This is a genomic window from Gimesia benthica (genome assembly GCF_009720525.1).
In the GTDB taxonomy this organism is placed as follows: domain Bacteria; phylum Planctomycetota; class Planctomycetia; order Planctomycetales; family Planctomycetaceae; genus Gimesia; species Gimesia benthica.
On record NZ_CP043930.1, the window covers coordinates 7,202,473 to 7,260,143 of the forward strand.

General features: G+C 54.6%; 44 protein-coding genes and 1 tRNA gene (2 of these 45 only partly in view). 27 read left to right on the top strand and 18 right to left on the bottom strand.

All coding sequences use genetic code 11. The features are described 5' to 3' along the window. The 6 genes from F1728_RS28220 to F1728_RS28245 form a co-directional block, all read left to right on the top strand. Positions 1–464: the 3' end of an HD domain-containing protein gene (locus F1728_RS28220; RefSeq protein WP_145186845.1), read on the top strand. 874 nt of this gene lie to the left of the window's left edge; 464 of the gene's 1,338 nt are visible here — the last part of the coding sequence; its start codon lies off the left edge, out of view; it ends in the stop codon at positions 462–464. A 97-nt stretch (positions 465–561) separates the two neighbouring features. Then, positions 562–1,797, top strand: a complete 1,236-nt coding sequence (locus F1728_RS28225; RefSeq protein ID WP_155366794.1) for a formylglycine-generating enzyme family protein — start codon at positions 562–564, stop codon at positions 1,795–1,797. A 237-nt stretch (positions 1,798–2,034) separates the two neighbouring features. Further along, on the top strand, positions 2,035–2,490 hold the full coding sequence (locus F1728_RS28230) for a MarR family winged helix-turn-helix transcriptional regulator (RefSeq protein WP_145041781.1): 456 nt from the start codon (positions 2,035–2,037) through the stop codon (positions 2,488–2,490). A 60-nt stretch (positions 2,491–2,550) separates the two neighbouring features. Then, positions 2,551–3,849: an efflux RND transporter periplasmic adaptor subunit gene (locus tag F1728_RS28235; RefSeq protein WP_228030383.1), complete on the top strand. Its 1,299-nt coding sequence runs from the start codon at positions 2,551–2,553 to the stop codon at positions 3,847–3,849. 12 nt (positions 3,850–3,861) lie between these two features. Beyond that, the gene (locus tag F1728_RS28240) at positions 3,862–7,419 is read left to right on the top strand and encodes an efflux RND transporter permease subunit (protein ID WP_155366795.1); all 3,558 of its coding nucleotides are present in this window, start codon (positions 3,862–3,864) and stop codon (positions 7,417–7,419) included. Positions 7,420–7,534: 115 nt separating this feature from the next. After that, the gene (locus F1728_RS28245) at positions 7,535–10,450 is read left to right on the top strand and encodes an FG-GAP-like repeat-containing protein (protein ID WP_155366796.1); all 2,916 of its coding nucleotides are present in this window, start codon (positions 7,535–7,537) and stop codon (positions 10,448–10,450) included. A gap of 6 nt (positions 10,451–10,456) precedes the next feature. Here F1728_RS28245 and F1728_RS28250 read toward each other — a convergent pair whose 3' ends face one another. Then, complete coding sequence (locus F1728_RS28250) at positions 10,457–11,143, bottom strand: hypothetical protein (protein WP_155366797.1); 687 nt, start codon at positions 11,141–11,143, stop codon at positions 10,457–10,459. 621 nt (positions 11,144–11,764) lie between these two features. Between F1728_RS28250 and F1728_RS28255 the strand changes: the two genes are divergently transcribed. Next, on the top strand, positions 11,765–12,898 hold the full coding sequence (locus F1728_RS28255) for a DUF481 domain-containing protein (protein ID WP_194242569.1): 1,134 nt from the start codon (positions 11,765–11,767) through the stop codon (positions 12,896–12,898). Positions 12,899–12,909: 11 nt separating this feature from the next. Here the strand turns inward: F1728_RS28255 and F1728_RS28260 are convergent, their stop codons facing one another. Next, a complete protein-coding gene (locus F1728_RS28260; protein ID WP_155366799.1) occupies positions 12,910–14,982 on the bottom strand; it encodes a M20/M25/M40 family metallo-hydrolase in 2,073 nt (690 codons plus the stop codon). A gap of 325 nt (positions 14,983–15,307) precedes the next feature. Here F1728_RS28260 and F1728_RS28265 point away from each other — a divergent pair, with 325 nt between their 5' ends. From F1728_RS28265 to F1728_RS28310, 10 genes are all read left to right on the top strand, one after another. After that, positions 15,308–17,347 (top strand): AMP-binding protein, encoded by a 2,040-nt coding sequence (locus F1728_RS28265; RefSeq protein WP_155366800.1) that lies wholly within the window; start codon positions 15,308–15,310, stop codon positions 17,345–17,347. Then, positions 17,344–18,543 (top strand): acetyl-CoA C-acetyltransferase, encoded by a 1,200-nt coding sequence (locus F1728_RS28270; RefSeq protein WP_155366801.1) that lies wholly within the window; start codon positions 17,344–17,346, stop codon positions 18,541–18,543. Before F1728_RS28265 ends, F1728_RS28270 begins: the two co-directional genes overlap by 4 nt. Positions 18,544–18,574: 31 nt before the next feature. Next, positions 18,575–19,507 carry a 3-hydroxyacyl-CoA dehydrogenase family protein gene (locus tag F1728_RS28275; protein ID WP_155366802.1) on the top strand — a complete coding sequence of 311 codons (933 nt, stop codon included), beginning with the start codon at positions 18,575–18,577 and terminating at the stop codon, positions 19,505–19,507. Between the two features lie 3 nt (positions 19,508–19,510). After that, on the top strand, positions 19,511–20,278 hold the full coding sequence (locus tag F1728_RS28280; RefSeq protein WP_155366803.1) for a 3-hydroxybutyrate dehydrogenase: 768 nt from the start codon (positions 19,511–19,513) through the stop codon (positions 20,276–20,278). A gap of 136 nt (positions 20,279–20,414) precedes the next feature. Continuing rightward, entirely contained in the window at positions 20,415–23,660 is a 3,246-nt protein-coding gene (locus F1728_RS28285; RefSeq protein WP_155366804.1) for a DUF1549 domain-containing protein, read from the top strand. A gap of 52 nt (positions 23,661–23,712) precedes the next feature. Further along, a complete protein-coding gene (locus F1728_RS28290) occupies positions 23,713–25,011 on the top strand; it encodes a DUF1501 domain-containing protein (RefSeq protein ID WP_155366805.1) in 1,299 nt (432 codons plus the stop codon). A 171-nt stretch (positions 25,012–25,182) separates the two neighbouring features. Beyond that, positions 25,183–26,517 (top strand): sulfatase-like hydrolase/transferase, encoded by a 1,335-nt coding sequence (locus F1728_RS28295; protein ID WP_228030384.1) that lies wholly within the window; start codon positions 25,183–25,185, stop codon positions 26,515–26,517. 24 nt (positions 26,518–26,541) lie between these two features. Next, positions 26,542–27,966 (top strand): neutral/alkaline non-lysosomal ceramidase N-terminal domain-containing protein, encoded by a 1,425-nt coding sequence (locus F1728_RS28300; protein ID WP_155366806.1) that lies wholly within the window; start codon positions 26,542–26,544, stop codon positions 27,964–27,966. An 18-nt stretch (positions 27,967–27,984) separates the two neighbouring features. After that, entirely contained in the window at positions 27,985–28,779 is a 795-nt protein-coding gene (locus F1728_RS28305; protein WP_155366807.1) for a 3-keto-disaccharide hydrolase, read from the top strand. A gap of 75 nt (positions 28,780–28,854) precedes the next feature. Continuing rightward, a complete protein-coding gene (locus F1728_RS28310) occupies positions 28,855–29,883 on the top strand; it encodes a nucleoside hydrolase (protein ID WP_228030385.1) in 1,029 nt (342 codons plus the stop codon). Positions 29,884–29,930: 47 nt separating this feature from the next. On the opposite strand, the gene F1728_RS28315 is transcribed toward F1728_RS28310, so the two are convergent. Next, on the bottom strand, positions 29,931–30,524 hold the full coding sequence (locus F1728_RS28315) for a response regulator (protein ID WP_155366809.1): 594 nt from the start codon (positions 30,522–30,524) through the stop codon (positions 29,931–29,933). A gap of 847 nt (positions 30,525–31,371) precedes the next feature. Between F1728_RS28315 and F1728_RS28320 the strand changes: the two genes are divergently transcribed. After that, on the top strand, positions 31,372–32,046 hold the full coding sequence (locus F1728_RS28320) for a response regulator transcription factor (protein WP_155366810.1): 675 nt from the start codon (positions 31,372–31,374) through the stop codon (positions 32,044–32,046). A gap of 295 nt (positions 32,047–32,341) precedes the next feature. Then, positions 32,342–34,033: a PAS domain-containing hybrid sensor histidine kinase/response regulator gene (locus F1728_RS28325; protein ID WP_155366811.1), complete on the top strand. Its 1,692-nt coding sequence runs from the start codon at positions 32,342–32,344 to the stop codon at positions 34,031–34,033. A gap of 13 nt (positions 34,034–34,046) precedes the next feature. On the opposite strand, the gene F1728_RS28330 is transcribed toward F1728_RS28325, so the two are convergent. The 11 genes from F1728_RS28330 to F1728_RS32370 form a co-directional block, all read right to left on the bottom strand. After that, the gene (locus tag F1728_RS28330; protein ID WP_194242570.1) at positions 34,047–35,672 is read right to left on the bottom strand and encodes a PAS domain-containing sensor histidine kinase; all 1,626 of its coding nucleotides are present in this window, start codon (positions 35,670–35,672) and stop codon (positions 34,047–34,049) included. Between the two features lie 308 nt (positions 35,673–35,980). Continuing rightward, positions 35,981–36,065 (bottom strand) — tRNA-Leu (locus F1728_RS28335). 141 nt (positions 36,066–36,206) lie between these two features. Next, the gene (locus F1728_RS28340) at positions 36,207–36,830 is read right to left on the bottom strand and encodes a DUF3592 domain-containing protein (protein WP_155366813.1); all 624 of its coding nucleotides are present in this window, start codon (positions 36,828–36,830) and stop codon (positions 36,207–36,209) included. Between the two features lie 232 nt (positions 36,831–37,062). Next, a complete protein-coding gene (locus F1728_RS28345) occupies positions 37,063–37,446 on the bottom strand; it encodes a GlsB/YeaQ/YmgE family stress response membrane protein (RefSeq protein WP_155366814.1) in 384 nt (127 codons plus the stop codon). Positions 37,447–37,662: 216 nt separating this feature from the next. After that, the gene (locus F1728_RS28350; RefSeq protein ID WP_155366815.1) at positions 37,663–38,724 is read right to left on the bottom strand and encodes a dihydrodipicolinate synthase family protein; all 1,062 of its coding nucleotides are present in this window, start codon (positions 38,722–38,724) and stop codon (positions 37,663–37,665) included. A 49-nt stretch (positions 38,725–38,773) separates the two neighbouring features. Beyond that, entirely contained in the window at positions 38,774–39,814 is a 1,041-nt protein-coding gene (locus tag F1728_RS28355; RefSeq protein WP_155366816.1) for an NAD-dependent epimerase/dehydratase family protein, read from the bottom strand. Between the two features lie 129 nt (positions 39,815–39,943). Beyond that, positions 39,944–40,480: a SelL-related redox protein gene (locus F1728_RS28360; protein WP_155366817.1), complete on the bottom strand. Its 537-nt coding sequence runs from the start codon at positions 40,478–40,480 to the stop codon at positions 39,944–39,946. Between the two features lie 54 nt (positions 40,481–40,534). After that, positions 40,535–40,735: a hypothetical protein gene (locus F1728_RS28365; protein ID WP_155366818.1), complete on the bottom strand. Its 201-nt coding sequence runs from the start codon at positions 40,733–40,735 to the stop codon at positions 40,535–40,537. A gap of 101 nt (positions 40,736–40,836) precedes the next feature. Continuing rightward, positions 40,837–42,216 carry a DUF1501 domain-containing protein gene (locus tag F1728_RS28370; protein WP_155366819.1) on the bottom strand — a complete coding sequence of 460 codons (1,380 nt, stop codon included), beginning with the start codon at positions 42,214–42,216 and terminating at the stop codon, positions 40,837–40,839. Positions 42,217–42,360: 144 nt separating this feature from the next. Continuing rightward, complete coding sequence (locus tag F1728_RS32365; RefSeq protein WP_155366820.1) at positions 42,361–42,900, bottom strand: YihY/virulence factor BrkB family protein; 540 nt, start codon at positions 42,898–42,900, stop codon at positions 42,361–42,363. Beyond that, positions 42,801–43,265 carry a YhjD/YihY/BrkB family envelope integrity protein gene (locus F1728_RS32370; RefSeq protein ID WP_155366821.1) on the bottom strand — a complete coding sequence of 155 codons (465 nt, stop codon included), beginning with the start codon at positions 43,263–43,265 and terminating at the stop codon, positions 42,801–42,803. The genes F1728_RS32365 and F1728_RS32370 overlap by 100 nt, the downstream gene beginning before the upstream one ends. A 216-nt stretch (positions 43,266–43,481) precedes the next feature. Between F1728_RS32370 and F1728_RS28385 the strand changes: the two genes are divergently transcribed. Then, positions 43,482–44,213 (top strand): hypothetical protein, encoded by a 732-nt coding sequence (locus tag F1728_RS28385; protein WP_155366822.1) that lies wholly within the window; start codon positions 43,482–43,484, stop codon positions 44,211–44,213. A gap of 96 nt (positions 44,214–44,309) precedes the next feature. Continuing rightward, positions 44,310–45,758, top strand: coding sequence for a right-handed parallel beta-helix repeat-containing protein (locus tag F1728_RS28390; protein ID WP_228030386.1), 1,449 nt, complete (start codon positions 44,310–44,312; stop codon positions 45,756–45,758). A gap of 17 nt (positions 45,759–45,775) precedes the next feature. On the opposite strand, the gene F1728_RS28395 is transcribed toward F1728_RS28390, so the two are convergent. Beyond that, complete coding sequence (locus F1728_RS28395) at positions 45,776–47,260, bottom strand: leucyl aminopeptidase (protein WP_155366823.1); 1,485 nt, start codon at positions 47,258–47,260, stop codon at positions 45,776–45,778. Positions 47,261–47,344: 84 nt separating this feature from the next. Here F1728_RS28395 and F1728_RS28400 point away from each other — a divergent pair, with 84 nt between their 5' ends. Continuing rightward, on the top strand, positions 47,345–48,301 hold the full coding sequence (locus tag F1728_RS28400) for a nitrilase family protein (RefSeq protein WP_155366824.1): 957 nt from the start codon (positions 47,345–47,347) through the stop codon (positions 48,299–48,301). 7 nt (positions 48,302–48,308) lie between these two features. Here F1728_RS28400 and queC read toward each other — a convergent pair whose 3' ends face one another. The 3 genes from queC to F1728_RS28415 all read right to left on the bottom strand — a co-directional run bounded on the left by queC (position 48,309) and on the right by F1728_RS28415 (position 51,314). Next, positions 48,309–49,004, bottom strand: a complete 696-nt coding sequence (gene queC / locus F1728_RS28405) for a 7-cyano-7-deazaguanine synthase QueC (protein WP_149345135.1) — start codon at positions 49,002–49,004, stop codon at positions 48,309–48,311. Between the two features lie 130 nt (positions 49,005–49,134). After that, a complete protein-coding gene (locus F1728_RS28410) occupies positions 49,135–50,520 on the bottom strand; it encodes a DUF1501 domain-containing protein (protein WP_155366825.1) in 1,386 nt (461 codons plus the stop codon). Positions 50,521–50,639: 119 nt separating this feature from the next. Beyond that, positions 50,640–51,314, bottom strand: coding sequence for a hypothetical protein (locus tag F1728_RS28415; protein WP_155366826.1), 675 nt, complete (start codon positions 51,312–51,314; stop codon positions 50,640–50,642). Between the two features lie 268 nt (positions 51,315–51,582). Here F1728_RS28415 and argH point away from each other — a divergent pair, with 268 nt between their 5' ends. The 5 genes from argH to bioA all read left to right on the top strand — a co-directional run. Then, positions 51,583–52,962: an argininosuccinate lyase gene (gene argH / locus F1728_RS28420; RefSeq protein WP_155366827.1), complete on the top strand. Its 1,380-nt coding sequence runs from the start codon at positions 51,583–51,585 to the stop codon at positions 52,960–52,962. Positions 52,963–52,995: 33 nt separating this feature from the next. Continuing rightward, positions 52,996–53,796, top strand: coding sequence for a tRNA pseudouridine(38-40) synthase TruA (gene truA, locus F1728_RS28425; protein WP_194242571.1), 801 nt, complete (start codon positions 52,996–52,998; stop codon positions 53,794–53,796). Positions 53,797–53,892: 96 nt separating this feature from the next. Then, entirely contained in the window at positions 53,893–55,068 is a 1,176-nt protein-coding gene (locus F1728_RS28430; RefSeq protein WP_155366829.1) for a hypothetical protein, read from the top strand. A gap of 244 nt (positions 55,069–55,312) precedes the next feature. After that, positions 55,313–56,305: a malate dehydrogenase gene (locus F1728_RS28435; protein WP_145041745.1), complete on the top strand. Its 993-nt coding sequence runs from the start codon at positions 55,313–55,315 to the stop codon at positions 56,303–56,305. A 105-nt stretch (positions 56,306–56,410) separates the two neighbouring features. Then, positions 56,411–57,671: the 5' portion of an adenosylmethionine--8-amino-7-oxononanoate transaminase gene (gene bioA / locus F1728_RS28440; RefSeq protein ID WP_155366830.1), read on the top strand. Its footprint extends 107 nt past the window's final position; the window shows 1,261 of its 1,368 coding nt (coding positions 1–1,261); the start codon lies at positions 56,411–56,413; the stop codon falls past the right edge of the window.

The window sequence follows — 57,671 nt, forward strand, 5'->3', positions numbered from 1 at the left end:
GCAAGGAAGCACAGGGGACTGACTGCGAACGACTCGTGGAAGGCATTTTCAGTAACAAGCGTGTGCTCTATAAACGGGTGGCAGAATTCAGTTTCTACGAGTCGTCTGAAGTTTTCGAACTGATTGCGCATCGGCCGGTCTCTTCACTGGTCCACTGGAGCGAACAACTGGCAGCGCGGCTCACACAGCGGTTAAATCAGCAGGTCGATGCGACCGACGTTCTGATCGACGCACCCCCCACGCATCGGGAAGTGGAATTCAACGTGGAGATCTATTCGCCGCGTGAAGCACAATATCAGCCGCTGCACGTCGTCTCTCCTGTGGTAGATACACTGGCACGCAAGCAGTTTGATGATTTCGTCAAACGGGTTCGCGTTTTTGCGCATCCCCGGATTGCGACAGAATGCAAAACGATGAGTGATTTCAAATCGCTGCTGATCGACGCAGTCAGGGAAAACGGCTGAACGGCCTGAAAAGGGCTGTTAATCTGTCTCGTGGTTGTTAGAATCAGGATAGTCTGTCTCTTTTCATTTGACTCACTCTGCTTCCCTGGTACTGATCATGCCTCTGTTATCGAAGACCACTGGATTTCGCTTTTCTGTGTCATGTTGTCTGCTCGCACTGCTGCTGACCAGTTGTGGCGACGGTGGAGGCAAGGTGGGGAGCTTTACAGAAGAGGACAAAGCCAGGTCACCTTCCTCGAATCGTTCCAATATGCGGGCACCGCAGTTAAAGCCTCGTAAAGTGGAACCGCAACCGTCCCGCTCAAGACAACCGGCGGAACTGGAGGGAGACCCGGAAGATCATTTTGAGTTAGTCGATTATCTGCACAATTACCAGATTCAGAAGCCCGATCCCAGTCGCGCCCGCGGAGAAGAGTTCGCAGTGGTACCCCCTCCCGAACCGGGATTGAATGCCTCCACTTTTACCGTCATTCAGCCGGAGGCAACGGGAGAGACAACCCAGCCCAGTTCTACATTTAAACTTCCCAAGGGATTCACTGCGTTGCCAGAATATGGCTATTCTGCAGAAGGCTTTCCCCGGCGGATTCGCTGTGACCGCGATTACTCCGAGATGGCGCTGGTCCCTGCCGGCGTTTCGATTCAGGGAGTCGAATCCGGCGACCCGAATGCACAGCCGCAGTTTTCGATTTTTCAGAACGCATTTTATATCGATCTGCATGAAGTCACACTCGAACAATATCGCCGCTGGCGTTCGGAAATGATCGCCGCGAAAGGCAAAATTCCCGAACCGGCGGGCAATGATCAGGCGGAAGGGAACATCCCGGCGATGGGCATCGCGTATACCGACGCCATCAATTACGCGCGAACCATGGGCAAGCAGTTGCCCCTGGAAACGCAGTGGGAGAAAGCCGCGCGGGGCGAACTGGGATTTCAGTATCCCTGGGGCGACGGGCGCCCGCTCTGGCACAAGAATCGCCAGCCTGGTCAAATTGATCCGGTGAAAAGTTTTCCGGGAGACAAGAGTCCCTACGGAGTTTACGACATGGCGGGCAACGCCCGGGAATGGTGCGATGACTGGTATTCTCCAGATGCCTACAAAGCGGCGCTGGCCCGCTCTGATGCCGGCGTCGTCCGTGACTGGACCGGTCCCAAGCTGCCGGTTGTATCGGGGGAACGAGTGGCCCGTGGCGCGAAAGATTCCTGGAAAGCCTGGAAACGGGCTGGGGAAAACATGCGGACACCTGGCCCGGACATCGGTTTTCGCTGTGTCTTGAACCTCACTCCCGCAGGCCAGCAGCCCGACAGAAACACCCGCCCCGCGAACGCGTTTTAATTCTTTTCAGCAGTGTCTCCCGCCTGAAACTGTTAAGGGCATTGATAGATGCCCTTAATGTCCACTTTGAGCTACCCGCTCTGCCTCGCATTTTCCGCTTGATTTCAGCAGCAATCGGTCTAAAGCCCTTGTATCCCGGCGATTCGCTATTGCGACAGGGTATGCCTGAATATTATAACAGGGCTAATAATTAGCCTGGCTAATCAATCAGGGGCGTTCACTCCGAAGGAGGTGCTGATGTTGCAATACGATTTTGAAGAGAGCATCGGTTACTGGATTACGATGACTTCGCATTCCTATCAGGATGCGTTGAATCAGGAATTGATTCCTTACGGGATCACCTTCCGACAGTTTCAGGTGATTGGCTGGCTGGTTTATGCAGGTCCCCTGTCCCAGGTGGAACTCGCTGAGCGAATGATGATCGAACCTCCGACTCTCGTGCGGATTCTGGATCGGATGGAACGCGATCAGTGGATCAAACGCGAAAGTGATCCGGAAGACCGGCGGCGAAAAGTTCTGCAAGTCCTGCCGGAAGCGAAACCGATCTGGTCCAAGATGGTTTCCTGTCTGAAGCGGCTCAGAAAGAAAGCAACAAAAGGCATGACCGCCGAACAGGTGGAGACACTGAAATCCCTGTTGATGCAGGTACAGGAAAATCTGGGAGTCAAGCTCCCGGAGTTTGAGGCGGTCTGAAACAAGATTCAGGATGAAGCTGATTACTTACGACTACTTGATATGACGTTGAGGAAGTTTATGAGATTTGCAACCGTTATAGTCGCAGCACTCGCTGTGTTGATCATCAATGCACAGACTGTGTGTGCCCAGCGGGGGCCGGCCCCTGTTGCGGTGGCAGAAGTCGTCCAGAAGGATGTTGCTTCGGGACAGACGTTTGTCGGAACGGTACTCCCCATTAAACGCAGTGTGATCGGCAGTGCCGTCGGCGGGCGTGTGGCTGAGTTCCCCGTCAATGAAGGGGATTTTGTCAAAGCGAAACAACCGCTGGCCCAGTTGTTGACGAATACCATCAAGTTGGAAGTGGCTGCGGAAAAAGCAGAGCTGCAACTGCGAAAGCACGAACTGGAAGAGATGGAGAACGGTTCGCGTCCGGATGAAATCAAACGGGCCCGCGCACTGATGCAGGCGGCCCGGGCAGAGAGTGAATACCAGACGAAACGCCGTAAACGCCTGGAATCTTTGTATGCCCGTAAAGCAGTCAACGATGATGACATTCAGCAGGTTGTTTCCGAATCGATTCGTGCTGACGAAATGTTCGAAGAAGCACAGTCCGCCTATCAACTGGCTGTCGAGGGGCCTCGCAAAGAGAAAATTAATCAGGCTCGGGCTCGCGTAGCCATGCAGCAGGCGCTCGTCGACGAACTCGAAAGTAAAGTGGTCAAACACACGATCATTACTCCCTTCGATGGATACGTGGTCGCTGAACATACTGAAGTCGGTCAGTGGGTGAACTCTGGTGAACTTGTGGCTGAAGTCATCGCCCTGGATCAGGTCGATATCAGTGTGCAGGTGCTGGAAAATCACGTCCCCCACGTGCGGCTGGGAATGGAAGTCCGGGTGGAAGTCCCCGCGATTCCTAACCAGGTCTTTACGGGAAAAGTTGCCTTAATCGTACCGCAGGCTGATGTCCGCGCCCGTACGTTTCCCGTTAAAGTCCGTCTGAAAAATACAATTACCAAGGATGGTGGTCCCCTGTTGAAATCAGGGATGCTGGCCCGTGCGGTTCTGCCTACGGGACCTCAGCAGTCAGCGCTGCTGGTTTCCAAGGACGCCCTGGTTCTAGGCGGCCCGACACCAATGGTCTATGTCGTCGATCCTGCTGCAGATAACAAGAAGCAGGGTAAAGCCCGGCCAGTGCCGGTACAGGTTGGGGTGGCACAAGGCCGCCTGATTCAGGTTAAGGGAGATCTGAAGCCAGGTCAGCAGGTTGTGATCCGTGGTAACGAGCGTCTGCGACCCGGACAGGACGTGGTGATTTCTGAAGTTCTGTCACCCGATGCAGAACCCAAGTCCAAAGCTATCGACATTAAGGGTTAATGAGGAACCATCATGAATCTGATTACAGCCATTGTCCATAATCCGGTTAAAGTGACCGTTGGTGTGCTGCTGACGGTCCTCTTCGGTCTGGTCGCTCTGACTCGTATGCCGATGCAACTGACCCCCGAAGTTCAGCGACCCACCATTACCGTCGAAACACGCTGGCCCGGTGCCAGTCCCCAGGAAGTTGAACGCGAAATTGTGCTGGAACAGGAAGAACAGCTCAAGAGTGTGGAAGGCATCACCAAACTGAGTTCGGAAAGTGCCGACTCCAAGGGAACCATCACGCTGGAATTCCTGGTTGGTACCAACATGGATGAAGCCCTGCTTAAGGTTAACTCGCGACTGCAGCAGGTTCCCGAATACCCGGAAGACGCCGATCAGCCCATCATCAGTACCGCGAACGCTGCGGACCGTCCGATTGCCTGGTTCATTCTCAGCAGCCGTCTTCCCTCTGAAGAGAAAATTGTTGCGTTTGGAGATAAGCATCCGGAACTCAAGGATCGCTTGGAAGTGATTCGAAACACACCCAATCCCGGGTTGGCGATGTTGCGCCTGCGAATGCTGGCCGATGAATATCCTGATGTCCGCGGAGAAATTCTGCCCAAGGAAGATATTGAAGTCACCAAGCTGCGGCGTTTTGCGGAAGATGAAATTGAAGCCCGTTTCGAACGTGTGGCCGGCGTTTCTCAGTCAAACGTGCTGGGGGGACTGGAAGATGAACTGCAGGTGGTTGTCGACTCCGAACAACTCGCCGCCCGCCAGTTGACAATCGCCGATGTGCGTCGCGTGTTGCGCGGCCAGAATGAAGACACTTCTGCCGGTGATTTCTGGGAAGGTAAACGTCGCTGGGTAGTGCGTACTCTGGGGCAGTTCCGCAATATTGAAGAGGTGGAAAATCAGCTGCTGGCGGTCCGCGATGGCGCGCCAGTCTATGTACGGGACGTTGCAGAAGTCCGCCTGGGTTACAAAAAACCGGATGGTCTGGTACGTCGATTCGGCGAATCGAGTATCGCGGTGAACTGTATCCGTGAAACCGGTGCCAACGTGTTGGACATCATGCATGGTCTCCGCGAAGCCGCTCAAGAAATTGACGAAACAATTCTCAAAGCCCGTGGCTTACAGCTGGTGCAGGTTTATGATGAAACCGACTACATCTATTCCTCAGTCGACCTGGTAAAGAACAACATCTTTATCGGCGGTGCTTTGACGATGATCGTTCTGATGTCGTTTCTGCATCTGGGAATTCGCACCCTGATTGTGGTGCCATTTATTATTCTGTCAGCCGTCGCAGCTGCCTATATCTCCCCCTGGTTTTTCGCAGTCTGTCTGGCACTCATTATTGGAGCCGGCTTCTGGTTTGCCCGTGGGGCCCTGGTGGTGGGTCTGGCAATTCCCACCAGTATTATCGGCACCTTCCTGATTCTGGGACTGATGGGACGTTCGTTGAACGTGATCAGTCTGGCTGGTCTGGCGTTTGCCGTCGGGATGCTCGTGGATAACGCAGTGGTGGTTCTGGAAAACATTTTCCGCAGATACTCTTTGGGTGAGTCTCCGTTCCGGGCGGCCATCAAAGGAACCCAGGAAGTCTGGGGTGCGGTGCTGGCTTCCACGCTGACTACGATTGCCGTCTTCCTGCCGGTGGTCTTCATTCAGGAAGAAGCAGGGCAGCTGTTTCAGGATATTGCCCTGGCGATCAGTGCCGCAGTAGGACTCTCGCTGCTGGTCTCGATGACATTGATTTCCACCGCCTCGGCCCGTCTGTTACACAAACGGGAGGGACAGGACATTGAGGATATGCGGGTCGTCGACAATCCCGAACCTGAGGAACCTCAGAGAAAAGGCCGCTTGCAGAAAATGATCATCACTCCGATTGAATCTGCAGGGGCTCTGTTTGTGAAGTCCGTTGTGGGAATGAACAGCTGGATTCAGAAAGGATTGTTGAGACGCCTGGTAGTGACCGGCGTTCTGGTGGGAGCGGCCTTCGGTATCAGCTGGCAGCTCTGGCCTAAAGTGGAATACCTACCGACAGGAAACCGTAATCTGATTTTTTGTATTCTGCTTCCCCCTCCCGGCTACAACATGAACCAGTTGATGGAACTGGGGGAATCGGTCGAATCGGACCTGCGGCCTTACTGGGATATTGTTGACCCGGAGAGTGACGAAGTCAAAAAACTCGACTATCCGGTGATCGGCGATTTCTTTTTCGTGGCTCGCGGACGTATGGTTTTTATGGGGATTCGCGCCCATGATTCCCAACGCGTGGGCGAACTGATTCCTCTGGTCCAGCAGGCGGGGGCCAAGCTGGAAGGAACTTTCGCGGTTGCCAAGCAATCGAGTCTGTTCGAACAGGGCTTAACCGGTGGACGTACTGTCGAAGTTGAAATCATCGGGCCCGATCTGCAGAAATTGGTCGGCATGGGGGGGCAGATTCTGGGGAAAGTTAAGGGAATGATTCCCGATGCCCAGGTGCGTCCCGTTCCCAGTCTGGACCTGTCCAGTCCTGAAGTGCACATTCAGCCCAAACTGGTGCAGGCTGCAGAAATGGGAGTAAGCAGTGCCGATCTGGGATATACAGCGAACGCGCTGGTCGATGGCGCTTTTGCCGGTGACTATTACCTGGGAGGCGATAAAATTGACCTTTCGATCGTCGGGGAGTCTCGACACATTCAGAATACGCAGGACGTCAAAGCCCTTTCGGTCGCGACACCAATGGGGGCATTGGTGCCTCTGGAAGCATTAGCGAATGTGGAAATCACCAGCGGTCCGGAACAGGTGAATCACCGCGAACGACAACGGGCAATTACCATCGAAGTCTCTCCGCCTGAAGCAATGGCGCTGGAAGATGCGATGCAGAGAATCCAGGATGAAATTGTCCAGCCTATGCGGGACAGTGGTCAACTGGATGGCGGTTACCGGATTATGCTCTCGGGGACCGCAGATAAGCTCCGCGATACCTGGGCGGCACTGCAGTTCAACGTATTGCTGGCCTTGATGATTACTTATCTGTTGATGGCAGCGTTATTCGAATCGTGGCTGTATCCGTTTGTGATTATTTTCAGTGTGCCCCTGGGGGCTGTCGGCGGAATTCTGGGGCTCAGTATCTTGAACCTGTTCATGCTGCAGACTCTGGACGTACTGACAATGCTCGGCTTCGTGATCCTGATTGGTACCGTGGTGAATAACCCGATTCTGATCATTCACCAGTCATTGAACCATATCAATGAAGATGGGATGACGCCTCGCGAAGCGATTCTGGAAAGTATCCGCACACGTATCCGACCGATTTTCATGACGACGACCACTACTGTACTCGGGCTGCTGCCCCTGGTGCTGTTTCCCGGTGCCGGGAGTGAACTCTATCGCGGTCTGGGAAGCGTGGTATTGGGCGGCCTGATTGTTTCGACCCTGTTTACGCTGGTCCTTGTGCCGACGCTGTTCAGTCTGACGATGGATGCCAAGCATACGGTCATCAATCTGTTTAAGCCCAGTGTCGCTAAGCAGTTCAAAACCCAGCCTGCGACCGCTTCTGATGTCGACGCGCAGGAAAAGGAGAATGTCACGGTTTAAACAACGTGCCCATGGTGTCAGGTCAGACTCCCCTTTACAATGGGGGGCTGACCCTCTTACTGACACTTGCAGCCCACAACCCTGACGGTTGGTGGCACTGAAAAGGCACATCGAGTTGTTGCGACTTACTGTAATTCTCCTGGTTTTGATCACGATCGGGATGGCACTCTGGTTCTCCGGAGTGTTCGAACCTGATCCGTCCGCACAATTGAAACGAGGCGCGCATGCCTTTCGTGAGCAGCAGTATGACGATGCGAAGCGAGAACTGCTCCCGGTGCTGGAGTCTCCCTCACATGCTGACGACGCAGCGCTGCTGCTGGCGGAGATCGCCATTACTGAGGGAGATTTCTCGGCTGCCATTCAGTATTACGACCGGGTCCCCGATAATCAAAGCCGCGATTGTTACCAGGCGCGCACCCGTTCTGGAGAGTACTATCTGTTTCAGTTGAAGCAGCTGTCACTCGCCCTCGATCAGTTTGAGCGGGCCTACCAGTTTTTTCCCGAGGACGCGCTGATTCTCGAACGGCTCTCGTTCATTTACGGCTTGTCCACGCAGACCTGGAAAGCAGTGCCGATTCGCATCAAACTGCTCCAGCAGAAAGAACTGAACCCCGTCGTACTGTATCTGCTGTCGATGAGTGACCGTTCATTAGAGAACCCGCAGCTCTTTGCTGACTACGAACAGGCCGCACCACACGATCCGCTGGTGCAACTCATGCTGGCCCGACTCGATGTGGATGAACAGGAATACGTGGCTGCTCAACAGCGTCTGCTGAAACTGATTCAAACCCAGCCCGCGTTAAGCCAGGCACAGGTGCTGCTCGGTCAGACTCTGCTAAAGTTACAGGCTCCCAATGCCTTTCAAAAGTGGCAGTCTGAATTACCAGCACCAGTCCGTGAACACCCGGAAATCTGGAATGTCGAGGGGCAGTGGTACCAGCAGCAGGGAGATCAGCAGGCAGCGATTCGCTGCTTTGTGCAGACACTCAAACGGGATGCAACGAATCCCACCGCCTGTTATCAGCTGGGACAGCTGTTGAAGCAGACTGGAGACCCTAAAGCGGCAGAACAGCTGCTTGAATATTCCCAAACATTACAGACCTACGAAGGGCTGGTTAAAGTCGTTTACGGTGACAAAGAATTACCCGCCGCTGAGAAAACAGTACAACTGGCCCGGGAACTGGGGCTGGTCTGGGAAGCCTATGGCTGGAGCCGGGCCGCATTACTGCTTGATCCCTATCTCAGCTGGGCGAAACAGACCAGAGATGAACTCCAGGGAGAACTCAAAGAACTGCCTCTGGTGAGAACGGACCCCAGACTGAATCCCATTCGTGATCTGTCCCTGCCGGAATCATCAAAAACAACTCCGGACATGGCAGCTCAAAATTCCGGGAAGAAAGCTGCTAAAACTGATTCACAGATCGCGTTTGCCGATGTCACCACGGACGCGGGGATTGACTTTCAATATTTTAACGGACATCCCTGGCCCGAGACGCAGCATAAGATGTACGAGTTCACCGGTGGTGGAGTGGGAGTGTTCGATTTGAATGGGGACGGCTGGCCCGATCTGTACCTGACGCAGGGTACGCGGTGGCCCGTTGATGAGCGGGCCACCGAATTCCTCGATCAGATCTACCTGAATCAGGGCGATGGCACTTTCCGCGATGTGACAAAACAAACGGGTATCCAGGAAAACGGGTTCAGCCAGGGAGTGACAATCGGCGATCTGAACCAGGATGGTTTTGATGATGTTTACATCGGTAACATTGGTCAGAACCGACTCTACCTGAATAACGGTGACGGCACGTTCTCCGAGGTTGAAGAGGCACGTGGTTCTGCGGATGCCTGGACCACGAGTTGTCTAATGGCGGATCTGAATGGCGATGCAGCTCCTGAAATCTATGCGGTCAATTATCTCTCGGGCGCCGATGTCTTTGATAGAGTCTGTCAGAATGCAGATGGGAGCAGTCGCTCCTGCATGCCCTTGAATTTTCCTGCTGCCCAGGATCAGCTCTATCTGAATTCAAAAGATGATAGCCTGAAAAATGTCACCGCCAACTCAGGGATTGAAGTACCTGCCGGGAAAGGTCTGGGAATTATTGCTGCCGACTTTACCGGTAACGGCTATCCCAGTCTGTTCATTGCCAATGATGCAGTAGCGAATTTCTTCTTCGTGAATCAAGGCACTGAAAAACTTCACTTTACTGAGCAGGCACTTTTGTCGGGCCTGGCTCTGAATGCCCAGGGACGTACTGAAGCCTGCATGGGCATTGCCGCCGGGGATGCGGACGCGGATGGACTGCTGGATCTGTTCATCACAAACTATTATCGGGAGACGAATACGCTCTATCGGCAGATCGGCCCGGATGAATTCGTAGATGCAACCCAGTCCGCGAATCTGGCGGAATCGAGTTTGTACCTGCTCGGGTTCGGCACACAGTTCCTGGATGCCGATCTCGATGGCTTGCAGGATCTGGTCGTCGTTAACGGGCATGTCGAAGATCTGCGCAAAATGGAGACACCCTGGCAGATGCGGCCCCAGTTTCTGAAAAATCAGGGGCAGGGGAGATTTGAAGAACTGAAGGCAGACGAACTGGGCGCGTTCTTTCAAAAACCACGACTGGGACGGGGCATGGCGCGGCTGGACTGGAACCGGGATGGTCGCGAGGAAGTCGCGGTGTCCAGTCTCGATCAACCGCTCGTATTACTGGAGAACCAGACAAAGGACACGGGGAATCGACTGGTAGTGCGATTAACGGGGACCGAATCGAATCGGGATGCCATCGGCACAACAGTCCGCCTGAAAGCAAGCGGGCAGACGCTGATGCGTCAGTTGACCGCGGGAGACGGATACCAGGCGAGTAATCAGCGATCGCTGGTATTTGGTCTGGGGCCTGACCAGCAGGTCTCAGAGCTGGAGGTCAGCTGGCCATCCGGACTCAAACAACGCTTTACCGGAATCGCTGCGAATCAGGAACTGCATCTGATTGAAGGACAGGCAGAACCATTTCGGATCCGCAGCTATGAATAAGATCGCTTATTCAAAATCAATGCCGAGACGGTACTTCAACTGATCAAGTTCTTCAATCGCTTCATCGCTGGAAGAGTGGACGTGTTCTGCTTCGGTGATAAATTTAAGTTCCGGATCGTGGGGAATCCCGTATTCATCCAGAATGCTCTCAAACTGATCAATTCCCTGACCGTACATGATGAGCAGCTTATGCTCGTCGAATTGCACTTCCAGAGGGATCAATGGATTGAGCACAGCAATGCCGGCACAGCCATCGTTGAGCAGCAGATCTTCGTAATCGTAGAGTGTACTTTTCAGGACGGGCAGATCCATGTGTTCCCGGTAGAGGTCCTGATGCTGGTTGTGGGCACCATCGTGACTGGTTTCCAGTACGACATCGACTTCATGACCCAGCGGATCGAGCAGATCGATAAACAGGTCGAACAGAACTTCACGGGAAGCGGAAGCCATCAGAACCGGAATTTTGATTCCGGATTCCTTGTCGGTGTAAACGTCATGTCGGTAACCGGCCTGCGGCACTACTTCCAGGTCGTAGGAAGGACGGATCGCATCGGTCAGCATGAAATCACCGTACTTGGCGATATTTAAATGCGTTTCCAGCTGGTCTTCTGAAAGACTTTCGAAACTGCTGCGCGATTTCCCCGCAGTATTGTCTCGATAGGTCGTCTTCAAAAATCGTTTCAAGAATCCCATGATTAAATCTTCTCCCCCTCACGAGAGGCGATTCTGTGATCGCCGTTGGCTTGAAGTGCCGTTTTATACTCTTTGATATGAATTGATGTTTGCTTTTAACTTGATCCGCTGCTCGCTCTTGCAGGCCCGAAACGAGCGGGAATCAAAAAAACTCTAGCATGCGAAATGAGGGGAGGTCCGAAGTAGTCCTGATCTGATCTGCTTTTTCAGCGAGTCGAAGCCAAAAGAGCGGGCAGCAGGAAATAAGGAAAGAGTTCCAGACAGGGAAAAGATCCGTTTATAGCGATCAGGTAATTTTCAGATCCGTTTTGTGGGATCGAGAATCGCTAAAATCGATCAGACGGGCTCGATCGTCAGGACAGGGGGCGGCTTGAAAAAATTCAGACAATGTAATCAGGTATTGTTTATATAAATGTCTGTTTTAAAAGGAGTTAGATGCAAAAAAACAACCTGTGATACATCGGGGATTCGCTCTGGTGATCAAATGAACGTACTCAGAGATACATATTGCACTGATTTGCCGTCCTAACTAAAATCCCGCTCCCTTCTTAACTCCTTTCGCGCGAATCTACACCAAACTCCAACTAATTATCACTGAGTAATCCAGCCATGGATGGTCTAATGGGTTGTTTCCACCTCATTACAGGAAGAAAATATCGCTGGTACAGCCTGCGAATAATGATGCTCTGGCTGATGGTCTGTAGCCTGGGTAATGTGCTGTCTGCTGCAGAGCCGGTACCGGCAGAAACGCTCTATCTTAAGAGTGGGGAGTTCCTGGCGGGAGAAAGCGTCGGTTTTGAGTCGGGTAAGATCCTGTTTCAGCTGCCTGATGGGAGTGTCCGTAAGATTTCGCTGGAAGACGTGGATCGGCTCGAATACGCCGAGCTGGCGACCGACCCCGATGCTCCTCCTCCGGGTGAAGAACTGCTGGTCAGTAACGAGAACGTGGAACTTCCCCCGCTACCGGCCATGATCAATCAGACACCGGTTCCGCAGCCGATCGGCGTTTCACCGGAGTTCGGTGATGTCGAAGATGAGAATACGTCTCCCTGGGATCGGGTGGAAAACTATTATGACACCTGCTGGGAATACGCTGAAATCTGGACCAAGCGGATGGAAATTGGCGGAACCTTCCTGGCAGGGAATACGCAGCGGGATTACGTTACCACCGCACTGCAACTGGAGAAGTCCGATGATGATAACCGGTTTCTGTTCGAGATTGGTGGACGCTGGGGACAGTCCAATGGTATTCGCGATGCCAACCGCTGGTACGGCAATACAACACTGGACGTGGCGCGTACCACGAAGTGGATCGTCTTCGTAACCAACAAGAACGTTTATGACGAGTTTGAAAATCTGGACTGGCGGGGTACGATTTCCAGCGGTCTGGGTTACCGCTTTATCAATGAAAAAGATCGTCGATTGATCGTGCGTGTTGGTCCTGGTGGTACGCACGAAATTTATAACGATCCCAGTATGCGACGAACCACGCTCGACGTCTTTGCCGAAATCGAATTCCACTGGCCCTTAGGGGACCATGCGAAACTCGAGCACAAACAGACCTGGACTCCCAGTGTGGACAATATCCAGATTCTCCGTCTGACAAGCGAAACGGGGATCCTGTTCAAGCTGGACAACAAAGACCGCTGGAACCTGCGGCTGGGACTGCTGCAGGTCTACAACTCTTATCCCAACGCGGGCCGTAAGAAGAACGATTTTACCGGAACGGTCTCCCTGGTTTACACGCGAAAATAAACAGATAACGCTTATTTGGGTTTACCCAGCTTCACGGTCAGTTTGACTCGCTTTCCGTCCCGCAGGACAGTGACCTCTACCTCCTCGCCGGCGGAAAACATCCGCAGGGCCAGGTCGAAGTCATCCAGACCATCGATTTTCGTCTTGCCCATCTTGATGATGGCGTCGCCGGCTTTGAGACCCGCTTTGTCAGCCGGACTGCCGGGAGAAGCTCCCGAAATGTGATAGCCGGGGCCTTCGCCACCGAAGTCCGGAATACTGCCGAAGTAAGGCCGGTTCCCGGAACGCATGGTCGCGGCAGGACGCTCGATCTTCACGTATTGAGGACGGTCGGGGTTTTTTGCAGTCGCGATAGCGATCTCTTCCAGAAACCCGATGATCCGTTCCATGCCCGGGATATTGATTTTGTCCCAGTCATCAGAGGGACGGTGGTAGTCGCTGTGAGTTCCCGTAAAGAGGTGCAGTACCGGAATCTGCTTGCCGTAAAAAGAGCTGTGATCACTGGGACCGAACCCTTCCGGCTTGAGTGAGAGTTTCAGGTCGTAGGCTTTCGCAGTATTTTCTACCAGTTTTTCCCAGCGGGGGGCGGTGCCGGTACCGAATACGGTCAATTTGTCGTCAGTTAAACGTCCGACCATATCCATGTTGAGCATCGCCACGGTGTTCTTCAGGTCAAACACGGGATTTTTGACGTAATGTGCTGAGCCGATCAGTCCCCGTTCTTCACCAGTAAAGGCGATAAAGACCAGGCGGCGAGGCAGGGGCTCCTTGCGAGCTGCCAGCTTGCGGGCCAGCTCGATCAGGGCCACGGTCCCCGAGGCATTGTCGTCAGCACCGTTGTGGACATCAGTCGAACCGGGGGCCAGCGAACCTTCACCGCCATAACCAACATGATCATAGTGTGCGCCGATGACGATGGTTTCATCAGCGTGAGGCCCTTTACCTTCCAGCACGCCAATCACATTTTTGACTTCTGTGCGAATCTGTTCGACCGAAATTTCGCCCTGGGCTTTCCACTGGGGTAACGCGAAGCTTTCCGGCTTGAAAGTTTCGTCGATTTTACCTTCCAGTTCCTGCAGCGTTGGTTTCCCGGCGTCCTTGAAGAGTTCGTTACACTTTTCGATGGTGATGTGAGCGATTGGAATTGAACGGCCATCTCCGCTGCCGGCATACCCAAATTCCATCAGCCGGTCGAAATGCGCCTCTTTCAGATTCTTACGTGCCTGCTGCACGTCGTGCAGAGCTTTTTTCAGGGTGACTGCACTGCTTTCCTCTTTATCCTTCGCTGCTTTTTCCCATTTTTCGGTAGCGAGAATCAGTTCTTCAATCGCGTCCTGTTCCAGTTCGCGGGCCTCTTTTTTGTGTTCCTGCGTAGAATAGTAATCGTTGACGAACAGGATCGCTTTGGCACCTTTGCCGAACGCGGTGCTCACTTTGTAGCGGAGTGCTGCATAACGTGAAATGCCGTGTGCCCCTGCGAACGGGCTCTCTTTATCGCCCTGCTGGGGAGTGCGACGCATGATGATGACGACCTTGTCTTTCACATCGACGTTGGCATAGTCATTGTATTTCGCGTCCTGGGCATCGATGCCGTATCCGCAGAAGACTACTTCCGCATCAAATTTTCCCGAGCCGCCGAACGAGCAGGAGCGGAAATCCTTGTTGTAGGCGAGGGGAATTGTTTTACCGTCCGGTCCGGTCAACTGCAGTTCGTTGGTCGGTCCCAGTTTGCTGCCCGTGTTGATGGTGAATTTCTGAAAGGCACTTTCTTCGACCGTTGTCACATCCAGGCCGGCTGCTTTGAATTCTTTGACGATATAATCCGCAGCGAGGTTGATGCCCTGAGTGTCGACCCCACGCCCTTCGAGTTCATCGGAGGCCAGGTATTTGATCGCGTCCAGCATCCGTTTACCGCTGGCGGAATTGACTTCCGTTTTGGCTTTTGCGCTGGCGGGTTTGGTCGGAGTTTCGGCCCGCAGGCTGGCAGGGCCGGTAATCAGTGAGAGGCTGACGCCACATACGAAAAGCAGACCGTATCCGGTTGCGAGTAATCTGGAAATCCGGTTCGAGTTCAGAACAGACATATAACCTCTTTCTCCACAGGTTTTTGAAAAGGGGGCCTGTTGTCTTTACGCGTTCGTCTGGAAGACTGTTGGAAGCGGGACGCACTACTATCAAGCGCGCCTCCGATATTATCATTTTCGCAATTCCCGTGCTGAATGGAAGCCTGTTAATAAAGATAAATCAAAAAACATATTTGTTCCCAACTCTTTTTTGCTGTTGCGTTTACGAAGCAGCGGCCTGAACTGGCGAATTGCCGGCGGAACGGGTAGAGTCTAAAAGAGAACCCCACCGTGAGCACATGGACTATGTCGCTTACGGGATGCACAATTGAACTGGGAATCACTCATGGACATCACAGCGGCAGCGCTCGAAAACTGTGGTCTCTCGCCTGAAACAGCGGTTCAGCTGCAACAGAGACTACAGGCACTACCTTCACAGCACGAAAATGAACTCTGGCAGACGCTGGTCACAGATTTCCTCACTCCCGAACTCCCGTTCGCCGTCCATCAGCTGTTGTATCAGAGCGTCTATCAGAGACAGCTCGAAAGTGGTACGCCCGCCCCGGCCTGGTTTCCAGGGGAGCGGGAATTGTCGGAATCCAATCTGGCCGGCTGGCTGAATGAGTTGAATCTGCACAGTATGGAAGATCTGCACTCCTGGTCGGTGCACGATCGAAGCCATTTTACGCAGAAGCTGATCGATTCCCTGCGGATCCGGTATCAGGAGCCGCCGCGTGAGATCATGAACGTTGAGGCAGGTATCGAACAGGTCCAGTGGCTGACCGGGGCGCGTTTGAATATCGTCGAGAGTTGTTTTCGCGATAAATCCGACGAGACAGCCGTCTGCTTCCAGAAAGGAAGTTCGGAACTGCAGCAACTCAGCTACACTGAATTGAAACAGCTGACCGCGCAGGTGGCCAATGGACTGCGGGAAGCGGGTTACGAACCCGGAAGCCGGATTGCCGTCATGATGCCGATGACGGTGGAATCGGTGGCAATTTTTCTGGGAATCATCGCCGCCGGTTGTGTGGTGGTGACCATTGCCGACAGCTTCTCCGCCGAGGAGATGCAGGTGCGGCTGAAGATTACCAAGCCGGAACTCATCTTCATCCAAGATGTTATCTCCCGCGGCAGCAGGCAGTTACCCCTCTATACCAAGCTGGGGGCGGAACAACGGCTCCCCGCGATCGTGCTACCCGAACAGGGGACATTACAGGTGCCGCTCCGCGCAGGTGACCGACCCTGGTCGGAGTTTCTTTCGGAGAACCGGGAGCTGACCTGTGAGCCCCGCAATCCGCACGATGAGACCACGATTCTCTTTTCTTCCGGAACGACGGGAAATCCGAAAGGGATTCCCTGGGATCAGACCACGCCGATCAAATCCGCCGGCGATGGCTTTCTGCATCACGACATTCAGGCCGGAGATGTCGTCTGCTGGCCGACCAACCTGGGCTGGATGATGGGCCCCTGGCTGGTCTATGCCACGTTGATCAACGACGCCACTCTCGCGTTGAGCGATGCGGTGCCCACCAGCCGTTCGTTTTGTGAGTTCGTACAGAACGCCCGCGTGACCATGCTGGGGCTGGTACCCAGTATTGTCTCTGCCTGGCGGAGCCAGGATAGTGTCGCCGGGCTGGACTGGACGCAGATCAAGGTTTTCAGTTCGACCGGGGAATGTTCGAATCCGGACGACATGCTCTGGCTGATGTCGCGGGCCGGTTATCGCCCCGTGATTGAATACTGTGGCGGAACCGAGACCGGCGGCGGTTACATTACGGGCACAGTCTTGAAGCCGGGTGTGCCCGGCCTGTTTGCCTGCCCGGCGGTCGGTTTCGACTGGCTGCTGCTGGATGAAACAGGGCACCTGACCGAAAACGGCGAAGTCTTCTTTGTGCCTCCCGTGATTGGCTTGTCGACCCGCCTGATCAACCGCGATCATCATGAGGTCTACTTTGCCGATATCCCCCCGGGACCGGAGGGCGAATTGTTGCGTCGGCACGGCGATCAGATTGAAGCATTGCCCGACGGTTATTTCCGGGCGCAGGGCCGGATTGACGATGCGATGAACCTGGGAGGGATCAAAGTCAGCTCCGTGCAGATTGAGGAACTGCTCACCCAGGCAGAGGGCGTACGGGAAGTGGCTGCGATTGCGGTCCCACCGGCGGGCGGCGGTCCGAGTCTACTGGTGATTTATGTCGTCATGCAGCCGGAAGCGAACTTCGAGGCAGAGGCACTGCAGTCCAGCATGCAGCAGATCATTCGCAGTCAGCTCAATCCACTGTTTAAAATACAGGCGGTGCGCGAGATCGAACAGTTGCCCCGCACGGCATCCAACAAAGTGATGCGGCGGAAATTACGGGATTTATTTCAAGGTTCAGAAACATGAGTCAGCAGGGAGAACAGCGGGTTGCCATTCTGGGAGCCGTCCGCACACCCATTGGTGCCTTCAACGGTGCCTTTCAGAATCTGTCGGCAGTCCAGTTGGGCACGACGGCCATCAAAGAGACACTCAAGCGAAGTCATTTGACTGCACTGCAGGTGGATGAAGTCATCCTGGGGCAGGTCTTCACCGCCGGCTGTGGTATGAACCCGGCGCGACAGGCGGCCGTGCACGCGGGCATTCCTTATCATGTCCCGGCGACGACCGTGAACATGGTTTGCGGGTCCGGACTGAAGTCGGTCGCTCTGGGAATGCAGTCCATTCTGTGTGGCAAGTCGCGTGTCGTTCTGGCGGGCGGGATGGAGAGCATGAGCAACACTCCCTATCTGTTAAAAGGGGCTCGCAGCGGATTCAAGATGGGGGATCAACAGCTCGTCGATTCCATGATCCACGATGCCTTGTGGGACGCCTTTTATGATTGCCATATGGGCATTACCGCCGAGAACCTGGCAGAGAAATACGAGGTGACGCGCGAAGACCAGGACCGTTTTGCGGTACAGAGCCAGCAGCGTTACCAGGCAGCCCTGGAAGCGGGGAAATTCGACGAGGAAATCGTGGGCGTCTCGGTGCCACAGCGTAAAGGGGAACCGCAGCTGGTTTCCGTCGACGAACACCCGCGGAAAGAAACGAGCCTGGAAACAATCTCGTGTCTGCGTCCGTCCTTCAAAAAAGAGGGAGGGACCGTGACCGCTGCGAATTCCTCGGGGATCAACGACGGTGCTGCAACCCTGGTGATTGCCTCGGAAGCATTCGTTGAAGAACAGAAGCTGCAACCGCTGGCCTGGATTCGCAGCTTTTCGAATGTGGGACTGGATCCACAGTTTATGGGGATGGGGCCGGCCAATGCGATTGAAGATCTGTTGCAGGACGCGGGGTTGAAACTCGCGGACATCGATCTGCTGGAAGTGAATGAAGCCTTTGCCGCACAGGCCCTGGCGGTCGGCAAGAAACTGGGCTGGGATGAAGCCCGTGTGAACGTCAACGGCGGGGCGATTGCCCTGGGACATCCCCTGGGGGCCAGCGGAGCCCGCGTGGCAGTAACACTGCTGCATGAGATGCGGAAACAGCAGGCGGCCCGCGGCATTGCCTCGCTCTGCATTGGGGGCGGCATGGGAATCGCGATGTTATTTGAGTCCGCTTGAAGTGACTATCTAAGAAAGAGGACGTTACAGCATGCAGGAAATTGGGATTCTGGGAGCAGGTTTGATCGGGGCGAGCTGGGCCTCTTTTTTCGCGGCGCAGGGGCTGAATGTCCGCATCTATGATGTGAACGAGGAAGTGAAACAGCAGGCCCTCGGCGTGGCGGAGAACAATCTGCAGCGGCTGGTCAAACTGGAACTGCTCAGCGAGGAAGCGAAAGCCGTCGGTCTCCAGAATCTGCAACTGGTTGACTCCATGCAGGAGTTGTTAACTGATGTAGAATACGTTCAGGAATCGGTGATTGAAGATTACGAGATCAAAGCCGACGTCTATCGGCAGTTCGAGCAATCTGCTCCCGAGACCGCCATTCTGGCCAGCAGTTCTTCGGGACTGTTGATGACGCGAATGCAGTCGGTGCTGCAGCACCCCGGGCGGGCATTGATTGCGCATCCCTTCAATCCGCCGCACCTGATCCCACTGGTGGAACTGGTGCCCGGCGAACAGACAGCGCCAGAGACCGTCGAACGGGTGCGCGACTTTTTCCAGCAACTGGGCAAGTATCCCGTGATCCTCAATAAGGAAGTGCCTGGTCACATCGCCAACCGACTGGCGGCGGCGATCTGGCGCGAGTCGCTGGCCTTACTGGATGAAGGGGTCGCCAGCGTCGAAGACATTGATGCGGCCCTCTGCCAGGGACCGGGTCTGCGCTGGGCGCTGATGGGACAGCACCTGATTTATGAACTGGGGGGCGGCGAGGGCGGCTACGAGAAGTTCTTCGATACCATCGGGGCTTCGTTCGAAGCGTACTGGGAAGACATGCAGACCTGGACCCGGATTCCCGAGTCAGCCAAAGAGAAAGCAGTGGCGGGCACGCAGAAGTACCTCGAACAACAGGGGCGAGCCGAGCGGGCTGCCTGGCGCGATGAGAAGCTGGCGCGGATTCAGCAGATTCTGAAAGAGGAATAAATCATGACACAAGCCAAAGTCGCTTTGATCACCGGCGCTGCCAGCGGCATCGGGGCGGAAATTGCCCGAACGCTGTATAAACAAGGCTGTGATGTGGTGATCGCCGATCTGCACGAGCCTGAATATCTCACGGAGCTGTCTGCGGAAGGACAGCGGACGCTGTTTGTCCCCACCGATCTGTCGCAGGTAGAGCAGTGTCAGTCGCTGGTGGAACGGGTGACCCGGGAGCGGGGTGGCGTGGATATCCTGGTCAACAATGCGGGCTTTCAGCATGTCTCGCCATTGGAAGATTTTCCGGAAGTGGTCTGGGAGAAAATGCTGCAGGTGATGCTGACAGCGCCCTTTCTGCTGACAAAGTATGTCCTGCCCGGAATGAAACAGCGGCAGTGGGGACGCATCATCAACATGGGCTCGATTCATTCCCAAGTGGCCTCGCTCAATAAAGCGGGTTACATTGCCGCCAAGCATGGACTGGTGGGATTGACGAAAACGACGGCCCTGGAAGGGGGAGCGTTTCAGATCACTGCCAATGTGATCTGTCCCGCTTATGTGCGGACGCCCCTGGTCGAACAGCAGATTGCCGCCCAGGCGGAGACCCTGGGGATCAGCATTGAAGAGGTGGAAAGCCAGGTCTTCCTGAAAGCTTCTGCGACGGGTCGCATGATTGAGCCTGCCGAGGTGGCGTCGATGGTGAGTTATCTCTGTTCGGAGCAGGCCAAATCCATCACGGGTGCCTGCTGGACCATTGATGGAGGCTGGACGGCCCAATAGTCCGGTTAATGGCCTGATCTTCGTTTTTCCGGGCGGGCAATTATTTAACATTGCTAACAGGGACGCGACGTATTAGAGTGTGCTTATGTAAGCGGCTCACAGAACACTTTACCCGACTTGTGTGATGAGGTGAAGTATGCGCGTTCCACGTCCGATCAGATCCTTGTGGCTGTTATTTTTGCTGCTACCGCTGCAGGTGGTTGCAGCGGAAACAGACGCTCCCGTTGTGGCGCAGACGCCTGAGGAGCTCGCCATCAGGGAACTGCGTGGGATTTATACGAATCTCCAGCAGAACAAAGATGGCACGGTCCGCCTCGTACGGTTCAGTAAGCCGCACGTCACCGCCGAAAAGCTGGCTCACCTCGAACAGTTTCATCAGCTCGATTATCTGGCCCTGGTCTGCCCCCACCTGGGGGATGAAGTACTGCCCCATCTCCAGGACCTGACCAACCTGGATACCTTGTTACTTTCGGAATCGAAGGTCACGGATGCAGGGTTGCAGCACCTCCAGAAGTTGAATCGTCTGGAGCGACTTTACCTCGACAATACGCAGCTCACCGATGCGGGACTGAAACAGCTCTCACAACTGACGCAGCTCAAAGTGCTCTCACTGCGCAATACAAAGATTACCGACCAGGGACTGGTTTCTCTGAAAAAACTGCAGAAACTGGAAGTTCTGCTGCTCTCGGGAACCCAGGTCAGCGATGCAGGTTTGTCTGCGCTCAACGCATTTCCGCAGTTGAAGACGCTCTACCTCGCGCGAACGAAGGTCAGGGGCACACAGCTGGCAGAATTGAAGCTGCCCGCGCTGGAATACCTCTGTCTCAATCGTTGCACACTGGCTCCTGATGCGGCAGACGCACTTTCAAAACTTTCACATCTGAAAGGCCTGGAAGTCTATCACACGGGGCTGACATCGAAGGCTCTGTCAGAACTGAAAACTCAACTTTCGAAGACAGCCCTGTTCACTGAAGATTTAACCGCCCCAGAGACACTGGCTGCATTGACTGAGCAGAAGCAACAGGTTCCAACCACAGAGCAACCACTGCTGAAACCGATTCAAGAACGGATTTCAGCGGGGGAGAAGCTGGTCCCCGATTTTCAAAAACATGTAATCCCGCTGCTGGGGCGACTGGGTTGCAACAGTCGCAACTGTCACGGCTCGTTTCAGGGGCGGGGCGGATTTCAATTGTCGATGTTCGGCTATGACTTCAAGCTGGACCATGACAACCTGCTGGAACGGATCGACAAACAGCATCCTAAGAAAAGCCTGGTATTGAACAAGCCGACTTCGGAAGACGAACATGAAGGGGGCCTGCGACTGCCTCCCGGCGGTTGGGAACAACAGCTGCTGCACGACTGGATTGCTGCGGGAGCCGCGCCGGTCTCTCCAAAGGGCCCCCGCTTTGTACGGCTGGATGTGACACCCCGTCAGATCGTCTTTAAGAAAAAGGGAGAATCGGCGACGTTGAAGGCGATTGCCGTCTGGTCGGATGGGACGCGAGAAGATGTGACCTGCCTGACCCGCTTTGAATCCAAAGACGACAGTGTGGCGGAAGTCACGACGGAAGGTGTGATTCAGGCGAAAGCTCCCGGCGATACTTATGTCATTTCGTATTACGATAACGGAATCTTTTCCACGCAGGTCCTGCAGCCGGTGCGGGAGTATCAGCCGGGTGAATATCCCGAAGTCCCCACGCCGACTGTTGTGGATCGGCATGTGCTTAACAAACTGCAGAAGCTGGGAATCCAGCCTTCCGGTGTTTGTACCGACGAAGAATTTCTCAGACGCGTCAGCCTGGATATGACGGGCACGCTGCCGACTCCAGACGAGATTCGGGATTTTCTCAAAGATCCATCTACCGAGAAACGGAGCCAGAAGATCGAGGAACTGCTCGCGCGACCCGGCTACGTGGCCTGGTGGAGTTTGAAGCTGTCTGACCTGACGGGCAGTAACGCAGGCTACCTCGGCGGGACCGAAATGGCACAGCCTGTGGCCGGTCAGTGGAATGCCTGGATCCGGCGTCGGGTGGAAGATAATATCGGCTGGGATAAGATTGTCTCGGGGATTATCCTGGGAACGAGTCGTTTGCCGGGACAGACTTTCGAAGAGTTCATGGCGCAGCAGAGTGAATTCACCAGCATTAAAGATCGGGCCGACTTCACTGCCCTGGATAATACGATGCCCCACTACTGGGCGCGTTCGAATATGACGGTGCCTTCCGATAAGGCGCTCGCCTTTGGTTATACGTTTCTGGGCATGCGGTTGGATTGTGCCCAGTGCCACAAGCATCCCTTCGATGAATGGTCGCAGCAGGATTTCAAGCTGTTTACCGAGTTTTTTACGCGCATCAAATTCGGTGTGCCCCCCGATGCCCGCGTTCTGCATGAAGAGACGCGGAACATGCTGGGCGTGCCGGTGAAGCTCAATACCGCAGCCCTGCGCAGACAGAGTTATCTGCGGATTGCGGCTGAGGGACGGTCGATTCCCTGGCGGGAAGTTTATATTGAACCCGCGCAGGGGGATCTGCAGCTTGCCAAACTGCTGGGGGGAGAAGAGATCAACATCAGTCAGATTCATGATCCGCGTGAAGTGCTGATGACGTGGATGCTGAATGAGCCCAATCATTATTTTGCGAAAGCATTCGTGAACCGGATCTGGGCGCATTACTTCAACGTGGGAATTATCAATCCACCGGATGATCTGAATCAGGCGAATCCTCCCAGTAACAAGGCGCTGCTGGACTACCTCGTCCAGGGTTTCATCGAGAGCGGTTACGATATGAAATGGCTACATCGGACCATTGCCAACAGTCGGACGTATCAGCTCAGCTGGCGACCCAATGAGAGCAATCGGAAAGATACCCGCAATTTCAGTCATGCTGTGCTGCGGAGACTCCCGGCGGAAGTGGCCATCGATGCAATTCAACAGGCAACTGCGGGAGACAAGAAGTTACTACAGCACGTCAGCAAAATGGACGGTCGTAAGATTACACAGCACCCGCTTTCGTTCCAGGCACGTTCGATTGATTTTTCTTTGCTGGTTTTCGGCAAACCTTTGCGGACAACCAACTGTGACTGTGAACGCCAGGATCAGCCGACGCTGTTACAGTCGCTCTATGTGCGGAACGATGCCGAGATGCTGAGTCAACTGACCCGCCCGGATGGCTGGTTATCAGAAATGAAACAACAGACATTGGATACTGCGGCTCGGAAAGAGCTTATTCAGGAAGCTTACCTGCGGACACTCTCCCGTCTGCCGGAAGAGTCAGAACTGCAAGACAGCCTGGAGTACCTTCAGACGACGAAAACGATTCAGGAAGGACTTCAGGACCTGATGTGGGCGCTGCTCAACACGCAGGAGTTCATTACGAATCATTAGTTCCTGCGGATTGGGATAATTTGCGATCGACAGAGCGCATGAGGACGGAATTATGAAACAACGGAAACAGATTAAGCGGCGAGATGTCCTGCAGGCGGGGTTCCTGGGAGGACTGGGACTGTCATTGCCCGGGTTCCTGAAACTGTCAGCCGCCCAGGCAGAGGCTCCCGCCCGGAAAAAATCGTCGGCAGATGCGGTCCTGTTTCTGAATCTGGCGGGTGGGGTTTCGCATCTTGATACGCTGGACATGAAGCCCGAAGCGCCGGTGGAAACGCAGGGGGAGTTCAAGTCCATTCAAACCTGCATGCCGGGGCATCAGGTATGTGAGTATCTGCCGAAATACGCGAAAGTGGCCGATCAGTTCACACTGCTGCGCGGGATTTCGCATTCCGCGGGAGCACATCCCCAGGGGCAGTCCTGGATTTCGACCGGAAATCGACCTGTGCCTGCGCTGATCTATCCTTCGCTGGGATCAGTGATTACCAAAGAGATTCCCAGCCGCCCCGATCTGCCCGGCTATGTTGCGATTCCCAAAACGGAGTGGAACGCCGGCTATATGGGAGATGCCTTTGCGCCTTTCAAAACGAACACGGTGCCTCAACCTGGAAAGCCCTTCCAGGTACGGGGGATTTCGCTGCCGGAAGGTCTGACGCTGGAAAAAGTGAATCAGCGGCAGCAGCTGCTCAACAAGCTGGACCGCCGGTTCAAAGGGCAACAGACCGAGAGTCAGTTACTGGACGCACTCGATCAGTTTGGTTCTCAGGCCTATCACATGATTACTTCCAAACGGGCCCGGGCTGCCTTTGATGTCGAGCAGGAATCACCCAGATTACGCCAGATGTTTGGTGCCGATGAATTCAGCCAGTCTGTCTTTCTGGGCTGTCGCCTGATCGAATATGGCGTGCCTTTTGTGACTGTGACCTACCAGGGGTGGGACACGCATACCGAAAACTTTGCCGGGCATCGCCGCCTGATACCGCCGTTGGATGCGGGGATGACCGCGGGACTGGAAATGCTCAAGCAGAAGGGGCTCTGGGAACGGACGCTGGTCGTGATCATGGGCGAATTCGGTCGGACGCCGAAGATCAATGAGAATGCGGGCCGCGATCACTATCCTCGTGTGAACTGGTGCCTGCTGACTGGCGGGGGAGTGCAACCGGGACAGATGATCGGCGGGACGACCAAAGCCGGGGATGCACCGGATGATCAGACTGAGATCTCACCGGATGACATTGCCGCCACGATCTATCACGCACTGGGCATCGATCCACTCAAAGAGTATTACACGAACACCGGCCGACCGACGATGCTGGTGCCCCACGGTCGGATTATGCATGAACTCTTTGCCTGAAGCGTGCGGCACCGCGATGTGAGATTGATTTCAGTCACTCACTCCAGTCTAATAAAGCGATGGTAAAGTCTGTGTAGTTGCTGTCGATCTTCCCTGGCGTTGAACGAATTCGGTAACAGAAAAACGACTTTGCTGATTCAAACTCGCTTTGACTGATTGAGAGGTACGCTCTTGCTGAAATCATTGCTGATTCTAATCACGTTACTCATTCCTGCGCTGGCAATCGCTGAGGAAACATCGCAGCGGCCCAATATTGTATTGATCATGGCCGATGATCTGGGGTATGGCGATCTGAGTTGTTACGGCAGTATGAACTGTCAGACACCCCATCTGGACCAGCTGGCAGCACGTGGGATGAAGTTTACCGATTTTCATTCCAGCGGTGCGGTCTGCAGTCCGACACGCGCAGGACTTTTGACGGGCCGCTATCAGCAGCGGGCCGGCATTGATGGCGTGGTGTATGCCGATCCCAAAAAGAATCGCCACCATGGTCTGCAGAAGAATGAGGTTACCCTGGGGCAGTGCCTGCTGGATGCCGGATACCGGACAGCCATGTTCGGCAAATGGCACCTGGGTTATCAGCGACAGTACAATCCGACCTTTCGCGGTTTTCAGCAGTTTGTGGGGTACGTCAGCGGCAATGTGGATTACGTCGCCCATCTCGATCAGACCGGTGTGTTTGACTGGTGGCATGGTGCCGAGCTCAACCGGGAAGAGCAGGGGTATTCGACGCATCTGATTACCGAGCATGCGGTCAAGTTTATCCGCGAGCAGCATCAGCAACCTTTCTTTGTCTATATTGCACATGAAGCGGTGCACTATCCCTATCAGGGACCGCACGACCCGGCGATGCGTAAGGAGGGGGGCGGCGAAATTAAATCGGCCAAGCGCGAGGATATCGCGAATGCCTACCGGGAAATGAATACCGAAATGGACAAGGGCATCGGCAAAGTGGTCGCCGTTCTCAAGGAACTGGATCTGACTGACAACACCCTGATCTTCTTCCTGTCGGACAATGGAGCGAATAATAAAGGATCCAACGGGACGCTGCGCGGTTTTAAGGGCAGCGTCTGGGAGGGCGGACACCGCGTGCCGGCGATTGCGTGCTGGCCGGGCAAGATTTCCCCGGGAACGGTTTGTGATCAGACCACGATCAGTATCGATGTCATGCCCACAATTCTGGAACTGACCCGGGCCCGTGTTCCCCAGGGACATCAACTGGACGGCGTGAGTCTGGCGGGATTGTTAACCGCACAAAAGCAACTACCGTCACGAAAAATATACTGGGACTACCGTGGTAATTCGGCGGTACGGCAGGGACCCTGGAAACTGGTTCTGAATCAGAATCGGAAATCGCCAGTGGAACTGTTTAACCTCAGTGAAGACCTATCCGAATCAATGAATCTGGCTGAGCAGCAGCCAGAACGTGTAAACAGCCTGCGGGCAGCTTTCGAGGTCTGGAAAAAGGATGTCACCCAGACCGCAACACCACAACCGGCTAAATAAACGATCCTCTTACTGGAGTCTCTGATGTATCGACTGATTTTGTGTTTCACTCTGCTGCTTACCTGCTCGCTGACTGTATCTGCAGAGGCAGATGATCTGCTCCAGGCAGGAGCGGCGAAAGTGAATATCAACCCGCCGAAGTATCCGGTTTCGATGGTAGGCAGTTTTCAGGATCGACAGGCGACAGGGGCCCATGACACATTGCATGCACGGGCACTGGTCTTAAAAAATGGTGACACGCGGGTGGCGTTTGTGGTCTGTGATATCTGTCTGATTTCGCGGGAGATCTTTGATGCTGCGAAAGCAATCGCCTCTCAGAAAACCGGGATCCCCACCAGCCACATGCTGACCTCCGCGACACACACGCACACCGCTCCCGCAGTGACGCCACTGGCACAATGCAAGCCGAGTCCCGAATACGTGCAGTTCCTGACGGAAAGTATTGCCCAGTCGATTATTGAAGCCAATTCACGCCTCACGTCCGCGCAGATAGCCTGGGCCGTGGTGCCGGAACCGGCTGAGGTGAATAATCGACGCTGGTATGTCAAAGAGGGGGGAATCAGGCCGAATCCGTTCGGTAATACGACCGATAAGGTGCGGATGAATCCGCCCCGGGGCAGTGACTTGTTGATCAAACCGGCGGGGCCGACCGACCCGGATATCTCGATCTTGTCGGTACAACACGCCGACGGGCGTCCGCTGGCTCTGCTGGCGAATTACTCGCTGCATTATGTAGGAGGACTGCCGCCGAATCAGGTGTCGGCTGACTATTTCGGTGAATTCGCCCGTCAGATCAAGGAACGACTGGGGGGCGATGAGACCTTTGTCGGCATTATGTCCAACGGTTCCAGTGGCGATATCAATAACATCAATTTCAGAGAACCGCGTCCACGGGCCGGCGTGTTTGAACGCATCACCGCCGTTGCGAAAGTGATCGCGGATCGAACGTATCGGGCGGTCAAGGATCTCAAGTACCGCCGGGATGTACCGCTGGCGATGGAAGAACGCACACTGGATCTGGGAATTCGGAAGCCGAATGCGGAAGAAGTGAAATATGCGAAATCGCTGCTGGCGGCTGCGAAAGACCCAGAGAAGTTGACGACCAATGAAGTCTATGCTCAGGAGACAGTGAATATTGATCAGTGGCCCGGGAGTGTGAATCTGAAACTACAGGCCTTGCAGATTGGCGATTTGGGGATCGTCGCGATTCCCTGCGAAGTATTTGCAGAGATCGGGCTGGAAATCAAACAGAAAAGTCCGCTCAAGCCAACCTTTGTGATTGCCCTGGCCAACGGCTATAACGGTTATCTGCCGACGCCGGAACAACACATCCTGCAAGGCTATGAAACCTGGCGGTCGAGCTGGAGCTATCTCGAAGTGGATGCTTCGGTCAAAATCACCGAACAGGTACTGTCGATGTTGAAACAAGTGGATCAGAAACAAGAATAATCAGTTTGAGGAATCGAGATGAATTTATTGCAATCCAGTGCGATCTTAACCTGTTTGTGCCTCTTTCAGTTTTGTACCTGGGGGTGTGCAGCAGAGCCCGGTTCACCCAATCAACTGACAAAGCAGGAACAGGAGCAGGGCTTTGAGTTACTGTTCAATGGCAAAGATCTGAAGAACTGGGACCAGAGTGGCAACTGGGAAGTTCAGGAAGGGGTGATTGCCCGAACCGGCAAAGGGGGAAGCCTGACTTTGAAGCAGCAACCTCTGCCGGACGACTTCGAACTTAAGTTTGAGTGGAAAGTCGGCGAAGGAAGTAACAGCGGCGTGTACTATCGCCCTGGACAGTATGAGTATCAGATTCTGGATAATCAGAAACACGCAGATGGGAAAAATCCCCGCACGAGTGCCGCCTCACTTTACTTCTGTATGCCCCCCTCACAGGATGCGACGCGTCCGGTTGGCGAGTGGAACCAGGGGCGGATTGTCTGTAAAGGAACCGTTATTCAGCACTGGTTGAACGGGAAGAAAGTGATCGACTTCGATTACACCGATCCCCGTTATGCCTGGCATGTGGAACTGCTTGCTAACCGGGGTGCCCAACTGACAGACAGGGGAGGTGTACTTTATCTGCAGGATCATGGTGATCCGGTCTGGTATCGCGGTATCAAACTCCGTACGATTCCCGGAGATGAATCGCTGGATCGTAGTCCGGTCAAGCCGGCCACCGTTTCTGATGAGGCCCTGGCGGCTGAGCAGCGGAAACTGCAGCGGATCATGGAGAACCGGGCCCGGCAACAGCAGAAGCAGAAGTAAGCAGATCTTGCTGCAACCTTCTGGTTGCTCCCGGTGGAAACGTATTCTTAATTGCTGAAGTGAATGGTTAACGAAATGAGTTTGAGATCAATTTGTGGAATCGTGCTGGCGCTGCTGCTCCTGTCTGAAGTGAGCGTTGCCCGAGAGCCGGTGCGGGTCATTTTTGATACCGATATTTCTGGAGACGTGGATGATGTGCTGGCCCTGGCCATGCTGCATACACTGGCCGATCGAGGGGAATGCGAACTGCTGGCTGTCACAATCTCCAAGATCAACCCGTTGACCGGTCCCTTCACAGATGCTGTGAATACGTTTTACGGGCGGGGAGAGATTCCGATTGGAGTGACCCGGGATGCACAACGTCGCGAGAGCCGTTACCTCAAGCTGGTAAATGAAAAGGACGGAGAGGAGTGGCGCTATCCACATGATGTTCGCTCCAATGAAGATTTACCTGATGCGGTGACAGTGCTGCGTAAGACACTGATGGCACAGCCGGATCATTCGGTGGTCTTGATTCAGGTCGGGTTGGCAGCGAATCTCGCAGATCTGGTGGAATCGAAGGCCGATGAGATCAGCCCTCTGAGCGGAAAGGAACTGATCCGCCAGAAAGTGAGTCTCGTGTCCGTGATGGCCGGTGCGTTTGAACCGATTGACGGCAATCAGCACTTCCTGGAAGCCAATATTCGCAACGGAATCAAGTCGATGCAGCGGTTCGTCAACCAGTGGCCCCGGGAAGTCCCCGTGATCTGGAGCGGTTTTGAAATTGGCATCGCGGTTCGATATCCACGGGAGAGCATTGCGCGGGATTTCAGCTACCGTTCACATCATATCGTGCGCGAAGCCTATCTGTTGCACAGTGGTCCCGAGCATGATCGTCCCAGCTGGGATCTGACCAGTGTGCTCTACGCGGTTCGGCCGGATGACGGATATTTCACGTTGTCACAGCCGGGACGGGTGACCGTGGAGGACGACGGTTTTCTGAAATTCCAGCCGGAAGAACTGGGGCGCGACCGTTATCTGGAAATGAATTCCGAACAGGCGATTCGCGTACGCGAAGTACTGCGGGATCTGGTCAGCCAGCCTCCTGCCCGTTGTGCGCCTTGATGTCTGAACCAGAGTGCCGGAAGCAGAGATTCCAGACACTCCTCACGTCATTTGCTGACTTTGCGGTTCACTTCTTCCAGTAGAATATCGATGGACTCACACATCTCCTTTTTCAGCGCATGCAGACTGTTCTGCATGACGGCCAGGCCGTCAATGCGCTGCGTGCTCTGTTGAATCTCTTCTGTTGTGCTGGCGGCAACAACTGGTTCCGGCTCTTCTATTTCCGGCGGTGGTTCGGACGAGCGCATGGAACCACGCAATTTGTTGACGAGTAGTTCCGTGTCAATGGGTTTAATTAATAGATCTTTAAACCCGATCGCCAGTGCGTCCCTGGTCATTTCTTTCATGCGGGGAGAGGAGGTTCCATGCTCCCGGGTTACCATCAGAAAGAAGTTAAGCGGGGGGATGATCCCTTCATCATTGAAACGTTCAATTTTGGAGGCGGCTTTGTAGAGATCGATGGCATTCATGGAGGGCAGGAAGAGGCTGGTGAGCACGGCGTCGACGGAAAAATCTGTTTTGAGAATGGTGAGCGCTTCTTCCCCACTCTCTGCAGATACCGTGTCAAAATTGTGGCGGGAGAGTTTCTGGTTCAAACTCTGACGTATGAACCCGATTTCATCGACAATCAGTATTTTCATTTTCGATTCCTGCTGTGAATTAAAATCATTCGCTGTCAGCTACTTGATTTGGGGGTCTTTCACTTAATCATCTATCGCCTTCTCGAAATAAAATAAAAATGGGGGATATTACCCAATTCCAGGTAGAGTATTCACCTCCTTATTGTATTTGAAGGCCGGGATAGGTAGAACAGGTGAAATGGGATGTGTCCAGGTGCTATATTTATACGTAATTGGGCCTGTTTCACTCCTGAATCTTACTCCAAGAAAAATCAATTCTGAAGACAGCTAAATTGAGCCGGTCATACCTGTTTTAGCCAGCATTCCTGTTATCAGGGCTACTCTCAAGCTCATTATCAGCGTGCTCGCGAACGATAGACGCTGTATTTCAGCCGCATTTTGAAAAGAACTGAAGTTCGAGACGACGGATCGTTTCTTCGGTACTCCTCCCCTCTACATTCAGTTGGCTCTCTTTGTGTTCTTCAATACCCAGATACAGAACCACACTGGAAATCGGTACTACTTGATCTAAAAAAAAAAACTGACAAGTATTTAAAACTAAATAACTTGAAGAAAACACAGTCGACCTGCTGCCAGCTATCACGTATTTAATATAGACAAAGAGATAGATAAGTAAGGAAGGCGGACTCATGTGTTTACAGCGGGGGAGTCTATTAATTCGCTCCGTCTGTGAAAGCACTTTTGCTTTCTTAATGGATTAAACAGAGTAACTGAGATCTGTGGCTTGCGTATGAGAGTCTTTGACGGGAACGCGTTCCACGTTCAGGTTGAAATTGAACGACGTAATTCTATGACTCTTTATTAGATGCTTGGACAACTTTGAACAGACACACTTTTAGAGGCCCGAATGAGCGATTTTGTCGTGTATGTGATCGATGATGATCTCGACGTGCTGGATTCTATTGCAACACTACTTTCCACATCAGGTTATGAAGTAAAAACGTATCACAACGTCTACGAATTTCTGGAATCGAAAGAGAATTCCACTCCGGGTTGTGTGCTGATCGATCTGGTCATGCCTGAAATCTGTGGCATTGAATCAATGGAACTGATTCGCAAACAGCGGTTATTTTATCCGGTCGTGATGATGAGTGCCTACGGAGATATTGAAAAAGCAGTTTCAGCAGTCAAACTCGGGGCCTGCGATTACCTGGAAAAGCCGTTTGAGAAAGAGAAGTGCATCAAAGCGATCGAATACGCGAGATCACAACTCAATGAGGAAGGCGGTCCTGCCGATGCGGACAGTCAGGAATATCTGGAACTCTACGACAACTTAACCCGTCGCGAAAAACAGGTCTTTCACCTGATTGCAGATGGTCAGGCGGGAAAACAAATTGCGAATGCGATGTCCATCAGCTATCGCACCATGGAAAAACATAAAGCCAACGTGTTGAACAAGCTGGGCATTTCGAGTGCAACGGATATCGTGCATATCCTGTATAAAAATCAAAGACCTGCCCGGTTTTCAGAAAGACGGGAACGACGCCTGAGTTCCATTCTGTCATACTCAAACAGCCACTGAGCGGCAGGATAATCTGCCTGACCGTTCAGGCTTAACTGAGCTTTTCAATCGCTTAACCACGCTGGTTTTAAACTGTTGCCCTCGATTAGTGAGGCACGATCTGCCTGTCCCGAAGCTGGATTGGGGGGATTCCCCCATCGATTTTGACTGATCGAAAGTCGATAAACCGAACATCAGCATATTTTAACTCTCTCAGTGAGTGACAAGAAATCGGGGTCTTTCACAAGCTGAATTATCTGAAGGGGAAAAGTCTAATCAAAGCGTATTATTATTCTGCCAGACAGAAGGGCCTGTCATGACATCCAGACAAAGTCGATCCGTTGAGGATCAATTTGCCAGTCAGCTGTTACAACTGAGTATTGATGTCTCCATCGCAGTCGATGAGCGGGGCGTCATTTTAGCGGCGACGAATTCAATCAGCGATCTCTTCGGCTGGAGTCGCGAAGACGCGAGCGGGCGGAATATTCGAGAACTGATTTCTGAATCCAGTCTTGAACAGTTCGATCATTATGTTGTCGAATCACTGGGAACGGCATCCGGTGCTGCCCGGAATATGATGGCCAGGCGGAAGGATGGCTCCTGTTTCGCCACCGAGCTGACTCTGAAGCCCGTTGATGACCCTGCAGACCAGATTCAATTCATCGGTGTTTTCCGAGACTGCAGCGAGCAACGCAAGTCGCAGAATAAACTGGATGAGTACGTCGAGCGGCTCAAACAGTCTCGCAGAGAGATGAAACGCAAGGATTTTCAGCTCAAATCCGCCATGAGCATCGTTGATCGGGCCAATCAGGCTAAGAGTGAATTTCTGGCGAACATGAGTCACGAAATACGCACTCCGATGACGGCCATTCTGGGGTACTCTGATCTCCTGAAAGAGCATTCCAACGGTCAGGAGCAGCAGGAACTGATTGAGATTATTCAAAATAATGGTGCGCATCTGCTGCAGGTCATCAACGATATCCTGGACCTCTCCAAGATCGAAATGGGGGACTTCGCCATCCGGAAAGTCCACTGTTCTCCGCTGCGGGTCCTGAGGGAAGTGATTGATGAATATCAGCCCCAGGCATCTCAGAAGGGGCTCAGTCTCCAGACGCGGTACCAGAAATCAATACCCGAGTCGATTCAGACTGATCCGGCGCGATTAAAACAGGTCCTGTCGAACCTGATCAGTAACGCCATCAAGTTTACCAATACAGGGCATATTGAACTGGATGTGCGGATGTCTGCTCAGTCTCCCCTGGATCGGATTCTGCAGTTCAGTTTGAGTGATACAGGGATCGGGATCCCTGCTGAGAAACTGAAAACCATCTTCGATCCGTTTACCCAGGCTGACAGTTCTACATCGCGAAATTATGGTGGCACTGGACTGGGGCTGACGCTGAGTCGCAAGCTGGTACAGATTCTGGGCGGCAATCTGACCGTGCAGTCTACACTCGATCGGGGCAGTGTCTTCACGGTCACCTTGCATCTGGAACCGGATGAAGATCAGCTCTTGTCCCACGGACTGGGATTCCAGTTCGAAACTGCTGACTCAAACAGGAAGGACATCACTAGCCCTGAAATGGACCAGCGGTCCTGTGGCAATGCGGAGAAGATTCTGCTGGTCGATGATACGCCGGAGATCCGTCGTCTGTTTACATATTTGTTAAACAAGATGGGGTTGAATGTCAAAACGGCATCAAATGGAAAAGAGGCCGTGGATCAGATTCAAACCGCTGTGGCACAGAATGCTGCATTCGATCTGATTCTGATGGATATGCAGATGCCTGTGATGAGCGGTTATGAGGCGGTACGGCTTTTACGGGAACAGGAAATACCGGTGCCCGTCATTGCGATCACAGCGCATGCCCTGGTTGCCGACCGGGAAAAATGCCTTGCTGCCGGCTGCACAGACTATCTCAGCAAACCGGTCAAATTCGATGTCCTGTATGAGATGGTGCAACGCTACCTTCCCGCCCGGGCGATGCTGCAACTGAATCATAACTGAGCGGGAAGTCGCTTCAGTCGTGAGCAGCGTCGGCTCTGATGTGCCGATTGAGCTCACTACGAGGACGTTCGAGGGGCTTCTGACAGGCAGGCAACTGGATACAGAAGGTTGCCCCTCTGCGAGGGTTGGGAAGAAACCACATTTTTCCCTCAGCGGACTGGATCAGTGAGCGGCTGAGTGACAGGCCGATTCCCAGCCCGGACTGTTTACTTGTCGCGAAAGGAGTAAACAGCTTACTGCGGAAGCTTTCGGGAACACCGCAGCCGGTATCTGAGACGGAGATCTGAATCATTCTGTCGGGCGTGGAAGCCGTCGAAATGGTCAACGTGCGGGGAGCCGGGGAATGTTCCATGGCTTCTACCGCGTTTTTAAAGAGGTTGACCAGCACCTGTTCAATCTGCACGCGGTCAGCATAGACGGTCGTAAACTTATGCTTGTAGCAGGTTTTGACTTCGATCTGTTTCAGGCGGATCTGGTAGTTGATGATCTGCAGAGCGCTGCGGATGCTGTCGTGAATATTAAACAGGAACCTTTGTTGCGGCTGTTTTTGAGTAAATGCTTTCAGTCTACGGATAATCTCACCGGAACGCAGTGCCTGTCTTTCAATTTTTTCGCGGAGTTGGCTGACATCTTCTCCCTGCTCCATCAGAGTTTTCATCGCACCGCAGTAGTTGGCGATCGCTGTAAGAGGTTGATTCAGTTCATGTGACAGCCCCGCGATGAGTTCACCTTTCACGACCAGACGGGAGACATGGGCCAGCTCATCACGATATTCCTGGGCAATTCTGCTGGCCTCAACTTTTTCGGTGATGTCCTGAATGGTGCCGTACATGAGTTGGCTTTCTCCTGTGGCATCCGGCTTGAATCCTGCCTGCAGATGGACGTGTCGAATCTCTCCCTGGGGCCGCACGATACGATGTTCAAAACTAAACGGCAGCCTGTTATCAAGAGTGTTGGTGATCACCCGGGAGACCAGCTTCCGGTCCTCAGCATGTACCATTTCCATGAAGGTCTGGGTTGTGGGATGGAAATCGAGGTCTCCCAGACCTAGGATGCGATAGATCTCTTCCGACCACCAGAGTGTGTTTTCCCGGGTATCCCATTCCCAGCTGCCGATGTGGGCCTGCCGCTGCGCTTCTGACAGACGGGCATGCACGTGTTGTAATTTAATTTCTGCGGTTTTTCTTTGTGTGATGTCCTGGATAATCACCAGCGTCTCTTCTGGCTGGTAAGGGAGCAGCCGGGCCTGGAACCAGCGCATTTCCTGAGTGATTTCCAGCGCGTATTCAAAAGTGACTGGTGCCTGTGACTGGACCAGTTCCTGCTGTGCCATTTCAAACTGGCTGGCAACAGACGGTGGGAAGATTTCGTGCAGATGTCTCTGGTGTACCGTTTCGACCGGCAGAAAGTGATGTTGATTCTTTTCATTCACGAAGCGGGTAATGACACCTCGTGAATTCAGATGAAAATAGAGATCCGGATTCACATCCAGAATCATTTTTAACTGGGCAGACCGCTCTGTCTCCCGTTGTTCCAGCATCTCCTGTCGCAGTTTTTCATTGATCTGTAAGCGAGTGGAAGGCTGAAGCAGTTCGGGGAGAAAATTGAGATCCTGAATCGTGGTCAAAGCAACATCCATGTGCTGATCTCGCATTCTGTGCTGTACTGAGGGGCTGACCGACCAGGTCCTTGTGCCGATGTGAAGGGAGCTGGAGTACAGGCCAGGAAATGTTCAAGTCTGTATGAAGTGTCTCTATCAGGAGGATTATGTCTGATTATGGTTTTTAGAGAAACCCCGATTTATGTAGGGGGTTTCGCTGTCAGATAGAAACAGGGAGGGCAGGAGTATCTGTAACCGGCAGAGGTCAGATATTGCGCAGGCAAATTCAAAAGCGAATCACCTGAGGTGGGGGAAGCAGAAAGCAGTTCTGCAAAGAGAAACAGTAATAGCCGAGGCGGGACTCGAACCCGCACGCCCTTTACGGACCCGGGATTTTAAGTCCCGTGCGTCTGCCAATTCCGCCACTCGGCCATGACTTTAAGAGTATATAGATTATTAGGTTATGTATTGCAAGCGAGAACCGGAAAAACAGGGAGCCTGAATCCCCGCCAAGAACCAGACTGATTGGTCTGGTCAGGTTCAGCTGCTTTTCTACTCAATCAAAAAAAGAGGTTAACCACCGTCCTGGTTTTTCCTGATGCGTCGTCTGCGGCGTTGCAAAGCCGAATCGGGAGAGGAGGATGTGCCGGTTGATGCTCGTTTTTTTTTCTTCTTTTTCTTCGGTTGGCTCAAGCGGGAACGCAGAAAAATATAGTTGTCATAGGCGGAATAACCGCCCGCGATCAATAGCACGAGAGGGATCAATGGGCTCAGGTTGACGAGCCAGTTCGACCCTTTTTCCAGGACCGCCTTGGAATGATCTTCCGGAGAATAATAGACCGGGTGCTTTGAGCCCACGGGGTATTTATCGACGACCTCTTCGGCGTGGGAGGGAATGGGAGTCGAATAACCGCGAAAGGCAATCTCTGAACTCGTATAGTTTTTTCCATCTACCGAATAGCGATAAGAAACGACGGGATCCCAGGAAGGTCTGCCACGATTTTGACCTGTCTTGACCTCAGATCGTGTGATTTCCGCTTCCGTTTGCGGCCAGTTCGCGCTTTGCCTGGCTTCGCTGATTTTCTTGAATGTCGGTTTGATCAGAAACGGTGCCCCGATGACCATGGCGGCACCAATCAGGGCTTTCGCCAGTAGAAACCAGTTGGAATCTCCTGGGTGGGGAGATAAGAATCTCATGAATCGTCCTCAGCTGAGTAGCCTCTCGTCAGCCCGCTCGCGATCAAAGGGACTGAGCAGACGTCAGCTTACGATTCTGGTGGACATTCGTGTATTTGTCAATGCGTTTCACTCTATCAGATGAGTGAATCAGCATGCTGGTCAGGTGGGGACGTATTCTCAGAACTACCTTCGCGAGCAGATAGCAGGAAGGGGGCAGCGTCGATGGCTGATCGAGCAGATTTGCCCCGGTTTAATAGGTCTCGTCAGCCAGGCCACGGGCACGACGTCGTCTGCGACGACGGTGCAACCACCGTTCACCATCTTCGGCTTCAGCGAAAAAGGAACCGGAGAGCAGGCGATAGAAAAACAGCAGAATGAAGGCACCACCGGTGGCTGCCAGGAAACCGATCGAACTGATCGGCGTGACGCGGGCCCCGTCCCAGAAAAACATCAAGGTTCCACAACCGACGACACTGCCGCCGATCCCCATCAGCATGGTACTGACGGCACCACCTGGATCTTTCCCAGGCATGATCGCCTTGGCTGCCAGACCTACCAGAGTGCCAAAACCAACCCAGACTAACATCTCGTTGACTGCTTCCTGCAGAATCCGAGTCATATTCTCATCAAACATGAAGACGGTCCTTCGTCGCTAAATGCTTTTTTATCTTGTGTTTAGGGGAGATTGTGTCTGTGAGCAGGTTGGCCCGGTGAGGAGAGGCTCTTCTTACCCGACATAGTTATTATCGTCAAGACCGATCTGAAACTTGGGTTTCGAACCGTTTTACCGGAATTTGACTCAAGTTATTTGGCTTTTTGAGACGCATGGAGTGATTGGATTTAACGGAGCTCAACCACTGAGCCAGTCATCCAGATGCTCCGCCACGAAGGCATCGTCATTCAGATGGGGGTAAGCTTCGTAGATCCGATCGATCTCAGCCAACTGTCCGGGCCCCAGGGTTTCCTGGGGATTCAGGCACCAGGTTCCCTCGAGTAGTCCCTGACGACGCAGCACTTCATGAATGCCGGGGATGCAACCCTGGAACCGGTTGGCTACGTCAAAGAAGACCGCGTTGCAGTCCGTCACTTCGGTGTTCAACTGCAGGATCGAAAGCGGAATGGCTTCGCCACGGGAGGCGATCTGCTGACATTCATCGAGAATCTCTACAGCCCGGCTGGTCCAGACGGCCCAGTGTCCAAGCAGGCCGCCCCGGATGCGGCGTTCGAGGACATTCTCACCCGAACGAAAACGGAACGGCGTGACCAGGTCGAGCACGATGTTGTCATCGTTCCCCGTATACAGGGCGATATCTTCGCGGCCCGATTCTGCCACCGCGCGGATTACGTCCAGAGTGTGATAGCGGTTGAAGGGGGCCATTTTAATCGCGGCCACGTTTTCAATCTCACAGAACCGCCGCCAGAAGGAGTAAGGGAGTAGTCGTCCGCCCACGTCGGGTTGCAGATAGAATCCGAAGACAGGAATGATCTCAGCCACGGCGCGACAGTGCTGTATCAGCGTATCTTCATCGGCTTCCTTCAGAGCGGATAGACTGAGCAGACCATAGAGGTAGCCGGCCTCGCGGGCGATACTGGCTTCGCGGGTGGCCTGATCGGTGGGACCACAAATCCCCGCGACGCGAATCAGGGGGACGCGCCGCGTCGCATCGGCCCGGTCCATCTCTTCACTGGCCAGTTCCAGAACGGGCTGAAACAGGTCGATTCCCGGTTCGCGTATTTCAAACTGTGTGGTATGCACGCCGACTGCCAGTCCGCCCACACCACTGGCGATATAATAGCGCGAGAGCGCCCTTTGCCGGCGTTCATCCAGTTGGCGGGAGGCATTCAGGGCCAGGGGATGTGCCGGGATGGCGGTTCCCTGTTGGAGCGTTTTCGTAATGATGGACGGGGTCACAGTTCGTTTGCATCCTGATTCAAAGCGAGGAAGTGATAGTCAGCTGTCTTTAGAATTTGCCGCTACGCGATTCAAAGTGAGTCGGCTTGCCCAGCAGGGGGCCGTCGGTTTGAATCCAGTGTGCGATCCAGTCGAATATCTGTTCGACATCCACCAGCGGTGCTCCGTACTTCTGATGACCGTACTGGCCGTTATTCAGCAGGGCGTCCCGGGCTTCACTGCCTGTGAAGTGAACCGGTTTTCCAAAGAGTTCCCCAAACCGTTCGCAGACCTCGCGCACTTTGAGGATCTGCGGACCGGCGACATTCAGGTAAGCCGGTGGGGTGGTGGCATCGGGTAGCGAGCAGAGCGTCATCGCATTCGCGTCTCCCTGCCAGATCACGTTGACGTAACCCATGGAAACATCAATCGTCTGTTCCTGGTAGACCTGAAGTGCCAGATCGACGAGTACACCGTAGCGGCACTCGGTGGCGTAGTTCAGGCGGATGATCGTCATCGGAATATCCAGTGTGCGGCTGAAATGCTCGAACATTCGTTCGCGACCCAGGCAGCTCATCGCATACTCACCCACGGGATCGGGCTGATCGGTTTCGACTGACCCCGAACCGCTCGCAGGGACGAGTCCGTAGATATTGCCCGTGGAAAATGCGGTAATGCGGCTGTTTCGATACTTGTTACAGACCAGGGCAGGAAGATAGGTATTCATGGCCCAGGTCAGCGATTCGTTGCCCGTGGCGCCGAATTTCATGCCCGCCATGTAGATCACATTGGGAACGTCGGGCAGACTCTGGATGAAATCGCTATCGAGCAGATCTCCTTTGATCGTTTCAATGCCGAGGTCTTCCAGAGGCTGGCGGCTCGATTCATCCGAAAAGCGGCTGACACCGATCACGCGGCGGGTGATTCCAGCGGCTTCATCCGCACGGAGGATCATCTGTGCCAGTGTTGGTCCCATTTTGCCTGCGATGCCCAGCAGAATCAGATCGCCGGGAGTCTGTTGCAATGCTTCAATCACGCCGGGGGTGGGGCGGCTGAGTAGTTCTTCGAGTTGTGCGACGTTCTCAATTGATTTGGGAAATTCCTGAGGCATGGTGTCCCTGGGCGTTTGTGGTCGTATGGGAGCGATATGAAATCGAGTTCAATAACTTAAGGTTCCTAAGCATTATGGCAGGTTTCTCCCTGAAATGGAAACGTACCGGAAATGCTTACAAATCAAAGCTCAATGCGGGGGAAGTTCACAGGCCAGCAGCTGATCCCAGTCAGGTTGATCAGCCGAGTTCTGGGAAAAATGGCTGGCGACGATCTGCCCCTTGTCAAGAATCAGAGCTGCTCCCAACTGTTGCACATCTTTACCGGGGATGCCTGGCAGATGGCCGGAGAGGATCGTGGTCTTGAAGCCGGACCACCAGATCGCAGGTCCGGCGACTTCAGAAAGCGTGCCGCGTTTGACCTGGAAGAGTTCATAGAGTTTGCGTTCCGGGTCACTGAAAGCGTGGACGTCCTGCAGTTGATAGCGAGCCAGCAACTGGCTCGCCTGTTGAGGTTCCATCATATGGACGATGGCGAGTTGCAGGCCGCGTTTGGTGAGTTCAGCGGACAGGGACTGCAGTTGGGCCAGAACCTCGCGACAGAAGGGACAGCCGCCGTGCCTGAGGAACACGACGAGTACGGGGGCCTCATTGGAGAGGTCTGCCAGCGTCCTGCCGCGCGAGGAAGGGAACGCCGCGAGTGCTTCCTGAAAGGGGATCTGATCCATGATGCGCTCTTTTATTTGACACTGAGTGGTATTAATTAACTGCTGAGTGCCAGTTTACCATAACGCGTTCGGATGTTCGCGGTGAAAGTCGTGGATTTGCTGTACCGTGTCTTCGACTTTTTCCAGATCGGTGTAGTACATCGCACTGGGATCGATCTGGTGTGCTTCCAGGTGTTCTATTTTCGCACGGATCTGCGGGACCCGGGCGATGCGGGGGAGTGCCACGAACCAGACCAGGCCAAGGGCACCGGTCACCAGTAAAAAGCTTGACCAGCGCCGGCGCAGACCGGCAGAGCAGTCTGGGGAATCAGATTTTGGACAATCGTGAGGCACTGGTACGCTGACTGGTAGAGACACTAAAAGAGTTCGCTGATCACTTCACCATGATCTACGGCAATCGTAGGTCTTCCAGAGTGATCCGGGAAGTGCATTTCCGGATCCATGCCTAATACACGGTAAATCGTATGATGAATATGACCGGGACGGACAGGACGGTCCGCAGGGGCATCGCCCAGACGATTGGTGGCGCCGACAATCCGGCCCCCTTTGACACCTCCGCCGCCCAGCAGGCAGAACATGGAGTTGCCCCAGTGGTCGCGGCCGGGCGTTCCCTGGCTTAATGGAGGTCCACCGTTGCCGCCATCGTTCATGCGGGGAGTGCGGCTGAATTCACCACACAACACCACGAGTACCTTTTCACTGAGACCACGTTGTGCGAGGTCTTCAAACAGAGCACTCACGGCCTGGTCGACGCGGGGGAGATAGCTTTCCATTCCGCTCTGCAGGTTCCAGTGATGGTCCCAGCCACCAAAGTGCACGGTGACGAAGGTGGTTCCCGCTTCCACCAGACGGCGGGCCAGCAGGACACTCTGTCCCCAAGTGTGGCGTCCGTATTGATCGCGGAGCTTTTCATCTTCGGATTTCAGATCAAATGCGCGGCGGGCTTTTTCGCCGGTGACCATGTCATAAGCTTTCTGGTCCAGGCGATCCATGGAATCGAGCATGCCCGACTGGTCGACATCTCTGCGGAGGCGATCGAATGTTTTGAGCAGGTCTTTGCGGTCTTTGAGCCGCTGGAGTGAGAGCCCGTTAATGGGGCTCAGGTTCTGGACCTGGAAATTCTGGTTGTTGGGATCCGAGCCGGTTTCGAAGGGATCGTATTGCACACCCAGGAAGTTGCCGCCGAAGTAACCGGGACGCAATCCGATGCTCGATGCGTATGGGACGGAGACATAGGCCGGCATTCCCGGATCACGCGGACCGAGAACCTTGGTGGCCATTGAGGCGATGGACGGATTCCGACCGGGGGTGCTGCCACCGCTGACGCCTCCCCGTCCGGTGAGCATCCAGTGTCCGCCGGTAAAGTGGTCACCGGTATTGTGATGCAGCGAACGAACGACCGAGAACTTGTCTGCACATTTCGCCTGGAGCGGAAACAGCTCGGTGATGTCCATGCCGGGGACATTGGTGTGAATCGGATTCCAGATGCCCCTGTATTCGCTGGGGGCTTCTGGCTTCATGTCATAGGTGTCGAGGTGACTTGGTCCGCCATCGAGCCAGAGCAGAATGACGGAGGTGTCTTTCTTTGGGATGCCGTTTTGAGCTGCGTTTGCTTTCGCATGCAGGATCTGTGAGAGGCTGGCCGAGCCCATGCCTGCCATACCGACCTGTAGAAAGTGACGACGGCTGAGACCGTCACAATATTTGCCGCTTTTGCCAAACTCGACACGGAACATAATTGCGCTCCAGAACGCGACTAAGAAATAAGTGAACTTTGATGTATTTTAGAATCCTCTCTCTGGTTTCGTCAATAAGGAAGCGCTCTGTTTCAGGTGAGAGAGCGGGAATCAGGGGAGAGAGCAAACAGGGAAGCAGGTCGGTCACCTGATGGCTTCGGACTTCTCTTTCGCCGCCCGATAAATGACGCCGTTGATTTCGCCACCCATCATCAGAATGGCTCCGGTCATATACAACCAGACGAGTAACACAATGAATCCCCCCAGGGTCCCATAAGTTTCGTTGTAGTGTGCAAAATTTTCGACATACTCGCGAAAGCCCAGCAACATGACCACCCAGCTGACGACAACAAACAGGCTGCCCGGCGTGATGATGTTCCAGGGAAGTTTGACACTGGGAACGGCCCAGTAAATGACCGAGGTCGAAATCAGCATGAAGCCACAGGCGACCGACCAGCGTGTGCCGGCTGAGAGCAGGACGTGCAGCCAGGGGGCTTCAAAATTGGACAGCAGCAGGCGGGCAATCGCGGGGCCGACGACCAGCAGAATCATGGCCATAAACAACAGGAACAGCACAAAAAACGTCAGCAACAGGGAGAGTCCGCCTGCTTTGAGGAAATTTCGCCGATGATCGACTTCAAACACGGCATCCAGTCCTTTGCCCATCGTGAGGAACAGGCGCATGCCCCCCAGGATAACAGTACCACGCCCCCCATGATCAGACTGAAGGTCGTTTTCTTCTGGATGTCGGCGATCTGATCGAACAGGATTTGGGAGAGATCATGTGGCAGACCCATATTGATGGCATTCTCCATGCTGCGAATCAGGCCCTCGATGGGGAGTTGAGCCACAATGCCGATCAGGACCATCAGCAGTGGGAAGAGCGTGAAAATCGCGTAATAGGCGAACTGTGCGCTCTGGGCGCTGAGGCGGTGCTGGTTGTAGCCGATAAAGGCGCGACGGACGAGATCCCATGGAGTCAGGCCTCCCAGTTTCCACATCGCGAGAAAGCCGATTTTGCTCAGATCAAGTTGTTCGGATTTGTTCATGTCTATTTAATCTGTTCTATCACAACGGCTTACGGCAACGCGAACCTCTGGCAGCTGAACGACAATAAAAATCGTTAAAATTCCTATAATCATTAAAGGTTAACATTGGGAAATGACGATCTCAGAGATAGAGGGTTCTCTCTGCAGGGGATCCTGCGACTGTCACTCCGCGAGTGACGACCACTTTTAAGAACTGAGATTGACCGGATTTTCCAAATGAATTCGTTACTGAAATTAAGTGTGGGTATTTTACTCTGTCTTCCTCTGACCGGCTGCGCCGGACCAGGTTATTACGATCCGTCGACCGGCATGGTCTGCGGTGGTGAGATGTACGGACCCACCAACTTCATGGATGATATCAGATGTTCGCTGTCAAAGCACCGCGCACAGCGGATGCAAAAGCTTTGCTGCAATTCCTGTGATCCGTGCAATACCTGTGATCCCTGTGGTGGCTGCAATACCTGCGGTCCTTTTAAGAAGCATGGTTTTGGTAAGAAGTTCCCTTCCACACTGGCTTCGGGAACCTTCAGCTATGGTGGCTGGGATGAAGGCCCCATGGAAACCTATCCCATGGAATCGTACCCCACGCCGAACTTCTCTTCCCAGTCCAACTGCCCGACCTGTGGTCCGCAGGGGGGACAGGGACAGTACTATGAATCTCCGCAAACCTACGAAGGTGAGTATCAAGGTGATTACCACGGCGGATTCGTTCCGGAAGGGCACGGTACTCCCTCTGGTCCTGCAACTGTTGTCCCTCAGAAGATTGCCCCTACGCCCGATCACGGACCTAAGGGAGCCATCCAGAAACCAGCGCCTGCACCTGCTGCCGAAGAGCCCATGTCTTCCGTACCTCCTTCCATGCTGTACGCTCCGACCAACATTCCCAGCTCGGCCCAGCCCGGTCAGGGAGCCCGTCCGGTACGGTGGGTACCAGCTCAGGTTCACTAAGCAGCCGCGGAGTGGAGCAGATATCTCAGGTCGTCGATCAACAATGAACTTGCCGGCCTGAGTTGAGAACAGATCCGAAAGGGAAGGGACCCTGCCGTGCAGCGAACTGAAACTCCAATGCAGGGAACCGGTTCTCTGTCTGTTCGTCTTCTGAACTGTCTGCTGACTCTCTCCATCGTAGTTCTGGTTTCTGCCAGGGCAACAGAGTGTCAGGCGGAACTTTACGAAGTGGGCCCCGATAAAAAGTATACTCTGCTCGAAAAAGTTCCCTGGGAGAGTCTCTCGCCGGGGGATGAGGTCCAGATTCACTGGCGGGCGCAGCCTTATCGGAGTAAATGGGTACTCTGCCGAAGGGGGACCCAGGCGAAGCCGATCGTGATCAAAGGCGTTCCTTCCGAGAAAGGGGATCTGCCTGTCATCGATGGTCGGCGGGCCGTCACGCGACCGCAGCTCCGCTATTGGGGCGAACAGCGGGGGATCATCAAAATTGGTGGTGCCCGCGATCCTGCCGATACGATGCCCGCGCACATTGTGATCGAAAACCTCGATATCCGCAGTGCGCGTCCCTCCTTCTTCTATTTCAGTTCGGACGGACTGCAGAAGTATTTTCAGAATGCCGCGGCGATCTTCATTGAAAAAGGAGAACACATTACGATCCGCAACTGCTTCCTGCACGATTGCGGCAACGGTCTGTTTATCGCCCCCGACTCAAAAGAGATCCTCGTTGAGAACTGTGCGATCTATCATAACGGGATCGCCGACAGCTATTACGAACACAACGTTTATACTGAAGCCGCCGGGATGATCTTCCAGGGGAACTACCTCGGTCCGCTTCGCGAAAACTGTCTGGGGAACAATCTCAAAGATCGTTCTGCCGGACTGGTCGTGCGCTACAACTGGATTGAAAGCGGCAACCGACAGCTCGATTTGGTCGATGCCGAGGGAAGTGATACGATTCGCTTTGATCCACGCTACCGCTCTACCTATGTGTACGGCAATGTGCTGGTGAAACGTAAGGAAGATTCAAACACGCAGATGATTCACTACGGTGGCGACAGTGGCGACGAAGAAAATTATCGCAAGGGAACATTATTTCTCTACAACAACACGATGGTTTCCCGGCGGGCTTCCACTACGCTGGTGCGACTGTCGACCGCGAGCGAACACCTGGACTGCCGGAATAACATTCTTTATACCTCACACGATGGCAGCAGTCTGGCGATTCTCGATGAAGCGGGGACGGCGAGTCTGAGTCATAACTGGATCAAACGGGGCTGGAAAGCCGCGCACTCCACTCGCTTCGGCAAGGTCAGTGCGGAAGACGAAATCCATTCCGGTGCCGATCCGGGATTTCAGGACGAAGAGAAAAATCTGTTCTTTCTCACTGCCAAGTCTGCCTGCCTGAATAAAGCGGGAGCTCTGCCGGAAGCCGTGAAAGCCAACTTCCCCGTAAAACAGGAATTCAAAGGTCCTCGGGGAATGAAACAACGCCCCGCAGCATCATTGAATGACCTGGGGGCGCTGGAACGAGAATCCGAAGAGTAGACTCTGCTATCTTTCGCTTAGCCTTTGTACTCGCGGGCAACTTCTACCAGGGTGCGAACCATGCAGCCGGTAGCGCCCCCTTCACGGTGAGGCAAATTGGCCGAAGCGAAAGCCGGGCCTGCGATATCGAGGTGGACCCACGGGGTTTCGCTGACGAAGTTTTCCAGGAACTTGGCGGCGGTGATGGCACCACCCCAGCGAAGACCGACGTTTTTCAGGTCTGCCACATCGCTTTTGAGCTGCTCACCAAACTCAGGGAACATGGGCATTTCCCAGACCGATTCGCCGGTGGTTTTGGCGGCGTCCTGAACCGCCTGCGACCAGGCCGGGGTGTTAGAGAAGACGCCGGTGACATCTTCACCCAGAGCGACGACACAGGCACCGGTCAGGGTGGCGAGGTCGATCAGGTTCGAGGCCCCGCGGTCGACAGCCAGCGTGAGGACGTCGGCCAGAACCAGGCGTCCTTCGGCATCGGTGTTGAGAACTTCGATGGTCTTGCCGTTCCGGGCTTTAAGGACGTCACCCAGCTTGTAAGACGATCCGTTGACCATGTTTTCCACGAGTCCCATGTAGCCCACGACATTCACGGGCAGCTTGAGGCGGGCAATCGCCGTCATCGCACCGAGGACCGCGGCTGCGCCACCCATGTCGCATTTCATGGTCTTCATGCCGTCACTGGGCTTGAGTGAAAGTCCGCCGCTGTCGAAGGTGACCCCTTTGCCGACCAGGGCCAGCGTGGGAGCGGAGGCAGCGCCGCCCTGATGTTTCAGAATCGCCAGGCGGGGAGGCTGATCACTTCCCTGGGCGACGGCCAGCATGGAGCCCATCTTTTCATCTGCCAGTTGTTTTTCGTCGAGGATCTCTGCTTCCAGACCACATTCCTTCGCGACTTCCACAACCTTGTCGGCAAAGCTGACCGGAAAGATATCGCCGGCGGGACGGTTGACCACTTCACGTGCCAGATTAACGGCTTCACCCAGGATCGATCCCTCTGAGATTGCCTGTTGAATTTCAGCAGAGTCCGCACCCGCGATCGACACTTCCTGGAAGGGGAAGCGGCCGGGTTCCGCCCGGTACAGGTCCTGTCCCACCGAACCGACGGTCATGGCGGTGCTGATCTGACGGGCGATCTGGGCTGCAGAGAGAGAGCTTTCTGAAACTTCGGGGAGCAGGACTGCGGCGCGGATCTCTTTCTTGGTTGAGATGGCGCGGGCGGCGGTCATCAGGGATTTTTCCAGCGCTGCCAGCGAGAGGTCTTTCGCGGGTCCCAGTCCAGCCAGCAGGATGCGTGGTGTTTTGATGCCGCTTAATCCGAGCAGGGTGGCGGTCGACGCCAGTTTGCCGGTGAAGTCTTCAGCTTCGATCAGGCGGCTGATCTGACCACCGATCGCTTCGTCCAGTTGTGATACGTCAGCGGGGAGCGGGGCTGCCTCGGCCAGGGGGATAATCAGCCAGTCTGCTTCGATTGCGGAGAGTGCGTCATTCGTCAATTGTGTCGCCATCAGTTTTAAAATCCCTTTATCGTTGGAAAACATCAGATTAAGATGGGTGAATTCACAGCATATCAAATCGGAAGGAAAAACCCAATGAGAGACATCAGGATCGCTGCCGTCCAGTTTGAACATCGTAACGGAGACAAGGCATATAATCTGCAGCGCATCCGTGAGCTGGCTCAACAGGCGGTGGCCCAGGGGGCTGAGATTGTCAGCTTTCATGAATGTTGTATCCCCGCTTACACATTCGTGCAATCGTTCTCCAAAGAAGAACTGCTGGCCCTGGCCGAGCCGGTGCCTTCCGGACCGAGTACACAGGAACTGATGTCAATCTCCCGGGAAGTCGGCGTGCCCATCCTCGCCGGCCTGTTCGAAGAGGATCAGGGGGACGTGTATAACACGTACGTCTGTGTCGATGGGGATGAACTGGTGGCCCGCTTTCGCAAGCTGCATGCGTTTGTGAATTCGCATCTTTCTTCGGGAAGTGAATACGCGGTCTTCGATCTGCGTGGCTGTCGTTGTGGGATCTTGATCTGCTACGACAACAACCTGATCGAAAACGTGCGGATGACAGCCATGCTGGGGGCCGAGATCATCTTTATGCCACATGTGACCTGCTGCCTCCCGTCGGTGATGCCCGGGCGGGGACTCGTGGATCCAAAACTGTGGGAGAACCGGGACCGGGATCCGGTACGGCTGCGACAGGAATTTCAGGGACCCAAGGGGAAAGGCTGGCTGATGCGCTGGCTGCCTGCGCGGGCTTATGATAACGGCGTGTATGCGATCTTCACGAACCCGGTCGGCATGGATGACCAGGAAGTCAAACCGGGGCTGTCGATGATCCTCGATCCGTTTGGAGAGATCATCGCCGAGTGTACGAACCTGGGAGATGAAATCGCGATCGCGCTATGCACCGAGGAAAAACTGTCGCAGGCCAGTGGGCGACGTTATATCCGCGCCCGGCGTCCCGATCTGTATGGCAAGCTCGTGGAGCCCCCGGCGGAACCTCCCGTGACACAACCGGGGTGGGAGTTGAAGCCCTCCAGTTGAGCGAGGATTATTTTTTCAGGGCCGGATCATCAAAGCCGGCTTCCGCGAAGCCTTTGGCGCGGAGCTGGCAGGAGTCACAGTGACCGCAGGGCGTGCCATCGGGCAGCGGGTCGTAGCAGCTGTGGGTCAGGCCGTAATCGACGCCGAGTTCCATCCCCTTTTGGATGATCTCTGCTTTGGTGAGTGAAATCAAAGGGGTATGCACCTTCCAGGTACCGCTGTGTTCTACTCCCGATTTGGTCGCGAGGTTAGCCATTTTCTCGAAGGACTCGATGAACTCGGGTCGACAGTCGGGATAGCCACTGTAATCGACGGCATTCACGCCGATGAACAGGTCGAAGGCATTCAATGTTTCGGCCCAGGCGAGTGCCAGCGAGAGGAAAACCGTGTTCCGGGCCGGGACGTAGGTGATGGGGATGCCGGCTTCCAGGTCATCATCTGAGCGGTCCTTGGGGACTTCGATGTCGGCAGTGAGGGCCGAGCCACCGAAGACACGCAGATCCAGCGGGAAAGTGACGAAGTGTTGCGCATCGAATGCCTGACAGACTTTTTTCGCGGCGTCCAGCTCGTGGCGGTGCCGCTGTCCGTAGTCGAAGGAGAGAGCATACAGTTCAAAACCGGCATCGGCGGCGATGGCCAGCGTGGTCGCGGAATCGAGACCGCCACTGACGAGCACAACGGCGCGGGGGGCAGCGGAAGACATAAGAAAAACACTCCTGCAGGGATCGTGCGCTTAAAAAGTGAAACCTAGCAGGAGTGGTAGACGGATGCAATCGCTGGGCTGAAATCCACGCCTGATTTCTGGATCCCGGGCTGAATTTCAGGAATCCGACTTAGAACAGGCCTTCGATCAGTTCACCGGCAGCGACCGGCGTGGGGCGGGCGAGCCGGGGGAAATAGGTCTGGTGGGCGTCGATGCCCAGCGCGTGATAAATGGAGGTGGCAAAGTCTTCGGGACGCCAGGGACGCGTGCTGGGCAGACTTCCTTTGCGGTCGGTGGCACCAATCACAGTTCCTCGTTTCACGGGGCCGCCTGCCATGAGGACACTACCTGCATTGGGATAGTGATCGCGGCCAGCGGTGGCGTTGATTTTCGGTGTGCGTCCGAATTCACCCATCGCGACAACCAGAGTTGTGTCGAGTAGTCCCCGCTCATCCAGGTCGTCCAGCAGAGCAGAGAGCGACATGTCCAGTTGAGGAACGTTTCCGGGGCCGGAGTAGCTGTGCCAGCGTTTGCCTTTGGGCAGGTCTGCGGGCGGTTTGGAGAAGGTCATCATTGAATCGAAGAGCCAGCCGTGGTTGTCCCAGGTGCCATTGGTTTTGGCATTCCCGAACAGGCCGCCCTGGACAGCCTGGTTGATCGTTACGAAGCGGGCTCCCGCTTCCACCAGGCGACGGGCCAGCAGGACGCGTCGCCCGTAAATGTTATCGCCGTAGCGCTCGCGGGTCTGTATCGGTTCTTCTTCGAGGTTAACCGCTTTCTGCATTGCGCCGCTGGTCAGCATGGCGATGGCTTCGTTGGTGAATTTGTCGACCGATTCGAACTGCGAGTTCTGAATCTCCTGCAGGCGGCTCAGATTTTCCAGCTGCGCGAGCATTTCCAGGCGGTTTTCGAAACGGACCTGTGACAGGTTCAGGCCCCCCAGTTCCATTTCCGGTTTGCTGGGATCCCCCTTGAGGTCGAATGCGGAAAAAGCGGTGCCCAGGTAGCCGGGAGGATCGGTATATCGAGCGGCGACCGGCAGGCCCAGATGGGGAGGCACGCCGGGAACACGGCTGCCATACAGGGCCGAAACCAGACAGCCAAAGTTGGGGAAATACTGTTTGCCCGTCGGTTTGAAACCGCTGGCGACATGCTGTGAACCGGTGCTGTGTGAGCCGCTCTTTCCCTGCCAGGAACGGATCAGCGCGACCTTGTCCATCCGTTGCGCCAACAGGGGGAGCTTCTCACAGATTTGAATACCGGGGACGTTGGTGTCGATCGGTTTCCACTGCCCACGGATCTCGGCAGGGGCTTCGGGTTTGGGATCGAATGTCTCAAAATGACTCGGCCCGCCTGCCAGGAAGATGAAGATACAGGAGATGTCCTGCTTACCCGATTCTTTGGCCTGAAGTAACTGCGGCAGATTCAGGCCGAACAGACCGACGCCGATCTGCATCGCCTGTCGTCGATTCAGCAGATGTGGCGCACACATGCCACCCGTAGTCATTTCAGTCATCACGCGGGCCCCCTGGAATGGCTGGGAGTGACGGAGAACTCAATCGCTGCGGGCTGATTATATCAACGAAAATGCATGTAATCCAGAGCAGTCGTGCTGTTGCCTGAAAATCAGATCAATCAGGGAAGGTTGGCCAGCATCGATGTCAGGGCCAGAATCCGGTAGTAATCGCGGGCGCCGGAATACTGATATCCGAAGGGGATGACCCGCGGGTTATACATGCGGTCATAATTTCCGAAGCCACGGTATTGCAGTGAGCCGAAGCGGAACGAGGGACGATAGCCGTTGTAGTAGAAGGAATGACCGTGATAAGGAGAGCCGAACCAGTTGGAGCGAATCAGGTCACTATACATGTAGAGGGCTGGCACGGATTGCAGATTGGCAAAATAGCCGTTGGTGGCCAGCGGCCAGCTGCGGAAACCGTATTGAGCTGCCATTCGCTGAATCGAACGGTGTGTTGCCTGACAGTGCTCGCATTCCTGAACAGGAATCTGGGGGATGTCACGAGGCACAATCACGATGGTATCAGCAGCGTTCTCGGCTGAGGCTGTCTGAGTTTGATGCAGGGGAACCTGAACCTGTTTTGTCGCGTAGGAATTCAAACCCGGGGCAGGAGTGATCTCGATGGTCCAGGTATCGGCCGAGGCGGATTTGGCTGGCGCTTTGAGTTGCGGAGTCTTTTCTGTGTCCGTCAGTTTGGGTTTCGGGGCTTCAATCGCGGCCCGGGTGGATTGCAACTGGCTGCTACTCAGCAGGGCGGCGCAGACGAGGGTCAGTATCAGGTTCAGTTTCATGGCTCTTCGGAGGACTTCAGGTTGTTGACTCGTGTTCAAAAGAGAGTGATTCAATATTTCATCCTAGAGGGGCCTTTGGACCATTTACCAACATATTTCCCGGTCCGATGCGGAAAAAGGGATAAATTATGGCGTCATTCGGGCTCCGGGCGCGTGGGCGGCTTGATGGATGCTGTCTGGCAGATTACTCTGCCTATGCAGGGCTCTTTGAGAATGTGGCGCCCGAGCGAAACCGAACTATTTTAACGACTTGCAGTGGAGACAGACCGTGGCCGCAAAAGCCTGGGGAGGACGATTTCAACAGCAGACTGATGCCCGCGTTGAAGCGTTTACGGAATCAATCAGTTTTGACAGTCGGCTGGCGGCTGTCGATATCCAGGGCTCGCAGGCGCACGCCCAGATGCTGGCCAAGGTGGGACTGATCACGGTTGACGAAAGCCGACAGATCGTGGAGACGCTGGATCAGATCGGTGCCGAGATCGCTGATGGGAAATTCGAATTCCGCTTTGAGCTCGAAGACATCCACATGCATATCGAAAGTGCGTTGATCGAACGGATCGGCGACATCGGTCGCAAGCTGCACACTGGTCGCAGCCGGAACGATCAGGTATCGACCGACCTCAAGCTTTATACCCGGGGGGCCATCGAACGCGTTGACAGCCTGCTCAAGGATCTGCAGGTCGCGTTCGTCGAACGTTGTGAGCGTGACGCCGACCAGGTGCTGCCCGGCTTTACTCACCTGCAGCGGGCACAGCCGGTCAAAGCCGCTCATTACTGGCTCGCTTACTGCGAGAAGTTCGACCGGGATCGTCAGCGACTGGCCGACTGTCTCGCCCGCGTGAATGTTTCTCCACTGGGCGGGGCGGCACTGGCGGGGAGCTCGCTGCCGATTGACCGGCACTTCACCGCGGAATTGCTGGAGTTCACCGACGTAGCCCGCAACAGTCTGGATATCTCCAGTGACCGCGACTACCTGGCTGAATTCTGTTTCTGCATGGCGATGATCGCCACTCATCTGAGTAACTGGGCCGAAGAATGGATCGCCTGGTTCTCGACTGAGTTCGGTTTTATCAAACTGCCTGATGCCTTCACCACTGGTTCGTCCATCATGCCACAAAAGCGGAACCCGGATGTGCTGGAACTGATCCGCGGTAAGTCGGCCCGACCGATTGCCGATGTGCAGCAGACGCTGGTGCTGTTGAAGGGCCTGCCGATGGCCTACAACCGGGACATGCAGGAAGACAAGCTGGCAATGTTCGACGCTTACGACACAGTCGCCGCCTGTCTGGAACTGGCGGCTGCGATGGTCGAAGGGGCGGAACTGCAGGTCGAGACAATCAATGCCAAACTGGAAGACGGCTTCCTCGATGCGACTGCCCTGATGGAGTACCTGATCAAGAAAGGGACGCCGATGCGGACCGGGCACGGGATCGTCGGGAAACTGGTGTCGCTGTGTGAATCGCGGAGTATCCGGCTGGCAGATCTCTCTCTGGAAGAACTGCAGCAGGCGTGTCCCGAGATCGAAGAGGACATCTACCAGGTGCTGGGCGCCCGGAACGCGATGGCGGCACTCTGCAGTTTCGGTTCGGGGGGCGAAAAGCCGGTGCAGGAGCAGACCGCTTACTGGAAAGAGAAGCTCGGTCTCTAAGTCAAACTGACTGGTGCCGACGAAGCAATGGTCATGAGAAATATCAAACTGACACTGGCTTATGACGGATCGGAATATGCGGGCTGGCAGGTCCAGCCGAACGGTGTTTCGGTACAGAGCTGCGTGGAAGCGGCAATCGAAAAGCTGACACAGCAGAAAACCGGAGTACTGGTCGCGGGTCGTACCGATGCCGGCGTGCATGCGCTGGGGCAGGTGGCCAGTTTTCAGACCGAGTCGAAGATTCCCTGCAAGAATATCCAGACGGGGCTGCAGCGGTTTCTGCCGGACAGCATTTGCGTTCGGGAGGTGGCTGAGGTTGCCCCCGACTTTCATGCAACATACTCGGCGGTACAAAAGCGGTATCGCTATGTGATTCATAACAGCAGCGTCAATTTTCCGTTTCTGAAGCGGTATGTTTGTGAATTCGGGCGGCCGCTGGATGCGGAGCAGATGCATGTCGGGGGCCAGCATTTATTAGGCAAACATGATTTCCGCTGCTTTGAATCGCATTTCCCGAACAAGGCGACCAGCGTACGGACGGTGAAGGAACTGACGGTACAGCGGACTTCAGTCTGGCCCGTGTGGGGCGCGGATCCAGGGCTGTCACACAGCACCTCGAGTTCGCCGGCGGAGTTCATCACGGTCGATATTGTCGCGGACGGCTTTCTGTACAATATGGTGCGGGCGATTGTAGGGACCCTATTCGAAGTGGGTGTGGGACGCTGGTCTCCCGAGAAAGTGCGGGAGATTGTCGAGTCGATGGATCGTTCCCAGGCGGGAGCCACAGCGCCGGCGAGCGGTCTCTATCTGGTTCAGGTTGACTACGGCGACTGATTTTTTCAAAGTAGATTAATCCAGACGTCCTGAATTGACGTTGAACCTTTGACCGGTGATCGCCAACACGAGTTTTAATCAGACCAAAAGGGAATTATGAGTCCGCAACCACCGCCTCTGCCTCCGCATGATGCTGATGAGCCGATCTTTCTCGAAGAGCCGTTCGGGGAAGAAGGAGAGCGGATTGATGGCGAAAAGGGGCATATCTTCCCCTGCGAAGGCTGCGGGTCTGATCTGATCTTCGATATCCATACCCAGAAGCTGAAGTGCCAGCATTGCGGGTTTGAAAAAGTGATCGGCATCGATCCTGATAAGGAAATCGAAGAGCAGGATTTCTACGGGATGCTGGCCCATCTGCAGGAGCTGCGCGAGCAGCAATTGGATGTGGAAAACGAGGAAGAGCAGGAGGTCCGCTGCGAAAGTTGTGGGGCAACACTCCGCTTTGTCGGAACGCTGACCAGTTCGGAATGTCCCTACTGTGCCTCGCCGATTCAGTTGGATAAAGTGCATACTTCGGAGAAGCGGGTGCCCGTGGATGCGGTGTTGCCGTTCCAGGTGGATGAAGATCGATCGCGGCTGAATCTCAAGGCCTGGGTGAAGTCGCTCTGGTTTGCACCGAATGATTTTGTGGAGAAGGGGGCCGAGGGACAGTTTCATGGCGTCTATCTGCCTTACTTTACTTTTGACAGCCTGACGAGCACGTATTACTCCGGACAACGGGGCGAATATTATTACGTGACGGTCGGGACCGGGAAGAATCGACGGCGCGAACGCCGGACCCGCTGGTATCCCGCCTCCGGCAACTTCCAGAGATTCTTTGACGATGTGGTGATTCTCGCTTCCTGGGGACTGCCGCGACCGCTGATTCGGGCGCTGGAACCGTTCCCCATGCATCTGCTGGTCCCTTTCAAACACGCGTACCTGGCGGGCTTTACGGCCCGGACATACGATGTCGAGCTCAAAGACGGTTTTGTGCTGGGGAAGCAGCGGATGGACGATGCCCTGTATTCGGAAGTCTGCAGCAGGATCGGAGGAGACACCCAGCGGGTGGATACGGTGCAGAGCCAGTATGATGCGATTACCTATAAACATCTGCTGTTGCCTCTCTGGCTGATGAGCTACAAGTATAAAGGCAAACTGTACCAGGTGGCCGTCAATGCAGCGACAGGGGAAGTGAACGGAGAGCGGCCTTACAGCTGGATCAAAATCACGCTGGCCTGCCTGGCGGCTGCCCTGGGCATTGGCGGAGGCGCGTATCTGTTCAATCAATGATCACCCGCGTCTAGCAATGATCGCGTGCGTCGGGGGTCAGAACGAGTAGAAATCGTCTATTTTCACAGGCTGTGACGCACTGGAGCATCGCATTTGCGACGAGTCTTCAGAAATTGGAAACTGATGCCCCCAGTCGGTTGCCGATCCAGCGGTGTGGAGGTACAAAAAACAGAATAAATCTGCGAAATTCCACCTGGAGACAGGTTCACTGAGCCACATTCATAAGTTAAGGAGCGATAAAGAGATGAATCATCCGATTCGAGTTGCAGTTACCGGGGCAGCTGGCCAGATTGGTTACGCCATGTTATTCCGCCTGGCTTCCGGGCAGATCTTTGGCCCCGATCAGCCGGTAATCCTGCATCTGGTCGAAGTTCCTCCGGTTCTGTCCGCTCTGGACGGGGTGGAAATGGAACTGGAAGACTGTGCTTTCCCGACCCTGGCCGGTGTCGTCAAAGCAGACAGTGATCATCTGGAAGACGCTTTCGCTGACTGTAACTTCGTGATCTGCGTGGGGAGTGTACCTCGTAAAGCAGGCATGGAGCGGGGCGATCTGATCCGCGTTAACGGTCCGATCTTCACCAGCACCGGACAGGCGATTCAGAATGCTGCTGCCGATGACGTACGGGTTCTGGTTGTCGGAAACCCCTGTAACACGAACTGCCTGATCGCGATGGCCAATGCTCCCAAGGTTCCCCGGGATCGCTGGTACGCGATGACCCGTCTGGACGAAAACCGGGCCGTCACCCAGATTGCCAAGAAATCCGGTCAGCCTGTGACCGCAATCAAGAACATGAACATCTGGGGTAACCACTCCGCGACTCAGTTCCCGGACTTCTACCACGCCACCATTCACGGCACACCAGTTCCGGAAATCATCGAAGATCACGACTGGCTGCGGGGCGAGTTCATCGAAACCGTCCAGAAGCGTGGTGCGGCTGTGATCCAGGCCCGTGGTGCTTCCAGTGCCGCTTCCGCTGCGAATGCTGCCCTGGATACGATCAAGAGCATTATCACTCCTACCCCGTTGGGCGAAAGCTTCAGTGCTGCTGTCTGCAGCGATGGCAGCTACGGTGTGGATGAAGGTCTGATCTTCGGTTACCCGCTGACCAGCGACGGCAACACCTGGAAGATCGTCGAAGGCATCGAGCACGATGACTTCGCTATGGAGAAATTCAACGCGACCCTGCAGGAACTGCGGGAAGAGCGGGACGTCGTTCGCGACCTGCTGCCGGAGTAATTCGGTTCCGCGTTTCAGTCTTAGTGAAAGAGTCACGATCTCCCGGCGTGGCTCTTTCTCTTTTTACACTTACTGTTTTTTCTGAATTCTCGATGTGAGACGCTCATGCAGCCTGAAGAATTACGCCAAATCGACAACGAACATCTCTGGCATCCGTTTACCCAGATGCGGGGGCATCGTGCAGAAAACGTCCCCCTGATTGAATCCGGGGACGGGTTTTACCTGATCGACGTCGAAGGACGACGCTACCTGGATGGCGTCTCTTCACTGTGGTGTAACGTGCACGGGCATCGTGTGCCGGAACTGGATCAGGCTGTGCGGGATCAACTCGACCGCATCGCCCATTCCACGCTATTGGGGCTGGGCAGTGTGCCCTCCATCGAACTGGCGGGAGAGCTGGTTAAACGGGCGCCGGAAGGGCTGACCAAAGTCTTTTACTCGGACAGTGGCTCCACTGCAGTGGAGATCGCCCTCAAGATGGCGTTTCAGTATCACAATCAGAAGCCGAACCCTGATGCCCAGTCGCGGGATCTGTTCGCCTGCATGCAGCACGCTTATCACGGCGACACAATCGGTTCGGTGAGTGTGGGTGGGATTTCGATCTTCCACGAGATCTTCGGTAAACTGCTGTTCCATTCGGTGCAGATGCCCTGTCCGGCGGCCTATCATCGTCCTGAAGGGATGAGCGAAGCTGATTATCACGCACACTGTTATGCGGAGCTGGAACGACTGCTGGCCGAAAACCATACACGACTGGCGGCGTTTGTGATCGAGCCGCTGGTGCAGGGAGCCGCCGGCATGCAGATGCATCCGCCCGGTTATCTGAAACGGGTGCGGGAGCTGACGACTCGCTATGGTGTTCCGCTGATTGCAGACGAAGTGGCAGTCGGGCTGGGACGCACGGGGACCATGTTCGCCTGCGAACAGGAAGGGGTGACGCCCGATTTCCTCTGCCTGGCCAAAGGGATTACAGGCGGCTATCTGCCTCTGGCAGTGACAATGACTACCGACGAAGTCGCGGCTGCCTTTGAAGGTGAGCATACCGACTACAACGCATTTTACCACGGGCATACTTATACGGGGAACGCCCTGGCCTGTGCGGCCGCTCTGGCGACGCTGGAGCTCTTCGATTCTCAGAACACGCTGGCGAATGTGAAAGCGAACGAACAGATCCTCGCAGAACGGCTGGCGGAGTTGAAAGATCATCCGCACGTAGGAGAAGTTCGTCACAAAGGAACGATGGTGGGGATCGAACTGGTGGCGAACCGGGAAACCCGGGAAGCCTTTCCTGCCGACCGCCGTATGGGACACCAGGTGACCCTGGCAGCACGCGAGCAGGGTGTCATCATCCGGCCGCTGGGAGACG

What these genes read in the sequence shown, in the direction of transcription:
- queC (WP_149345135.1), bottom strand. Translation starts at nt 49,004, where the DNA reads ATGTCTTCCGCTGCCCCCCGCGCCGTTGTGCTCGTCAGTGGCGGTCTC.
- F1728_RS28275 (WP_155366802.1), top strand. Translation starts at nt 18,575, where the DNA reads ATGCAGGAAATTGGGATTCTGGGAGCAGGTTTGATCGGGGCGAGCTGG.
- F1728_RS28300 (WP_155366806.1), top strand. Translation starts at nt 26,542, where the DNA reads ATGTATCGACTGATTTTGTGTTTCACTCTGCTGCTTACCTGCTCGCTG.
- F1728_RS28265 (WP_155366800.1), top strand. Translation starts at nt 15,308, where the DNA reads ATGGACATCACAGCGGCAGCGCTCGAAAACTGTGGTCTCTCGCCTGAA.
- F1728_RS28400 (WP_155366824.1), top strand. Translation starts at nt 47,345, where the DNA reads ATGAGAGACATCAGGATCGCTGCCGTCCAGTTTGAACATCGTAACGGA.
- F1728_RS28340 (WP_155366813.1), bottom strand. Translation starts at nt 36,830, where the DNA reads ATGAGATTCTTATCTCCCCACCCAGGAGATTCCAACTGGTTTCTACTG.
- F1728_RS28230 (WP_145041781.1), top strand. Translation starts at nt 2,035, where the DNA reads ATGTTGCAATACGATTTTGAAGAGAGCATCGGTTACTGGATTACGATG.
- F1728_RS28255 (WP_194242569.1), top strand. Translation starts at nt 11,765, where the DNA reads ATGGGTTGTTTCCACCTCATTACAGGAAGAAAATATCGCTGGTACAGC.
- F1728_RS28310 (WP_228030385.1), top strand. Translation starts at nt 28,855, where the DNA reads ATGAGTTTGAGATCAATTTGTGGAATCGTGCTGGCGCTGCTGCTCCTG.
- F1728_RS28280 (WP_155366803.1), top strand. Translation starts at nt 19,511, where the DNA reads ATGACACAAGCCAAAGTCGCTTTGATCACCGGCGCTGCCAGCGGCATC.
- F1728_RS28240 (WP_155366795.1), top strand. Translation starts at nt 3,862, where the DNA reads ATGAATCTGATTACAGCCATTGTCCATAATCCGGTTAAAGTGACCGTT.
- F1728_RS28225 (WP_155366794.1), top strand. Translation starts at nt 562, where the DNA reads ATGCCTCTGTTATCGAAGACCACTGGATTTCGCTTTTCTGTGTCATGT.
- F1728_RS28250 (WP_155366797.1), bottom strand. Translation starts at nt 11,143, where the DNA reads ATGGGATTCTTGAAACGATTTTTGAAGACGACCTATCGAGACAATACT.
- F1728_RS28435 (WP_145041745.1), top strand. Translation starts at nt 55,313, where the DNA reads ATGAATCATCCGATTCGAGTTGCAGTTACCGGGGCAGCTGGCCAGATT.
- F1728_RS28235 (WP_228030383.1), top strand. Translation starts at nt 2,551, where the DNA reads ATGAGATTTGCAACCGTTATAGTCGCAGCACTCGCTGTGTTGATCATC.
- F1728_RS28270 (WP_155366801.1), top strand. Translation starts at nt 17,344, where the DNA reads ATGAGTCAGCAGGGAGAACAGCGGGTTGCCATTCTGGGAGCCGTCCGC.
- F1728_RS28430 (WP_155366829.1), top strand. Translation starts at nt 53,893, where the DNA reads ATGAGTCCGCAACCACCGCCTCTGCCTCCGCATGATGCTGATGAGCCG.
- F1728_RS28410 (WP_155366825.1), bottom strand. Translation starts at nt 50,520, where the DNA reads ATGACTGAAATGACTACGGGTGGCATGTGTGCGCCACATCTGCTGAAT.
- F1728_RS28370 (WP_155366819.1), bottom strand. Translation starts at nt 42,216, where the DNA reads ATGTTCCGTGTCGAGTTTGGCAAAAGCGGCAAATATTGTGACGGTCTC.
- F1728_RS28260 (WP_155366799.1), bottom strand. Translation starts at nt 14,982, where the DNA reads ATGTCTGTTCTGAACTCGAACCGGATTTCCAGATTACTCGCAACCGGA.
- F1728_RS32370 (WP_155366821.1), bottom strand. Translation starts at nt 43,265, where the DNA reads ATGAACAAATCCGAACAACTTGATCTGAGCAAAATCGGCTTTCTCGCG.
- F1728_RS28395 (WP_155366823.1), bottom strand. Translation starts at nt 47,260, where the DNA reads ATGGCGACACAATTGACGAATGACGCACTCTCCGCAATCGAAGCAGAC.
- F1728_RS28290 (WP_155366805.1), top strand. Translation starts at nt 23,713, where the DNA reads ATGAAACAACGGAAACAGATTAAGCGGCGAGATGTCCTGCAGGCGGGG.
- F1728_RS28320 (WP_155366810.1), top strand. Translation starts at nt 31,372, where the DNA reads ATGAGCGATTTTGTCGTGTATGTGATCGATGATGATCTCGACGTGCTG.
- F1728_RS28385 (WP_155366822.1), top strand. Translation starts at nt 43,482, where the DNA reads ATGAATTCGTTACTGAAATTAAGTGTGGGTATTTTACTCTGTCTTCCT.
- F1728_RS28415 (WP_155366826.1), bottom strand. Translation starts at nt 51,314, where the DNA reads ATGAAACTGAACCTGATACTGACCCTCGTCTGCGCCGCCCTGCTGAGT.
- F1728_RS28360 (WP_155366817.1), bottom strand. Translation starts at nt 40,480, where the DNA reads ATGGATCAGATCCCCTTTCAGGAAGCACTCGCGGCGTTCCCTTCCTCG.
- F1728_RS28285 (WP_155366804.1), top strand. Translation starts at nt 20,415, where the DNA reads ATGCGCGTTCCACGTCCGATCAGATCCTTGTGGCTGTTATTTTTGCTG.
- F1728_RS28305 (WP_155366807.1), top strand. Translation starts at nt 27,985, where the DNA reads ATGAATTTATTGCAATCCAGTGCGATCTTAACCTGTTTGTGCCTCTTT.
- F1728_RS28345 (WP_155366814.1), bottom strand. Translation starts at nt 37,446, where the DNA reads ATGTTTGATGAGAATATGACTCGGATTCTGCAGGAAGCAGTCAACGAG.
- truA (WP_194242571.1), top strand. Translation starts at nt 52,996, where the DNA reads ATGAGAAATATCAAACTGACACTGGCTTATGACGGATCGGAATATGCG.
- F1728_RS28330 (WP_194242570.1), bottom strand. Translation starts at nt 35,672, where the DNA reads ATGGATGTTGCTTTGACCACGATTCAGGATCTCAATTTTCTCCCCGAA.
- F1728_RS28325 (WP_155366811.1), top strand. Translation starts at nt 32,342, where the DNA reads ATGACATCCAGACAAAGTCGATCCGTTGAGGATCAATTTGCCAGTCAG.
- F1728_RS28355 (WP_155366816.1), bottom strand. Translation starts at nt 39,814, where the DNA reads ATGCCTCAGGAATTTCCCAAATCAATTGAGAACGTCGCACAACTCGAA.
- F1728_RS32365 (WP_155366820.1), bottom strand. Translation starts at nt 42,900, where the DNA reads ATGCGCCTGTTCCTCACGATGGGCAAAGGACTGGATGCCGTGTTTGAA.
- F1728_RS28315 (WP_155366809.1), bottom strand. Translation starts at nt 30,524, where the DNA reads ATGAAAATACTGATTGTCGATGAAATCGGGTTCATACGTCAGAGTTTG.